44 protein-coding genes, 2 tRNA genes, 1 other RNA gene, 1 pseudogene and 1 CRISPR repeat array (1 of these 49 running past the window's edge) are annotated in these 57,671 nt (G+C 55.8%); of the genes and pseudogenes, 20 read left to right on the plus strand and 28 right to left on the minus strand.

From position 1 onward, the window contains the following. Positions 1-1,247: 3-hydroxyacyl-CoA dehydrogenase family protein (locus F5897_RS04025; protein WP_183304568.1), on the plus strand; the 1,247-nt coding region annotated here is incomplete at its 5' end. Positions 1,248-1,347: 100 nt separating this feature from the next. Then, a complete protein-coding gene (metK, locus tag F5897_RS04030; RefSeq protein ID WP_183304569.1) occupies positions 1,348-2,544 on the plus strand; it encodes a methionine adenosyltransferase in 1,197 nt (398 codons plus the stop codon). An 86-nt stretch (positions 2,545-2,630) separates the two neighbouring features. On the opposite strand, the gene acnA is transcribed toward metK, so the two are convergent. The 3 genes from acnA to dut all read right to left on the minus strand — a co-directional run bounded on the left by acnA (position 2,631) and on the right by dut (position 6,793). Further along, a complete protein-coding gene (gene acnA, locus F5897_RS04035; protein ID WP_183304570.1) occupies positions 2,631-5,318 on the minus strand; it encodes an aconitate hydratase AcnA in 2,688 nt (895 codons plus the stop codon). Between the two features lie 315 nt (positions 5,319-5,633). Beyond that, a complete protein-coding gene (locus F5897_RS04040; RefSeq protein ID WP_183304571.1) occupies positions 5,634-6,302 on the minus strand; it encodes a DUF3710 domain-containing protein in 669 nt (222 codons plus the stop codon). A 56-nt stretch (positions 6,303-6,358) separates the two neighbouring features. Next, positions 6,359-6,793: a dUTP diphosphatase gene (gene dut, locus F5897_RS04045; protein WP_183304572.1), complete on the minus strand. Its 435-nt coding sequence runs from the start codon at positions 6,791-6,793 to the stop codon at positions 6,359-6,361. A gap of 202 nt (positions 6,794-6,995) precedes the next feature. Between dut and F5897_RS04050 the strand changes: the two genes are divergently transcribed. Continuing rightward, complete coding sequence (locus F5897_RS04050; protein WP_124824109.1) at positions 6,996-7,451, plus strand: DUF3093 domain-containing protein; 456 nt, start codon at positions 6,996-6,998, stop codon at positions 7,449-7,451. A 67-nt stretch (positions 7,452-7,518) separates the two neighbouring features. Here the strand turns inward: F5897_RS04050 and F5897_RS04055 are convergent, their stop codons facing one another. Continuing rightward, the gene (locus F5897_RS04055; protein ID WP_124824110.1) at positions 7,519-7,812 is read right to left on the minus strand and encodes a DUF4193 domain-containing protein; all 294 of its coding nucleotides are present in this window, start codon (positions 7,810-7,812) and stop codon (positions 7,519-7,521) included. 184 nt (positions 7,813-7,996) lie between these two features. Here F5897_RS04055 and sepH point away from each other — a divergent pair, with 184 nt between their 5' ends. Beyond that, positions 7,997-9,079: a septation protein SepH gene (gene sepH / locus F5897_RS04060; protein ID WP_183304573.1), complete on the plus strand. Its 1,083-nt coding sequence runs from the start codon at positions 7,997-7,999 to the stop codon at positions 9,077-9,079. Here the strand turns inward: sepH and F5897_RS04065 are convergent. Beyond that, on the minus strand, positions 9,076-10,128 hold the full coding sequence (locus F5897_RS04065) for an alkaline phosphatase family protein (RefSeq protein WP_183304574.1): 1,053 nt from the start codon (positions 10,126-10,128) through the stop codon (positions 9,076-9,078). The genes sepH and F5897_RS04065 overlap by 4 nt on opposite strands. Before the next feature lie 147 nt (positions 10,129-10,275). On the opposite strand from F5897_RS04065, the gene F5897_RS04070 reads away from it, so the two are divergent. Further along, complete coding sequence (locus tag F5897_RS04070; protein ID WP_183304635.1) at positions 10,276-12,678, plus strand: DNA gyrase/topoisomerase IV subunit A; 2,403 nt, start codon at positions 10,276-10,278, stop codon at positions 12,676-12,678. Here the strand turns inward: F5897_RS04070 and F5897_RS04075 are convergent. The 3 genes from F5897_RS04075 to F5897_RS04085 all read right to left on the minus strand — a co-directional run bounded on the left by F5897_RS04075 (position 12,675) and on the right by F5897_RS04085 (position 17,791). Beyond that, on the minus strand, positions 12,675-14,753 hold the full coding sequence (locus F5897_RS04075; protein ID WP_183304575.1) for a DNA gyrase/topoisomerase IV subunit B: 2,079 nt from the start codon (positions 14,751-14,753) through the stop codon (positions 12,675-12,677). The genes F5897_RS04070 and F5897_RS04075 overlap by 4 nt on opposite strands. A gap of 58 nt (positions 14,754-14,811) precedes the next feature. After that, entirely contained in the window at positions 14,812-16,614 is a 1,803-nt protein-coding gene (locus F5897_RS04080) for an RNA polymerase sigma factor (RefSeq protein ID WP_183304576.1), read from the minus strand. A gap of 136 nt (positions 16,615-16,750) precedes the next feature. After that, positions 16,751-17,791, minus strand: coding sequence for a proteasome assembly chaperone family protein (locus F5897_RS04085; RefSeq protein ID WP_183304577.1), 1,041 nt, complete (start codon positions 17,789-17,791; stop codon positions 16,751-16,753). A gap of 243 nt (positions 17,792-18,034) precedes the next feature. Here F5897_RS04085 and lpdA point away from each other — a divergent pair, with 243 nt between their 5' ends. The 4 genes from lpdA (at position 18,035) to F5897_RS04105 (ending at position 22,210) form a co-directional block, all read left to right on the plus strand. After that, complete coding sequence (gene lpdA / locus F5897_RS04090) at positions 18,035-19,408, plus strand: dihydrolipoyl dehydrogenase (RefSeq protein WP_124824116.1); 1,374 nt, start codon at positions 18,035-18,037, stop codon at positions 19,406-19,408. 39 nt (positions 19,409-19,447) lie between these two features. Continuing rightward, on the plus strand, positions 19,448-20,830 hold the full coding sequence (gene sucB, locus F5897_RS04095; protein ID WP_183304578.1) for a 2-oxoglutarate dehydrogenase, E2 component, dihydrolipoamide succinyltransferase: 1,383 nt from the start codon (positions 19,448-19,450) through the stop codon (positions 20,828-20,830). A gap of 166 nt (positions 20,831-20,996) precedes the next feature. Next, complete coding sequence (locus tag F5897_RS04100; RefSeq protein WP_124824118.1) at positions 20,997-21,479, plus strand: hypothetical protein; 483 nt, start codon at positions 20,997-20,999, stop codon at positions 21,477-21,479. A 26-nt stretch (positions 21,480-21,505) separates the two neighbouring features. Then, positions 21,506-22,210: a DUF4191 domain-containing protein gene (locus F5897_RS04105; RefSeq protein WP_124824119.1), complete on the plus strand. Its 705-nt coding sequence runs from the start codon at positions 21,506-21,508 to the stop codon at positions 22,208-22,210. A 104-nt stretch (positions 22,211-22,314) separates the two neighbouring features. Here F5897_RS04105 and F5897_RS04110 read toward each other — a convergent pair whose 3' ends face one another. Then, positions 22,315-22,743: an RDD family protein gene (locus F5897_RS04110; protein ID WP_183304579.1), complete on the minus strand. Its 429-nt coding sequence runs from the start codon at positions 22,741-22,743 to the stop codon at positions 22,315-22,317. 172 nt (positions 22,744-22,915) lie between these two features. Between F5897_RS04110 and glnA the strand changes: the two genes are divergently transcribed. After that, positions 22,916-24,343, plus strand: coding sequence for a type I glutamate--ammonia ligase (glnA, locus tag F5897_RS04115; protein WP_124824121.1), 1,428 nt, complete (start codon positions 22,916-22,918; stop codon positions 24,341-24,343). A gap of 121 nt (positions 24,344-24,464) precedes the next feature. Here the strand turns inward: glnA and F5897_RS04120 are convergent, their stop codons facing one another. From F5897_RS04120 to F5897_RS04145, 6 genes are all read right to left on the minus strand, one after another. Continuing rightward, positions 24,465-27,479: a bifunctional [glutamine synthetase] adenylyltransferase/[glutamine synthetase]-adenylyl-L-tyrosine phosphorylase gene (locus tag F5897_RS04120; RefSeq protein ID WP_183304580.1), complete on the minus strand. Its 3,015-nt coding sequence runs from the start codon at positions 27,477-27,479 to the stop codon at positions 24,465-24,467. Positions 27,480-27,485: 6 nt separating this feature from the next. After that, positions 27,486-28,817 (minus strand): glutamine synthetase family protein, encoded by a 1,332-nt coding sequence (locus tag F5897_RS04125; protein ID WP_124824123.1) that lies wholly within the window; start codon positions 28,815-28,817, stop codon positions 27,486-27,488. Further along, complete coding sequence (locus tag F5897_RS04130; RefSeq protein WP_183304581.1) at positions 28,818-29,027, minus strand: SPOR domain-containing protein; 210 nt, start codon at positions 29,025-29,027, stop codon at positions 28,818-28,820. It lies immediately after the preceding gene. 64 nt (positions 29,028-29,091) lie between these two features. Continuing rightward, positions 29,092-29,441: RNase P RNA component class A (rnpB, locus tag F5897_RS04135), an RNA gene on the minus strand. Between the two features lie 115 nt (positions 29,442-29,556). Then, complete coding sequence (locus F5897_RS04140; RefSeq protein ID WP_124824124.1) at positions 29,557-30,288, minus strand: zinc ribbon domain-containing protein; 732 nt, start codon at positions 30,286-30,288, stop codon at positions 29,557-29,559. After that, a complete protein-coding gene (locus F5897_RS04145) occupies positions 30,285-31,109 on the minus strand; it encodes a Nif3-like dinuclear metal center hexameric protein (RefSeq protein WP_124824125.1) in 825 nt (274 codons plus the stop codon). Before F5897_RS04145 ends, F5897_RS04140 begins: the two co-directional genes overlap by 4 nt. 124 nt (positions 31,110-31,233) lie before the next feature. Between F5897_RS04145 and F5897_RS04150 the strand changes: the two genes are divergently transcribed. Together F5897_RS04150 and F5897_RS04155 are read left to right on the plus strand one after the other, a co-directional pair. After that, positions 31,234-32,658 (plus strand): glyceraldehyde-3-phosphate dehydrogenase, encoded by a 1,425-nt coding sequence (locus F5897_RS04150; RefSeq protein WP_183304582.1) that lies wholly within the window; start codon positions 31,234-31,236, stop codon positions 32,656-32,658. Positions 32,659-32,725: 67 nt separating this feature from the next. Next, positions 32,726-33,577: a universal stress protein gene (locus F5897_RS04155; RefSeq protein ID WP_183304583.1), complete on the plus strand. Its 852-nt coding sequence runs from the start codon at positions 32,726-32,728 to the stop codon at positions 33,575-33,577. A 121-nt stretch (positions 33,578-33,698) separates the two neighbouring features. Here the strand turns inward: F5897_RS04155 and F5897_RS04160 are convergent, their stop codons facing one another. Both F5897_RS04160 and F5897_RS04165 read right to left on the minus strand, forming a co-directional pair. After that, complete coding sequence (locus F5897_RS04160) at positions 33,699-34,103, minus strand: DUF3054 domain-containing protein (protein ID WP_124824128.1); 405 nt, start codon at positions 34,101-34,103, stop codon at positions 33,699-33,701. Between the two features lie 32 nt (positions 34,104-34,135). Then, positions 34,136-34,957: an inositol monophosphatase family protein gene (locus tag F5897_RS04165; protein ID WP_183304584.1), complete on the minus strand. Its 822-nt coding sequence runs from the start codon at positions 34,955-34,957 to the stop codon at positions 34,136-34,138. A gap of 161 nt (positions 34,958-35,118) precedes the next feature. Between F5897_RS04165 and F5897_RS04170 the strand changes: the two genes are divergently transcribed. After that, positions 35,119-35,191, plus strand: a tRNA-Lys gene (locus F5897_RS04170). A 308-nt stretch (positions 35,192-35,499) separates the two neighbouring features. Continuing rightward, a CRISPR array of direct repeats spans positions 35,500-37,199; the repeat unit is 36 nt; unit sequence GCTGAGATTGAGACTCAGAAACTTTAGATAAGCTTT. Between the two features lie 50 nt (positions 37,200-37,249). Here the strand turns inward: F5897_RS04170 and cas2 are convergent. The 5 genes and pseudogenes from cas2 to F5897_RS04195 form a co-directional block, all read right to left on the minus strand. Then, positions 37,250-37,570, minus strand: coding sequence for a CRISPR-associated endonuclease Cas2 (gene cas2 / locus F5897_RS04175; protein ID WP_124824130.1), 321 nt, complete (start codon positions 37,568-37,570; stop codon positions 37,250-37,252). After that, a complete protein-coding gene (gene cas1 / locus F5897_RS04180) occupies positions 37,560-38,462 on the minus strand; it encodes a type II CRISPR-associated endonuclease Cas1 (RefSeq protein ID WP_183304585.1) in 903 nt (300 codons plus the stop codon). Before cas1 ends, cas2 begins: the two co-directional genes overlap by 11 nt. A gap of 3 nt (positions 38,463-38,465) precedes the next feature. Then, a complete protein-coding gene (locus F5897_RS04185; protein ID WP_425485651.1) occupies positions 38,466-40,487 on the minus strand; it encodes an HNH endonuclease in 2,022 nt (673 codons plus the stop codon). After that, positions 40,470-41,854 (minus strand): annotated as a pseudogene (locus tag F5897_RS04190) (hypothetical protein); the annotation flags it as partial. The pseudogene F5897_RS04190 and the gene F5897_RS04185, both read right to left, overlap by 18 nt. 161 nt (positions 41,855-42,015) lie before the next feature. Then, positions 42,016-43,545 (minus strand): amino acid permease, encoded by a 1,530-nt coding sequence (locus F5897_RS04195; RefSeq protein WP_233574302.1) that lies wholly within the window; start codon positions 43,543-43,545, stop codon positions 42,016-42,018. 111 nt (positions 43,546-43,656) lie between these two features. Here F5897_RS04195 and F5897_RS04200 point away from each other — a divergent pair, with 111 nt between their 5' ends. Beyond that, positions 43,657-45,690 carry a M3 family metallopeptidase gene (locus tag F5897_RS04200; RefSeq protein WP_183304588.1) on the plus strand — a complete coding sequence of 678 codons (2,034 nt, stop codon included), beginning with the start codon at positions 43,657-43,659 and terminating at the stop codon, positions 45,688-45,690. A 264-nt stretch (positions 45,691-45,954) separates the two neighbouring features. Here the strand turns inward: F5897_RS04200 and F5897_RS04205 are convergent. Both F5897_RS04205 and F5897_RS04210 read right to left on the minus strand, forming a co-directional pair. Continuing rightward, positions 45,955-46,028: transfer RNA gene (locus F5897_RS04205), tRNA-Val, on the minus strand. Between the two features lie 58 nt (positions 46,029-46,086). Next, complete coding sequence (locus tag F5897_RS04210) at positions 46,087-46,632, minus strand: redoxin domain-containing protein (RefSeq protein ID WP_183304589.1); 546 nt, start codon at positions 46,630-46,632, stop codon at positions 46,087-46,089. A gap of 126 nt (positions 46,633-46,758) precedes the next feature. Between F5897_RS04210 and aceE the strand changes: the two genes are divergently transcribed. From aceE to F5897_RS04240, 6 genes are all read left to right on the plus strand, one after another. After that, complete coding sequence (gene aceE, locus F5897_RS04215) at positions 46,759-49,485, plus strand: pyruvate dehydrogenase (acetyl-transferring), homodimeric type (protein WP_183304590.1); 2,727 nt, start codon at positions 46,759-46,761, stop codon at positions 49,483-49,485. Between the two features lie 92 nt (positions 49,486-49,577). Beyond that, entirely contained in the window at positions 49,578-50,759 is a 1,182-nt protein-coding gene (locus F5897_RS04220) for a PucR family transcriptional regulator (RefSeq protein ID WP_343048795.1), read from the plus strand. 92 nt (positions 50,760-50,851) lie between these two features. Then, entirely contained in the window at positions 50,852-51,784 is a 933-nt protein-coding gene (locus F5897_RS04225) for an ACP S-malonyltransferase (protein ID WP_124824138.1), read from the plus strand. A 24-nt stretch (positions 51,785-51,808) separates the two neighbouring features. Beyond that, positions 51,809-52,816, plus strand: coding sequence for a beta-ketoacyl-ACP synthase III (locus F5897_RS04230; protein ID WP_183304592.1), 1,008 nt, complete (start codon positions 51,809-51,811; stop codon positions 52,814-52,816). A 77-nt stretch (positions 52,817-52,893) separates the two neighbouring features. Next, the gene (locus tag F5897_RS04235) at positions 52,894-53,136 is read left to right on the plus strand and encodes an acyl carrier protein (protein WP_124824140.1); all 243 of its coding nucleotides are present in this window, start codon (positions 52,894-52,896) and stop codon (positions 53,134-53,136) included. Between the two features lie 105 nt (positions 53,137-53,241). Further along, complete coding sequence (locus tag F5897_RS04240) at positions 53,242-54,474, plus strand: beta-ketoacyl-[acyl-carrier-protein] synthase family protein (RefSeq protein ID WP_221221289.1); 1,233 nt, start codon at positions 53,242-53,244, stop codon at positions 54,472-54,474. 137 nt (positions 54,475-54,611) lie between these two features. Here the strand turns inward: F5897_RS04240 and F5897_RS04245 are convergent, their stop codons facing one another. From F5897_RS04245 to F5897_RS04260, 4 genes are all read right to left on the minus strand, one after another. Then, on the minus strand, positions 54,612-55,313 hold the full coding sequence (locus F5897_RS04245) for a methionine ABC transporter permease (protein WP_183304593.1): 702 nt from the start codon (positions 55,311-55,313) through the stop codon (positions 54,612-54,614). Beyond that, positions 55,313-56,356 carry an ATP-binding cassette domain-containing protein gene (locus F5897_RS04250; RefSeq protein WP_183304594.1) on the minus strand — a complete coding sequence of 348 codons (1,044 nt, stop codon included), beginning with the start codon at positions 56,354-56,356 and terminating at the stop codon, positions 55,313-55,315. The genes F5897_RS04245 and F5897_RS04250 overlap by 1 nt, the downstream gene beginning before the upstream one ends. Positions 56,357-56,438: 82 nt before the next feature. Then, positions 56,439-57,353, minus strand: coding sequence for a MetQ/NlpA family ABC transporter substrate-binding protein (locus F5897_RS04255; protein ID WP_183304595.1), 915 nt, complete (start codon positions 57,351-57,353; stop codon positions 56,439-56,441). Between the two features lie 155 nt (positions 57,354-57,508). After that, positions 57,509-57,671, minus strand: partial view of a hypothetical protein gene (locus tag F5897_RS04260; RefSeq protein ID WP_124824144.1) — the 3' end only. It continues 239 nt past the right edge of the window; the window shows 163 of its 402 coding nt (coding positions 240-402); the start codon falls outside the window, past its right edge — the gene reads right to left on this strand; its stop codon occupies positions 57,509-57,511.

The following is a 57,671-nucleotide window of genomic DNA, read 5'->3' on the forward strand; positions in this document are numbered from 1 at the left end:
ATAACGACCTGGCTAAGGGCTTCGCGCGTGAAGATAAAGCGCTGCAGGAATTGATTTGTAGCGAGCAGTTTAGTGCATCAATCTATGCTTTTGACCTGGTGCAAAAGCGCGCTAAAAACCCTGCCGGCGCTCCCCCAGCGGAGCTGGCACTGCCGGTGCGCAAGGTTGGTGTTATTGGCGCCGGGCTAATGGCGAGCCAGTTTGCGCTGCTGTTTGCTCGCAAGTTGCGGGTGCCAGTGCTCATCACCGATCTCAGCCAGGAGCGGGTTGATAAAGGTATCGCATACATTCACGGCGAAATCGATAAACTGCAGGCGAAGGGTCGACTGGATGCCGATGCCGCGAACCAGATTAAAGCACTGGTGCAGGGCACAGTAGACAAACAAGATTACGCTGACTGCGACTGGGTTATCGAAGCGGTGTTTGAGTCTCTTGAGGTGAAACAGACCGTTTTCAAAGAGATTGAGCCGCTTATTTCGCCAGAGGCAATTATCGCCACCAACACCTCGTCACTGTCTGTTGCTGAGATTGGCAGCGTACTGGAGCGTCCGGAGCGTCTGATTGGTTTCCACTTCTTCAACCCGGTAGCGGTTATGCCGCTGATTGAGGTTGTGAAGGTAGAATCCACCAGCGAAGCAGCGCTGGCAACCGCAATGGTCATCGCCAAGAAGCTGGGCAAGAGCGCGGTAATCACCGCTGATCGTCCGGGCTTTGTGGTGAATCGCTTGCTTGCAAAGGTTATGGGTGAGCCAGCCCGGGCGCTTGACAGCGGCACAGATTTGGGTGTGATTGAGCGCGCGCTTGACCCGATTGGCTTGCCGATGGGGCCGTTTGAGCTGATTGACCTGGTTGGCTGGAAAGTCGCTGCCCATGTGCAAGACACCATGACCGGAGCTTTCCCGGAGCGGTTCTACGCCACCGAGAGCCTGCACAAGCTTGCCGAGGTCGAAGCTCCGCTGGAGAAGAACAAAGCTGGCAAGCCAACTGGTTTGAGCCGCGCCGGAGAAAAAGCAATCACTGTCGGTAAAGCTCCGGTTGCCGGGACCGAAATCCTGACTCGGGTTGAAGATGAGCTGGCTCGCGAAATCGATATCATGCTGCAGGAAAAAGTTGTTGCTGCGGCAGAAGACATCGATTTGTGCTTGATTCTCGGCGCCGGATTCCCTTTCCAGGCCGGCGGAATTACGAAATACCTCGACCGTGTCGGCGCGTCACAGCGTGCTAACGGTAAACTATTTCATGAGTAAATAAATATTACGCTTAGCGGCTGACCAGAACTGCCCGCTGCAGCTATCTAGCTGTATGCACTGTGTTCTGGTCAGCCGCTTTGTTATTTGAGGGGAAAAATTGAGCTATCTATTTACGTCGGAGTCAGTCGCTGCGGGTCATCCTGACAAAGTCTGTGACCAAATCAGCGACGCACTGCTTGATGAGCTGCTGCAGCACGACCCAGAGAGCCGGGTCGCTATTGAGACTGTTGCCAGCGGCTCTCAGATTCATGTGGTTGGTGAAATGCGCAGCACGCACGAGCTCTCCCCTGTCCGGGTGCAGGAGTTGGTGCGGCAAAAGCTCGCCGCAATTGGTTACACTCCGGCGAGCTACGGCCTAGATTTTAATGATGCAGCTAGCGTCAGCATTAACGTTGCGATTAGCCAGCAGTCCCCTGACATTGCCCAGGGTGTTGATAACTCGTTAGAGGTGCGCAGCGGCCAGGCAGCCGACGCTTATGATCGGCTGGGGGCTGGCGATCAGGGTATTATTTTCGGATACGCCAGCAATGAGCTTGCTGGGGCACCAGCACACCGGGATAGTTTTATGCCGGCGGCGATCCACCTCGCGCATCAGCTCTCCCGCGGTTACTCGGATTTGCAAAAGCAGCGGCAGCAAGACCTCGGTCCGGACGCGAAAACCCAGGTGACACTGCGCTACGCGAGGCCTGGCCAGCCCCTTGAAGTGGATACTGTGCTGATTTCGGCGCAGCACGCTGAACACCTGCACAGCGAGGAGCTTGCGGCGCTTCTGCACAGCGAGGTAATTAACCCGACGCTGGCGAGCTCCGGGCTTGATGCTTCGCAAACCCGGTTGATTATTAACCCGTCTGGTCGTTTTATCATCGGCGGCCCTGTCGGCGATGCGGGGCTCACCGGCCGCAAAATTGTGGTCGATACCTACGGCGGTTACGCGCCACACGGCGGCGGCGCTTTCAGCGGTAAAGATCCTTCTAAGGTGGATCGCTCCGCCGCATACGCTGCCCGCTGGGTTGCAAAAAACCTGGTGGCTAATGGCTTGGCGCAGCACGCAACTGTGCAAATTGCTTATGCGATTGGCGCAGCGCACCCGGTATCGGTGTGCGTGCTGAGCGATAATCCGCAGCAGGATGAGAAGCTGGAAAAGGTGGTGCGCGAGCGTTTCGATTTGCGTCCGGCGGCGATTATTGACCGGTTGCAGCTGCAGCGTTTTAACGCTTATCAGCAGACCGCTGCTTTTGGGCATTTTGGGCGTACTGATATTGCACTGCCGTGGGAGCAGGTTATTACTCTCTAGCTGCGGCGCGGACGTAAAAAGAGCGGCTGGCATTTCGCCAGCCGCTCTTTTAGTTAGCCGCTTGGGCTAGTTGGCGTGCAGTGTAGTTACACAAGTGACCGCAGCACGTACTGCAGAATACCGCCGTTGCGGTAGTAGTCTGCTTCGCCCGGGGTGTCGATACGCACTACTGCGTCAAACTCAGTAACCTTGCCTGACTCGTGCTGTGCGGTAACCTTCACGGTCTCCGGGGTGACGCCCTCGTTGAGCGCGGTCACACCGGTGATGCTGAAGGTTTCGGTGCCGTCAAGGCCGAGGCTATCAGCGTTTTCGCCCGCTGGGAATTGCAGCGGCAGCACACCCATACCGATGAGGTTAGAGCGGTGGATACGCTCATAAGACTCGGTGATTACAGCTTTTACGCCGAGCAGCGCGGTGCCTTTTGCAGCCCAGTCGCGGGATGAACCTGAGCCATACTCTTTGCCGCCGAGCACAACCAGCGGCACACCTGCTGCCTTGTAGTTCATTGCGGCATCGTAAACCGCAGCCTGCTCGCCACCGTTGGTAAAGTCACGGGTGAAGCCGCCCTCGACACCGTCAAGCAGCTGGTTCTTGATGCGGATGTTCGCGAAGGTGCCGCGGATCATCACCTCGTGGTTGCCGCGCCGTGAGCCATAGCTGTTGAAGTCCTTCGGAGCTACACCGTTTTCGGTGAGGTAACGCCCCGCAGGGGTGTCTGCGCGGAATGAGCCTGCTGGTGAAATGTGGTCGGTGGTGACAGAGTCACCAAGCTTCAGCAGCACCCGGGCCCCGGTGATGTCGGTTACTGGATCCGGGGTGAGCTTCATGCCCTCGAAGTAAGGTGGTTTGCGCACGTAGGTGGAATCTGCATCCCACGCAAAGGTGTCGCCCTGCGGGGTTTCCAGGTTCTGCCAGCGCTCGTCACCGTCAAAGATAGTGTCGTACTTAGAGCGGAACATCTCAGTGTCGATTGACTCGTCGATGATCTGCTGTACTTCCTGTGGGTCTGGCCAGATATCCTGCAGGAAGACGTCGTTGCCGTCTTGATCCTGGCCGAGCGGCTGGGTGGCGAAATCAAAGTCCATTGAGCCTGCTAGTGCGTAGGCAATAACCAGCGGCGGTGAAGCCAGGTAGTTCATCTTGACGTCAGGGTTAATGCGGCCCTCGAAGTTACGGTTGCCTGATAGCACCGCGGTCACAGCGAGGTCATTTTCCTGAATTGCCTCTGAAATTTTTGGATCAAGCGGGCCGGAGTTGCCGATGCAGGTGGCGCAGCCATAGCCGACAACATAGAAGTTAATAGCTTCCAAGTCTTGCAGCAGACCTGACTTCTCGTAGTAGTCAGTAACAACCTTTGAGCCCGGAGCCAGTGAGGTTTTCACCCATGGTTTACTGGTTAGGCCCTTGCGCACTGCATTGCGCGCCAGTACACCAGCGGCAACCATCACAGACGGGTTTGAGGTGTTGGTGCAGCTGGTGATAGAAGCGATTGAAACCGCGCCGTGATCAAGTTCAAAGGCACCACGGTCAGTGGTGACAGTCACCGGGTTAGTGGCGCGCTGTTCGCCCGCGGCTGGAGCGCCGGCGTAGTTTGGTAGATCCGCCGCAAACTGCTGCTGCGCCTTGCTCAGCTCAATGCGATCCTGTGGACGCTTCGGGCCTGCGATTGACGGCACAACGGTTGCGAGATCCAGCTCAAGGTACTCGCTAAACACTGGCTCGACCGCAGGATTGTGCCACAGTTGCTGCTGCTTTGAGTAGGCCTCAACCAGCGCGATCTGCTCCTCTGAGCGCCCGGTCAGGCGGAGGTAATCAAGGGTGACATCGTCGATTGGGAAGATTGCGGCGGTTGAGCCGAACTCAGGGCTCATGTTGCCGATGGTTGCACGGTTCGCCAGTGGCACCGCGGAAACGCCCTCACCGTAGAACTCCACGAACTTGCCAACTACGCCGTGCTGACGCAGCATCTCGGTGATTGTCAGCACCACGTCGGTTGCGGTGGCGCCTGCTGGGATTTTACCTGAGAGTTTGAAGCCAACAACGCGAGGAATCAGCATAGATACTGGCTGACCGAGCATCGCAGCCTCAGCCTCGATGCCGCCTACACCCCAGCCGAGCACGCCAAGGCCGTTAACCATGGTGGTGTGGCTGTCGGTGCCCACGCAAGTGTCTGGGTATGCGCGCAGCACGCCGTTAACCTCACGGGTCATGGTGATGCGTGCCAGGTTTTCGATGTTTACCTGGTGTACGATGCCCATGCCAGGTGGCACAACCTTGAAGTCGTCAAACGCGGTCTGACCCCAACGCAGGAACTGGTATCGCTCCCCGTTGCGCTGGTACTCGATGTCCATATTGCGTTCAATAGCGTTGGCGGTGCCGAAAACATCAATCTGTACGGAGTGGTCAATAACCATCTCAGCCGGAGCTAGCGGGTTGATTTTCTTAGGATCGCCGCCGAGCTCAGCAACAGCTTCACGCATGGTTGCAAGGTCTACCACGCAAGGCACGCCGGTGAAGTCCTGCATGATAACGCGAGCCGGGGTGAACTGTATCTCTACGTTTGGCTGCGCTGATGGATCCCAGTTGCCAAGAGCTTCGATGTGCGCTGCGGTGATATTTGCCCCGTCTTCGGTGCGTAGCAGGTTCTCAAGCAACACCTTCAGGCTGAATGGCAGTTTTTCTGCGCCTGGAACCTTGTCGATGCGGTAAATCTCGTATTCTGTGCCCGCAACCGCAAGGGTGTCTTTGGCATCGAAGCTATTGACTGTGCTCACAATGCTCTCCTTCTCCGGAAGTAGTGAAATGTTTTGATGTCAAGATAAATTTTACACCAGTTGGTGCGTCTTTTAAGTAGTCTACTCCCGCGTGTTTCCGCGGCAAAATCGTGTATTCATCAGATGAAAGAGAGGGTTGTCTGGCAAGTGGATTATTTGTTTTTGACAGTCAGTGCAGCCAAACTTCTGGGACCGGCAAGGTGATCTTAAGCGCACAAAAAGCACAAGCGTGCGCCCAGATAATCTGAGCACACGCTTGGAATAGAAAAACGGACTGCACCGTCGGAGCGGCAGCCTGCTGAGACGGTTTAAACCCTATGCGGTCGGGGCTTGCCCAACGTTTGCCGGCATCTGCAGTGGTAGCAACTCACTCGGCGGCAGCGGTGCATCGCCGCGCACCACGACTAGCTCGCGGAAAACAGATTCAATACCGCTGGCGCGAGCCGGATCCACCGCCCCAGCACCAACCAGCACCCCGCGCAGCATCCATCGCGGACCGTCGACGCCGAAGAACCGCACCGCCGCAACCTGCTCAGCGTTAGGTGGTGACTGCATCAAAACCTCGGTGCCGAAAACACTCTCCTGCTCTGTAACCTGTGCGCCCTGCTCCTTGAGCGAAGCCATAATCTGCTCTCGCGCCTCGTGCCACAGCCCGGTTGATTTCGGCGCTGAAAATGCCTGCACCTGCAGCGTAGAGCCTTCATAGTCAAGCGAAATTGCGATGATGCGCTTGCTTGCTTCATCAACATCAAGACGCACCTTCAAACCTTCGCGCGGCGCGACTTTGATGCTGCCCATGTCGATATACGGGCGAATTGCAGGCACCTCAGTGACATCAAACGGGCCCTTGGCGGCACGATCTTGCGGGGCAGCTTTAGCGTTTGGCGCGTCGCTGGCTGCGGTGGTTGCAGCTGGTGCGGTCTCTGCTGCTGTAGCGGTTTCGGCTGCTGCCTCCCCGGTTTCTTTTTTGCGCTTAAAAATCATGATTCTCCGATTTGCAATGGTTGTGAGCCGCGTGAGAGGCTCCTGAAGTGCTGCGGTTATGCGACTCCGGTGGATCCGAATCCGCCGGCGCCGCGGTCGCTGTCGTCTAGCGATGCAACCTGTTTAAAGCTCACCGCCGGCACTCGCATAATCACGAGCTGGGCGATGCGGTCGCCGGGTTCGATGGTGAACGCGGTTTCCGGGTCGTGGTTAATTAGCGGCACAAAAATTTCGCCGCGGTAGCCCGAATCAACAACGCCGGGAGCGTTTAGCACTGTGACTCCGTGCTTTGCGGCGAGCCCGCTGCGCGGCATCACAAACAGTGCGGTGTGCGGCGGCAGCTGCACCCTGACGCCGGTTGGTACCAGTGCCCGCTGCCCCGGCTCCAGCACAATGTGTGCGGTTGAGCGCAGGTCGGCTCCGGCGTCCCCCGGCATCGCGTACTCAGGCAACTGCTCAGCCTGAATTAAGACCTCAACTACATCAGTCATAGTCTTTAGTTTACGGAACTTTCCTGAGCGGCGCACTGGCAAGTAATAACAGTGTCGGAATCTCGACGGCCTGCGACCTATTAAAGTTTCATGGAGTGTGTTCACATCGGTAGCTGGTGGCTGCTTTACACTCACGATAAAACTCGCCAAATCCCTGTGTGGCGCTCAGCATATCTGCAGCCCAGAGCAAGATAATTAAGGGGTGAGTGTAGCTACCGAAAATGTAACCTATTCTGAACGTCTGTGGCCGAGCGGCTGGCTTTACATTATTTTGCTATTGCTTGTTCCCAGCACGATGCTGCTGTTTATGCCGCTTAACAGCACCCTCGGAGTGGTGCTCGCGCCGATTGTCTACGTCGTATTCGCGGCAATTTTTACTCTTGCCAGCCCCCGGGTTGCGGTTGCCGGCGGTGAATTTATTGCGGGTCACGCTAATATTCCGACTTCCTATATTGGCGATGTCGAGATTCTTGACAGTGATGAGCTGACCTTGGCAATAGGAATTCAAGCCGATGCACGTGCTTACCTGTTGGTGCGGGGGTGGATCCACCAGGCCGTAAAAGTCGCCAACACTGATCCGACCGATCCGGCACCTTTTTGGATTGTGACCACCCGCCACCCGGAAAAATTGCGTGCTGCGCTGCTGGCTGCACGCTAGGAAGCGCAACAGTAAAGCGGGGCTACCGTTCCGGTAACCCCGCTTTTTTGTAGCCTTATTGCTGCGCTTAGAGCGCACACTCCGCGCACACCGGCCCCAAATCACCTTCGTGATCATACTGCGAGTGGTGGCGCACCAGGAAGCAGTTGGTGCAGGTAAACTCATCTTCCTGCTGCGGCAGCACAACCACATCAAGCTCTACGTTTGAAAGATCCGCGCCAGCGAGCTCGAAGCCAGGGTTGTCAGCGTCTTCAGCATCCATCTGCGCCGCGCCAGACTCCGGACCGCGGTCTTTTAACGCTTCAATTGATTCTGCCTCGTCTTCAACGCTTTTTCGTGGGGCATCATAGTCAGTAGCCAAGTTACTCACCTTAGGGGTCAGATTAATCTATGTCTTTGCCGCAAATTATTACGCAAATAATTTATGATTGCAAATTGCAACACGCGGCGATACAAAATTCTAGAAAACTGCGCGCCGCTCATTATATGCGCAGAGATTCGTGCCAAGCTATAGAGAAATAGCGCTATTTATTTCAAGGATCGCCATGACCGAGTTAACCTTCGCAAGTCGCACCGCAACAGCATTGACGCTTCTGGATGATGACGGCAACGAGTACCTGCTGCCGGTCGATAATACCCTGCTGCACGAGGTGCGTGCTGCGCTGCAGCAACAGTCCGGCGCCTCACAGGTGCGGCCAGCTGAGATTCAGCGGCTGCTGCGGCGCGGGCTGTCAGTTCCTGAGGTTGCAGCCGAGACCGGATACCAGCAGGAGGATGTGGAGCGTTTCGCTCCCCCGGTTGAGCGCGAGCTGAGCTACATCCTCGACCGGGCGTTCGCGGTTCCGGTGCGGACCACCGGCGGGCAATTAGAAACCGGCGAGAAGTTCGGCGAAACCATCGCGGCGCGTCTGGTTTCATTGGGTGCCAATGAGGTTAAGTGGCGCGCCTGCCAGGACGCGAAGCGGCGCTGGCGGATTACGGTTGACTACAGTGTCTATGGTGAGCAGTTGACAGCTGTCTGGGGCTTTGACAGCGCTAAAAAACAGCTCACCGCAGCAAACGAGAGCGCAGCAGAGCTGTCAAAGCAGCAGGTCGCAGACCCACTGATCCCAAGTAAGCCGCGGGCGGTCAGTTCAACTGCTGCTGCGCCGGCGCAGCAGCAAGAGCCTGAAAAGGTCGCCACAGTGACTGAGTTCCCTGACTTTGGCGGCGCGGTAATCGCGCCCGAAGATGAATATGATTTTGAGTTTGGTGAGCCGTTGGAGACCTCCAACCTTGATGAAACCGCAAATCTGCTGGAGGCCTTGCGCCAGCGGCGCGGTGAACGCGAGCGTGAAATTTACACCGGGGCTGAGCAGGCGGCGGATCTCGCAGCCCCGCTGTGGCAGGAGGAGTCCGAATCTGTGGCGGCGGCGCAGCCAGACGTGGCCGAGTCTGCAGGCACCGCGGTTGATGCAGAACAACAGTACGACACCTCTGCGTATGAGCGCCTCAGCGACGGGGTTAACCTGAAAAAACCACATCCGGAACCCGCTGAAACAGTTGCGGAAAAGCCGAAGAAGCGTGGCCGTACCGCGATTCCAAGCTGGGATGAAATTCTGTTTGGCACGCGCCCAGACGACAACTAATAAAGGTGCTCGCCCGCAAACAGCAGCGGGATGCCCAGTTCGTCATCATCGAGACCGCCGTGAAAGCCCTGCAGCTGTGCCTCACCAGGATTGCTGTGACTGAGGTATGCCAAGCGCTTGCGCGGCACTAAAACCACATCGCCGACACGGTTAGCGTTTTGAGGATAGGCAGTACAGTCACCATATACTCCGGTGGCAAGCCACTGCTTGCGGGTGCCAACCCAACAATTGCCTCCCTCCAAGCGCTGCAGTTCGGCTGCCACCGCAGTGGCAGCCTCGGGGTCTGGTAAATAAAGGTGGCGGTGTCGTGCTTCGCCGGCGATACGGGTGTTTTCCGGCAAAACCCGGAGGTCTTCCAGATAACGGTGCTGGTGCTGCCCAAGATTAATCATGCCGTGGTCGGCGGTGAGCACTAGCGCGCAGTCGCTTGGCAGCGCGGGCAGCAAATCTGCGACGGCCTGATCCACCTGTCGCAAACGCTTCAGCCACAGCGGACTGCCGACTCCTTCACTGTGACCAGCCTTATCAAGCTCATCGACGTAAAGATAATAGATGCCCGGGTGACGCTGCCGCAATGCGGTTGTAAGCTGCGCGAAGCGTTCGTTGATGGTTTGGGCCCCGTGATAGTTGGCGCCGCTCAAAACTGCCCGGGTGAAGCCCGAGCTGCGGTGTGCGGGGCGCGCGAAAACCGTGCAGCTGATGCCCCGCTGCTTGGCCATCTCAAAAACTGTGTGGCAACGTTGCCAGGCACGAAGATCTGTGATTTCGTCCCATTCTTTCAGGGTTTGGGTGATGCGGTCGGTTGCGGGATTCAGAATTTGATAGCCCAGCAAGCCATGCTCAGCAGGTAGCTTGCCGGTGGTGATTGTGGTGATGGCGGCCGCAGTTGTAGACGGGGCGACAGTTGTGATGCGTTTCCCTCGCAGGGTACACAGCTGCGGTGCCGCGGCAGCGTACTCTTTTAAATTAACCCAGCCGAGCCCGTCGATAACCAGCACCACCGCCTGCAACACCCTGCCCTGTGCCACAGTTGTATAAACAGTTGGCATAACTGCGGCTAGTCTCCGCCCATATTCGGTGTTGCTCGGTAGCATAACTAACATCATAACTTTTCCGACTGGAAGGGCGCTTACCCCGTGCAAACCGCTGCGAACACCACACCCGAACGGATTGAAGACATCGATATCACCGCGGAGATGTCGGAATCCTTTCTGGAGTATGCCTACTCGGTAATTTATTCGCGCGCACTGCCGGATGCTCGTGACGGCTTGAAGCCGGTGCAACGCCGCATCCTCTATATGATGGGTGAAATGGGGTTGCGACCAGACAAAGGGCACGTTAAGAGTGCCCGCGTCGTGGGTGAGGTTATGGGTAAGTTGCACCCCCACGGCGATGGTGCAATTTACGACACCCTGGTGCGGCAGGCGCAGCCGTTTAGCATGCGGCAAACTCTGGTTGACGGGCACGGTAACTTCGGGTCGCTTGATGACGGCCCGGCCGCTTCGCGCTACACCGAGGCGCGGCTGACTGCGGCGGCAATGGCGATGCTCAGTAACATTGAAGAAGACGTTGTTGATTTCGGCCCAAACTACGATAATTCACAGCAGCAGCCGCTGGTGCTGCCGAGCGCTTTCCCGAACCTCTTGGTTAATGGTGCCAGCGGTATTGCCGTGGGCATGGCAACTAATATGGCGCCACACAATCTGGCGGAGGTGATTGCCGGGGTGCGGCACCTGATGCAGCACCCAAATGCCTCGCTGGAAGAAATTATGGGCTTTATTCCGGGCCCAGATTTTCCGTCGGGCGGTATTCTGGTGGGCCTCGACGGTATTAAGGAAGCCTATGAGACAGGCCGCGGCTCAGTTCGAGTGCGGGCGAAGGCGACAGTGGAAAACGTTACTGCGCGCCGCAAAGCGCTGGTGATTACGGAACTGCCATATCAGGTTGGCCCGGAAAAAATTATTGAGGCTGTTAAAGCCGGGGTGCAGTCTAAGAAGATTCAAGGCATTAGCGAACTGAATGATTTCACCGACCGCAAAAACGGGCTGAAGCTGGTGATTACGATTAAGACCGGATTTTCGCCGGAGGCGGTGCTGGAGCAGCTTTATAAGCAGACACCGCTGGAAGACAGCTTCGCCTTTAATAACGTGTGTCTGGTGAACGGCCAGCCGCAAACTCTGGGGCTGCTCGATTTGTTGCGCGTGTACATTGATCACCGCATTAATGTGGTGCGCCGCCGTAGCCAGTTCCGCTTGCAGAAGCATCAGAGCCGGCTGCACCTGGTGGAGGGCCTGCTACTCGCGATAGCGGATATCGACGAGGTGATTCAGCTAATCCGCTCTAGCGAGAACGCTGAGACCGCGAAGCAGCGTTTGCAGCAGGTGTTCGATCTTTCCGAGGCACAGGCAGAATATATTCTGGAGCTGCGACTGCGACGGTTGACAAAATTTAGCCGTATCGAGTTGGAGACTGAGCGTGATGAGCTTAAAGCCGCGATTGCTGAGCTCACTGAGTTGCTGGCGGATCCTGCAAAACTGCAGCGCCAAGTTAGCGCAGAGCTGGGCGAAGTCGCTGCCGAGTTCGGCGATGATCGCCGCACTACCCTGCTCAACGCACAGGTGCAGCCAGTTAAATCTGGGAGGGCAACTGCTCCGCTGCAGATTGCTGACACCCCGTGTCAGGTGCTGCTTTCTGCGACCGGCAGGATGCTGCGAGTGGATTTGCCGGAGGGCGACACCGCAGTAGAGGCTGCAGCAACTTTCGCTCCTGCTCGTCGGACCAAGCATGACGCGGTGCTGAGTCGTATCACCACCAGTGTGCGCGCAGAGATTGCGGCGCTCACTAACCTGGGGCGGGTGCTGCGTTTTAGCCCCGTTGATTTGCCTAGCGCCGCGCCAAATTCGGTGCAGTTAGCTGCTGGTGCACGTGTGTCGCAGTATCTGGAAACGCTGCAGAAAAAAGAGCGGGTTGTTGCGCTGCTTACTGAACAAACTGCCACCCCGCTCGCGATGGGTACCAAACAGGGTGTGGTAAAGCGCTTGGCAAGTGGCGAGTGGCAAAAAGGTGACGGTTTTGAGGTGATTTCGCTGAAGCCGGGAGACGAGATTGTTGGTGCGGCGTACGCTGACGATAACGCGGAGCTGGTGTTTGTCACTGATGCTGCGCAGCTGTTGCGTTTTAACAGCACCGCGGTGCGGCCGCAAGGTCGTGCAGCTGCCGGAATGGCAGGTATCAAGCTCGGGTCCGGCCAGCAGGTTATTGCTTTTAATGTGGTGGATCCGGCCGCCGTAAACCTGGTTGCCACCTATGCCGCGGCTGACTTAGCTGAGGATGCCCTCTTTGCCGCCGAAACCGTGGGCAGCGTGAAGCTTTCAGACTTTGCTGAGTTCCCGGCGAAGGGTCGCGCTACCGGCGGGGTGCGGGCGCAGCGTTTCTTGCGCAACGAAACTGTGCTGCGCGCAGCGTGGGTCGGTGCGGCGCCGATTATGGCAAACGGTAAAGACGGTTCGCTGCGGCAGCTGCCGCAGGAAACCGCGAAACGCGATGCCTCTGGCACCGCGGTGGCGCAGCCTATCGACCTGTTTGGCGGGGGTATTTAGGCGTCGATGCTGTCCTGCGACACAATCGCCGCGTTTTCCATGATGTATTCTTTGCGCGGTGCTGCCTCTTTGCCCATTAGCAGCTCAAACATTTTTTCTGCCGCCTGAGCATCAGCCGCGGTAACCCGTCGCAGCAGTCGCGCCGCGCGATCCATTGTGGTTTCTTCGAGCTGTTTAGCATCCATTTCGCCCAGACCTTTGTAACGCTGAATCGGTTCTTTGTAGCGTTTCTTCTGCCGTTTCAGTTTTTGCAGCAGCTGCTGTAGTTCGGTCTCCGAGTAGGTGTAGACAACTTCGTTGCGTTTCGCACCGTTATTAATGATTTCGACGCGGTGCAGCGGCGGCACAGCGGCGTAAACCCGGCCATCGTCAATCATCGGCCGCATAAAGCGGAAGAACAGAGTCAGCAACAGGGTGCGAATGTGAGCACCGTCAACGTCAGCGTCGCTCATCAGAATCACTTTGCCGTAGCGCACTGATTCCAGGTCAAAGTCGCGGCCTGATCCGCCCCCCACAACCTGAATAATATTGGCGCACTCGGAGTTGCCGAGCATCGCCGCGAGGGTCGCTTTCTGGACGTTCAAAATTTTGCCACGAATCGGCAGCAGCGCCTGATATTCGGAGTCGCGCGCGAGTTTCGCAGTGCCGAGCGCACTGTCGCCCTCGACGATAAACAGTTCGCTGCTGGCAACGTCTTTGGAGCGGCAATCAACCAGTTTTGCTGGGAGCGATGAATTTTCTAGCGCGTTTTTGCGGCGCTGTGTGTCTCGCTGGGCGCGAGCCGCGATGCGCGACTTCATCTCCCCCACGATTTTTTCTAGCAGCAGTCGTGCCTGTGCTTTTTCAGCGCGACCCGTGCTTTCCAGCATCTCCGTGAGCTGCGAAGTTACCACCCGGCTCACGATTTGCCGCACTGCCGGGGTGCCCAGCACCTCTTTGGTTTGCCCCTCAAACTGTGGCTCCGGCAGTTTTACGGTCACCACTGCGGTCAGCCCGGTGAGCACGTCTTCTTTTTCTGGGCGGTCACTGCCAGCTTTCAGGGCACGCGAGTTTGCCTCAATCTGTTTCCGCAGCACTTTTAGCAGCGCGCTCTCGAACCCTGCGAGGTGAGTGCCGCCCTTGGGAGTTGCGATGATGTTCACGAAGCTCTGCACCCGAGTGTCATACCCGGTGCCCCATCTGAGCGCGACATCAACCTGGCAGGTGCGGTTAACCTCTTGTTGCGTCAGCTGCCCGGTGGTCTCGTCGAGCACCGGAATCACTTCGTGGTAGTTGCCCTCCCCTGTGATCCGTAAAATCTCGGTGACTGGGCTGTCGGTGGCGCTAAACTCCACAAACTCTGCAATGCCTCCCGCGAAACGGAACTCCTCAACCGTTGTGGTGGCTTCGCGCTGATCGGTGATTTTCAGCCCCAACCCCGGCACCAGGAAGGCTGTTTGCCGGGCACGCTGCGCTAGCGGCTCGTACTCGAATTTTGCGTCTGCATCAAATGCTTGTGGATCAGCCCAGTATTTGACGCGGGTGCCGGTTTTTGCCTTCGCAACTTTTTTGAGCCGCCGTAAACTGGCGCCTGGTTCCGCCGGGGTGAAATCGGCATCGGGTCCTGGCCCAGCAAAGGTGCCGGCTACACCGCGCTTGAATGAGATCCCCCAGGTGGCACCGTCGCGATCCACCTCCACATCAAGTCGTACCGAGAGCGCGTTTACAACTGATGCGCCAACGCCGTGCAGCCCGCCACTGTTGCCGTAGGCGCCGCCGCCGAATTTGCCTCCGGCGTGCAGATTCGTGAACACCAGCTCGACACCGCTGAGCCCGGTTTTAGGGTTAATATCTACCGGCACGCCGCGCCCGTGGTCGGCAACCAGCACGCTGCCGTCTGCGTCAAGCGTTATTTCGATGGTGTCACCGAAGCCGCCGAGTGCTTCATCGACAGAGTTGTCGATGATCTCCCAGAGACAGTGCATCAAACCCTTCGACCCGGTGGAGCCGATGTACATGCCGGGGCGTTTGCGAACTGCCTCTAGCCCCTCCAGAACCGTCAGGTTTTTTGCCGAATATTCAGCGTGCTGCGCCATAACAGTGCCTCTTAATCTACAATCTCGGTGCCGGTTTTAGTGCCCGGCGAAGGAAACATTAGTCGAGGTAGTCACGCAGCTGTTGTGATCGTGACGGGTGGCGCAGTTTCGCCATAGTCTTAGATTCGATCTGCCGGATGCGCTCTCGGGTGACACCAAAGGTTTCGCCAATCTGGTCAAGGGTTTTGGTGATGCCGTCGCCGAGACCGTAACGCATTTTAATCACGCCAGCCTCCCGCTCTGAGAGCGACTCCAGCAGCTGTTCCAGCTGTTGCTGCAGCATAGTGAAGCCGACCGCGTCTGCTGGCACAATTGCCTCGGTGTCTTCAATAAGATCACCAAACTCACTGTCTCCATCTTCGCCGAGCGGAGTGTGCAACGAGATTGGCTCGCGACCATACTTCTGCACCTCGATAACCTTTTCCGGGGTCATATCAAGTTCGAGTGCAAGCTCTTCCGGGGTCGGTTCGCGGCCCAGGTCCTGCAGCATCTGTCGCTGCACGCGCGCCAGTTTATTAATAACCTCAACCATGTGCACCGGAATGCGAATGGTGCGCGCCTGGTCTGCCATGGCGCGAGTAATTGCCTGGCGAATCCACCATGTGGCGTAGGTTGAGAACTTAAAGCCCTTGGTGTAGTCAAACTTTTCAACGGCGCGGATCAGGCCGAGGTTGCCCTCCTGAATCAGGTCGAGGAATTGCATACCGCGCCCGGTGTAGCGTTTCGCTAGTGATACCACAAGACGTAGGTTTGCGTGCAGCAGATGCTCTTTCGCGCGCTGGCCGTCGCGTGCCACCCATTTCAGCTCGCGCACGAGTTTCTTCGGCAGCTTGTCAGCCTCAAGCTCTAGTTTCTCTTCAGCAAACAGCCCGGCTTCGATGCGTTCCGCGAGCTGCACCTCTTCGGCTGCGCTCAGCAGCGAAACTTTACCAATCTGCTTCAGATAGTCTTTCACTGGGTCAGCGGTGGCGCCGACGATGGTGGTTGTGCGGGTTGGCACATCGTCATCGTCTTTGCCGCTCAAAACCAGGGCACCGATTGGCAGGTCTTCGGTTGCGGCCGGCGCTGCAGGGGTTTCAGTCTCAGCTTCGGTTTCTGTGGAATCGCCGAAGTCACCGATCTCCAAATCGGTTTCTGCGCCGAAATCTTCTGCTTCCTGCAGTTCTTCGTTGAGCTCCGGTTCGACCTCAGCAGTTTTACGAGTGCGTTTTGGTGCTGTTTTTTTAGCGGTGGTGGATCCTGCCGCCGCCGTCTTTGCCGTAGCTGGCTTTTTGGCGGTGGTGGCCGTCTTGGTGGTGGTGGTCGCTTTAGTCTTAGCCGCGGTTGTCTTTGCGGCACCCTTTGCTGCGGTTTTGGCTGCGGCGGTCTTGTTCGTGGTTTTCGCCGTCACCTGCTCGGCAGCTGCTTTTGTGCCAGTGGTTTTTGTACCAGCGGTTTTAGTCGCGGTGCGCTTAGTGGTTTTGGTTGCGGTTGTATTTGTTGCTTTTGCAGCGGTTTTAGCTGCAGTTGTTTTAACCGCGCCAGCACTCTTCTCCTTCGCCGCAGTTTTAGTGGTTTTAGTCGCGGTTTTAGAGGCAGTAGCCTTTGTGCTGGTGTTCTTTGCAGCAGTTACCTTAGCGGCGCTGCTCTTAGCAGCCGCCTTGGTCGTGCTTGTACGAGCTTTCGTGGCGGTCTTCGCCGGGGCTTTCGTCTGAGCTTTTGTTGCAGTCTTTGCGCTGCTTGCTTTCGTGGCAGCTGCAGATTTTTTAGCTGCGGTTGATGCGGCTGCTTTCGTGCTTTTCGCGCTTCCCTTGGAGCTTGCCGGAGCTGCTTCAGACTTTACTTCTGCCGCAGCGTTAGTGCTTGCTTTGCTAGTTGCCACTTAGGCAGCCTTTCTAATAAAAGTGATTAACGGGATAAAGCCCGTGTCAAGTTCACAGGAAATTGCACGGGATACCGTTAGTAATTATAATTCACATTCGATGATAATTTGGTAAAAGGCTGTGAGTTTCTAGATTTTAGCTTTCGGAGTTATTAGGGTTTGGGGTATCATCTCGCTTTGCTTGCTCCCCCGCCGACTTGTCTGCCTGCTGCGATTGATCCGCCTCGCCCAGATTAGCTGCGTTGAATTTCGGATCATTGCCACTGCTTTCTAAAAATTGCGTAAACTCCGCTGCGAGCTGTTCTGCTGATGGAATGGTTTGCTCGTCGGTCTCACTTGGCTCAGGCTGCAGTGTAGTTTCATCACGATTTGCGCTGTGCTGCTGCATGAATGCGTCATAGCGGGCTTCGAGGCGGGCAATCATCTCTTGATGATCTGTGGCACCTGCGACCTGCTCTGCAATCTCCTCATTAAAGGCTTGATCACTGGCGAGCAAGTCTTCGGTGCTGATAATCAAATCTGTGATGCGGGAAACCAGGGAGATTGCAGCTAGTGCAGCACCTGGATAGGTGCTACTGGTGAGATACTGTGGCAGCAGAAGGGTGCAGCCAATCACGTCAGCCTCTGCCTGTGACAGGCGATACTCCAGCACATGGCCGAGATTTGCAGCAATTGGGGTCACTGGTTGCCAATCGGAGTTTGCAGTGATGAATTCTTGTAGCGTGCCGCTTAAGGTTTTGGTGATTGGTCTGGTGTGAGGCACCGGCATTGGCAGCGAATGCATGCAGACAGTCAGCCGCACGCGCAGCGTCTCAATCAGCAGCAGCAGTGCGGTTATGAAGCTATCCCACTTGTAATCAGGCTCAAAACCGCTGAGCAGCAAAAAATTATTGCCGATAGAGTCGGTGCACAGATGCAGTGCTAGCTCGGGTGGCTCGTAGCTGACAATGCGATCCACCTTGAACAGCATTTCTGGGCGGCGGGCGCGATAGTCAAGCAGCAAATCTGGCTCAAAGTGCAGCAGTCGTCGCGGCTCGGTGTGCACAAGGAGATGGTGCTCGACCATTTCAAACATGTCGCAGACGTCTGTCGTTGGGCGCAGCAGCACGATCAGCGGTAGTCCCTTCGGGACCGCAGTCAAATCTGTTATATCTAGCCGGAAGAGGGCTTCACTCATGCTTCAATTTTACGGTGTTGGTGGCCATGAAGCGTTAATTTAGCTGAGAGCTTAGTGAGGTGGATCGACCCAGCAAAAGTTATCCACAGGTCTTAAATATTTTTGCACCGCAGGTAAATAATTCGGTATACAAGATATAGTTCTAAAATCCAAGTTTTCATATGTTAAAGGGTGTATTATTTTTTGTTAACGGCCGCGCACAATGCGGCTGCGCAAAATCACTCGCACACGAGGGAGAATCTGTTGGCAGATCAGCAGTTTGATGTAGTAGTTCTAGGCGGCGGCAGCGCCGGCTATGCAACCGCAATTCGTGCAACACAACTGGGCATGAAAGCGGCTGTGATTGAAAAAGATAAGCTCGGTGGTACTTGCTTGCACCGCGGCTGTGTCCCGACTAAAGCGCTTCTGCACGCTGCAGAAGTTGCGGATACAGTGCGGGAAGCAAATAGCATCGGTATTGAGGCTTTGCTTACCGGGCTTAATATTGAGGCGGTATCAAAGTATCGCAAAGACATTGTGAGCTCTAAACACAAGGGTTTGCAGGGCCTGCTGAAGGCGGTCGGTGTCACCGTCATCGAGGGCGAAGGTAAGCTGATTGCGCCAAACCAGGTTGCTGTGGGTGGCGATACTGTTACCGGCAAGCATGTGGTGCTTGCAACCGGTTCTTACTCCCGCACTCTGCCGGGGTTGGAAATCACCGGTCGTGTGATTACCAGTGAGCAAGCTCTTGAACTTGATGATGTGCCTGAGGAGGTAATCATCCTTGGTGGCGGCGTAATCGGCGTGGAGTTTGCCAGCGTGTGGCGCTCATTCGGTGCCGAGGTCACCATCATTGAAGGCCTCCCACACCTGGTTCCAAACGAAGAAGAATCAATTTCAAAGCAGCTTGAGCGTGCGTTCAAGAAACGCGGCATCGGCTACAAGCTGGGTGTGCGTTTCCAGAGCGTGACGCAAGATGCTGACAGCGTCACTGTGACTCTAGAAGACGGCACCAGCCTCAGCGCCGATTACCTCCTGGTGGCAGTTGGTCGTGGCCCAGCAACTGACGGTATTGGGCTCGATGAAGTTGGTGTTGCCCGTGATCGTGGCTTCGTGACGACCAACGAGCGCCTGCAGACAAACGTGCCCGGCGTGTGGGCGGTTGGTGATATCGTGCCCGGTTTGCAGCTGGCGCACCGCGGTTACCAGCAGGGCATTTTTGTTGCGGAAGAGATTGCTGGCCTACAGCCGCAGCTGGTTGCGGACGTTAATATTCCAAAGGTGACGTACTGCGACCCTGAGATTGCTTCAGTTGGTTTGACAGAGGCAAAGGCAAAAGAGCAGCTGGGTGCAGACAAGGTAACCAGCTACGAGTACAACCTGGCCGGCAACGCGAAGAGCTCAATTCTGGGCACTGCTGGATCTGTGAAGGTTGTGCGCGAGGTAGATGGCCCTGTGTTGGGCGTGCATATGATTGGCGCGCGAGTTGGGGAGCTTGTGGGCGAAGCGCAGCTTATTGTGAACTGGGATGCATACCCAGAAGATGTAGCGCCGTTTATTCACGGTCACCCTACTCAGAACGAAACAATTGGCGAGGCGATGCTGAAGCTTGCCGGAAAGCCTCTGCACGGTATTTAAGCCTGCAGTAACAATTCACACGAACGGAGAAATATAGAAATGAGTCAGGAAGTAGTTCTTCCGGCCCTTGGTGAAAGCGTTACTGAGGGCACAGTCACGCAGTGGCTGAAAAAGGTTGGTGACACCGTTGCTATTGATGAGCCATTACTGGAGGTTTCAACCGACAAGGTCGACACTGAGGTGCCATCACCGGTAGCTGGTGTGCTGCTGGAGATTTTGGTTGCAGAAGACGAAACCGTTGAGGTTGGTGCAGTTTTGGCGCGGGTTGGTGACGCTGCGGCAGCTGATGCTGCTCCTGCCGCTGCTAGCGAAGAGCCTGCTGCTGAAACAGTTGCACAACCTGTTGCTGAGCCGGAGCCGCAACCTGCTGCCGAAGAAGAAAAAATTATTCGCCCGAGTCTGAAACCAGCTGCACCAGCTGGACCAGCCGCACCATCTGCGCAGCCTAGTGCTGCGCCGGCTGCTGTGGTTAGCTCCGCAGCTGCTCCTGCACAGAGCTTTGCAGCGGTTCCTGCGTCGCAGCCTGGTGGGTATGTAACCCCAATCGTGCGTAAGCTTGCGCAAGTGCTGAACGTTGATTTGAGCACTGTTGTGGGCACCGGTATCGGCGGTCGCATCCGTAAAGAAGACGTGCGTGCCGCAGCGGTTAGTGCTCCTGCTCCTGCAGCAGCTGCAGCACCAAGTGCAAGTGTTTACACTGTTTCTGAGTTGCGCGGCACCACCCAACCAATGAGTCGGCTGCGTAAGGTTGTGGCGGAACGCGCTGTTGCTTCAATGCAGCAGACAGCACAGCTGACAACCGTGGTGAAGGTTGACGTTACAAAGATTGCACAGCTGCGTGCCGCTAAGAAAGATGAGTTCTTGGCTAAAACTGGCAATAAGCTGTCATTCATGCCGTTCTTTGCGGTGACAGCTGTTGAAGCGCTGCAGACCTACCCAATTATCAACGCAACCGTTGACGGTGAGAATATCGTCTACCCAGCAACTGAGAATATCAGCATCGCAGTTGACACTGAACGCGGTCTGTTGACCCCGGTTGTGCGTGACGCGGCAGGTAAGAACATTGCCAAATTTGCGGCCGAAATTGCTGATTTGGCGGCCCGTACTCGCAACAATCAGCTGAAGCCAGACGAGCTCGCCGGCGGAACTTTCACCCTTACCAATACCGGCTCACGCGGTGCTCTTTTCGACACCCCGCTGGTATTCTTGCCACAGTCTGCAATCTTAGGCACTGGCGCTGTTGTGAAAGAGCCAGGTGTGGTTAGCACTCCGGAAGGTGATGTAATCGGCGTGCGTTCATATGTTTATCTCGCCCTGTCATATGATCACCGCATTATTGATGGCGCAGACGCAGCCCGGTTCCTCACCCAGGTTAAGAACCGTCTCGAAGAGGGTAACTTCCTGCCTGACCTCGGTATTTAAAATCTGCACAAATACTAAAAGCGGAGAGCGTTACGCTCTCCGCTTTTAGTATTTGTGAACATTACTGCGTTTAATTATTGGCAAACGGCGCACTGTGGAAAGCAGCTTTTCAACATAATCTTGGCGATTGTGATTGTTACGTCCGAGACTGCTCCAGAATTACAGTATGCTCAGTAAGAAATATCACTGTACAACGGCAGAATTGGCCTGGCTTTGCGTTGCGCTGATCACCCACCTAGCGGAGACTGTGACGCCGGGTGCACAGCAGGAAAAAGTACCAGGCGTGGCCTGTTTGGGCGCTCGGCAGCTTCGCCGATTACCGCAGTTATTTGTCGAACCTGCCACGGCGCAACACGGCAGTGAGGTACTATCGCGAATGCTGCAATCGCAGCAGACAGGCAGGCTGTTTCGTCACAAACATGACAAATTGTGTGAGCTTTACGGCATCAGCGAAAAAAATTTGTTAACTTTTTTTAAGCGTAGCGGTTGTAGGCAATTTATGCTTTTGGGAGACGCGTTTGTGGCGGCTGTTTCCTGTGTCATGCAGCAGCAGTATGGGCTTAATTTCACTCCGCAGCAAATTTTGATTTCGGAGATCAAGAGCAGAGTGACACCGCGGCAGCCAAAACACTTGCAGCACAAAAAATAAGCTCAAAACCCGCTATTCTTATATGTATGGCTAAAGAGAAGGTACAACGCGAACCGGGTCGTATCAAGCAGATGATCCAGGTTTATAAAACAACCAAGATGCACGATAAGTCGCTGCCTTGGGTGATGCTGCTTGGCTTCATCGCACCTATTGTGGTGGCGGTTTTGCTTGCTGCGCTGTTGCCGGGTGGTAGTGTCGCCGCTTGGATTCTCTGGTCAGTCACAGGTGTGCTTGTCGGTATTTTGATTGCTGTTATCCTGTTGGGTCGTCGCGCCGAGCGGATGGCCTACGCGCAGATCGAGGGGCGGCAGGGAGCGGTCGGCGCGGTGTTGGCCAGCGGTCTACGGCGCAGCTGGCGCGGATCAGAAACTCCGATTGCTATCAACGCCCGTGGTAAAGACGCAATCTATCGTGCAGTTGGACGCGGGGGCATTGCCCTTGTCGGGGAGGGTAACTATGAGCGTCTGCAGCGTCTGATGACACAGGAGGAAGCAAAAGTCAAGCGAATCCTGCCAAACGTGCAGGTTACCCAAGTGTATGTTGGGCAGGAGCATCCAGAGCAGATTTCGCTCGCAGCGGTGCCTAAAACTCTCTATAAAATTAAAGGCAATCTCAACCGCAATGAGGTGCAGGTTGTGCACCAGCGGCTAGCCTCCTTGCAGGCGCAGCCACTCGGCATCCCGAAGGGTATTGATCCGATGCGAATTCGCCGTCAGGGACGTCCACGCTAAGCGTAACCTCGCGGTACAAAACCTCTATTGGTGTAGTGCGTAGAGTGTGAAAAAGACAGGCGGCATGCCTGTCTTTTTCACACTTATACATCTAGGGAAATGAGCTAGATCTTGATTAGTACACTTCCCGGAATTTTATCGTGGAAAGCGCGCTGATCGGAATCCCACACCAGCGCTGGAACCACTAAGCACAGCAGTGCCGTGCGCACTAGCGGACGCCAGATGCCGATCCACCCCCCTGTCAATGATGCAACACGCATTCTAAACAGCAAATGCCCTACTGAGCCGCCCATGGTTGCGATAAACGCCACTTGCATCACCGCGAAAACCGCAAGATTGACAAGGGCGACAAACTGCGGTTCCACCGGGAATAGCCTTGCAATTAGCAGCGCCAGCGCCCAGTCAACCGCGAGGGCGGCGAGACGGCGACCGATGCGCGCGACGGAGTATGGTCCGGACTCTGCTAAACCGAGCCGCTCCCCGGGATATGCGCTGGGAGCTAGCTCGCCAAACTTCTGTGGGTTATTAGACATATCTCTATTTTAAGCGCGCTGTAGGCAGAGCCTTCAGGGCACGCCTGCCAGTTACAGCGTGGGTAACAAATTTTATAAAATAAGACACGCTTACTGAGATAGCGCCGTCAGAGTACTAAAATGTGATTAGAGCTGCGTTTGGCAGCCGCCGCACATAACTCTAAGGAGCAAAATGTTTAAGACCCCGGCAGAAATGCAGGAGTACATCAAAGCAAACGATGTGAAGTTTATTGATATCCGTTTTGTGGATCTCCCGGGCGTTCAACAGCACTTTAACCTCCCAGCGGCTGCGATTGACGATGATTTCTTCGTCAACGGGCAAATGTTTGATGGGTCTTCTATTCGCGGTTTCGTGGGTATCGCTGACTCAGATATGCAGCTGATTCCTGACGTCACAACCTGCTATATCGACCAGTTCCGCACCGAAAAAACTCTGATCATTCTCTGCGATATTTACAATCCTCGCACGGGTGAAATTTTTCATAAGGATCCACGGCAAGTCGCAAAAAAAGCAGAGCAGTACCTGGTCAGCACCGGCATCGCAGACACCGCTTTCTTTGCTCCGGAGGCTGAGTTTTACATTTTTGACTCGGTTAAAGTGCGCAACACCCCGCATGCTGTTGGTTACGAAATTGATGGCGAAGAAGCTGCCTGGAATGGTTATGCTGATGAGCTAGACGGCCGTAACTTGGGTCACAAAACCCCTGTTAAAGGCGGCTATTTCCCGGTTTCTCCTGTTGATAAGCAGGCGGATCTGCGGGACGAGATTTCCCTGCGCCTGATGGACGCTGGGCTGCAGGTGGAACGCTCACACCACGAGGTTGGAGCTCCCGGGCAGGCAGAAATTAACTACCGCTTCGACACCATGGTTACCGCGGCAGACGACGTGCTGAAGTTTAAGTACATTGTCAAAAACACCTGCGAGCTATGGGGCAAAACCGCGACTTTCATGCCAAAACCGCTCGCCGGTGATAACGGCTCTGGGATGCACACCCACATGTCGCTGTGGAAGAACGGCGAGCCACTGTTCTACGACGAGAACGGTTATGCTGGGCTGAGCGACACCGCCCGCTGGTTTATCGGCGGTATTTTGCATCACGCCCCCGCTGTTTTGGCTTTCACCAACCCAACTATTAATAGCTACCGTCGCCTGGTTAAGGGTTACGAAGCTCCTGTGAACCTTGCCTACTCCGCAGGCAACCGCTCTGCTGCGGTGCGGATCCCGCTGACCGGCTCCAACCCGAAAGCCAAGCGTATTGAGTTCCGCGCTCCTGATGCTTCAGGCAACCCTTACCTTGGTTTCGCGGCACAGCTCATGGCTGGCCTTGACGGTATCCGTAATCGGATTGAACCGCTTGCTCCAATCGATAAAGACCTGTACGAGCTGCCACCAGAGGAAGCAAAAAACATTCCGCAGGTGCCAGGATCGCTGGAGGAAGCTCTGGTTGCGCTGGAAAACGACAAAGACTTCTTGCTCGCCGGTGGGGTTTTCACCGAGGAGCTGATTGAGTCTTGGATTACACTGAAGCGGGAGACTGAGATTGCTCCGTTTGCGCTGCTTCCGCACCCGCTAGAGTTCGAACTGTACTACTCAGTTTAATCTGGTCTACTTGGTTTAACCACGCTGCGCAGTGTCGAAATGGCACTGCGAAGCTGCTATATCCGGCCCTGCGCGACGGCAAAACCGCGGGGTGTGGCAGCTTAGAACCGTGCCGCGCGGCTTAGAAAGCGGTTGTTTCGTCGTAGAACAGCTCTTCGAAGATGCGCCGGGATTTGCGGGCAGCCGCAAACCACTCGGCCTCGAGCTCGGTGGTCGTATCAGCTTTACGTCCGAGGATCCGCCCAATGCCATCAAGGTCATCGCGATCAGCGGGTAACACGTCACTGTTGCGGCCAGACCACAGTTTTTGGGCCGATCTCAGTTGGCTCGCGAGGATCCATGAGTGCGCCAGGGTTGCTTCTGCGAGGGCAGAAATTATTTGCCGCTGACGCAGCTTTGCCAAGGCGGTTAGAGTTTGCTGGGTTTTTAGCTCGGGAACACTGTGAGCGTGCTGCAACTGTAGCAGTTGCACCAGCCACTCGGTGTCGCTAACGCCGCCGGGGCCCAGCTTCAGGTGGCGCTGGGGCTGCACTCCCTGCGGTAGCCGTTCAGATTCCATGCGCGCCTTTAACAGCCGCACCTCGCGCTGCTGCTGCGCGGTGAAACTTGACGGGTAACGCACCGCGTCTGCCAGCTGCATAAACTCGGCTCCTAAAACAGTATCACCCGCGATAAATCGCGCCCGTAGGAGTGCTTGTGCCTCCCAGGTGAGCGACCATTTTTCATAGTAAGCACGATACCCCTCAAGCGTGCGCACAAGCGCCCCATTTTTTCCTTCGGGGCGCAGATCGAAATCAAGTTCGACACCAGAAAATGGGTCAACGGCCAGTTGCCGCAGCTGGGTTATAGTGTGGATCGCGATGCGACTAGCGTCTGTAATATCTGCTGGCGCACGATAGACAGCAAGCAAATCGAGATCTGAGGCGAAACCGAGTTCCCCACCCCCAAAGCGCCCCATCGCGATGAGCGCAAAATCAAGCTGCGCTGTCCTCTCATCACGCTTTTGGATTTCTTGCAGCAGCACTTCCAGCAGCGCGGTGTGCGCCGCATCTAGCCCGCGGGCAACCGCCGCGGCATCATTAACGCCGCTGAGTTGTCCCAGCGCCAGCCGTAGTACCTCACGTTTGTGAATCTGCCGGAGTGCGGTGGCGGCTGCGGCGAGAGTGTCGCGACGCGACGCAACCGCGGCCATCTCCCCCTGCAGATGGGTGTACTCAGCCGGTTGCAGCTTATGATTCTCTTCTAACCAGGCCACGGCTTCTGGCAGCTGCTCCAGCAGTTCGGCGGCGTAACGAGAGCCGCTGAGCACCCGCATTAGGCGCTCGGCGGCCTCTGCTCCGTCGCGTAGCAACCGCAAATACCATGGGTTTGCGCCGTTAGCCTCACTAATACGTCGGAAAGCTAATAGCCCGCCGTCAGGATCCGCCCCATCTGCTAGCCACTGAATGAAAACCGGCAGCAGTGTGCGCTGAATCTGGGCGCTGCGCCGGGAGCCGGCTGTTAGTGCCTTTAGATGCCGTAGCGCACCCGCAGGGTCTTTGAAGCCGATACTGCGCAGCCGATCAGCAGCAGCGTCATTAGTGAGAGTCAGCTCGTTTAGCGGCAGTGCAGCCACCGCGCTGAGTAGCGGCGCGTAAAAAATTTTCAGGTGGAGACTACGCACGCGGCGTTTAATGTGTTCCCACGCGCCGGTGAGATCTTGCGCGCTGCGGTAGCCAGTACTGCGAGCCAACACCCGCAGGTCTTCTTCATCGCGCGGCATTAGTGCGGTGCGTCGCAAATCGCGTAGCTGTAGCCGATGTTCAAAAAGTCGCAGTGTGACGTATGCCTCGGCGAGTTCTTCCGCGTCGGTGCGCGCGATATAGCCGTGGTCACTGAGTGCCTGTAATGCGGGCAAGGTCGCTGCAGTGCGCAGCGAGAGATCGTGAGCACCGTGCACAAGTTGTAAGAGTTGCACGCTGAACTCGATGTCACGCAGCCCGCCGGGGCCCAGCTTAATCTGATGCTCCACGTCAGCCGGATCCAGGTGTTCGGTGACTCGCTCCCGCATGCGCTGCACGTTACCGACAAAATCCGGACGGTTGCGGCTGTCCCAAACTGCCGGGGTAATAGCCGCAATAAACTCCGCCCCGAGCGCCAAATCACCGGCCGCTGCCCGGGCCTTGAGCAGCGCTTGAAACTCCCAGGTTTCTGCCCACCGCTGATAGTAGCTGAGATACGACTGCAGGGTGCGCACCAGCGGCCCGTTCTTGCCTTCGGGTCGGAGGTTCGGGTCAATCTCCCACAGCGGCGGCTCCGCGGCAGGATCGTGGATCGCGCGCATAGTTTCGCTAGCGAGCCGGGTTGCTGCGCGCAGCAGGCGGTCACCGTCAAGCCCGGGGTCGCGGTGTGATTCGTCGGCTGCTGCTGTGACCGGCCTGGTGATGAAAAGCACATCAACATCTGACACCACATTCAATTCCTGTGCGCCGCATTTACCCATCGCGATAATTGCCAGCGGCACCTGTGCGGCATCCGCTGCTGGCACCGGCAATCCCGGGCTGAGCCCGGCCACCAGCGTGGTGCGCGCCACCGCCAGGGCCGCTTCGAGCGCGGCATCGGCGAGTGCTGCGAGAGCTGCAGCAACCTGCTCTAGGTGCTTAGGGGTGCGTTGCTGTGACACAGCGGTGGCTAAATCCCACAGCATCAGTGCGGCCAGCTGCTCGCGGTAAGCAACTCGTAACTGCACCCATCCGGGCTGCGCTACGGTGTATTTGCCGTCAGTAGCGCGAACCGCGTCAAGCAGTGCCTCACGATATTGTGCAGGGGTGTGGATCGCGCCACCCGCTTGCAGCAGTGGCCCGAGTTTTGCGGGGTGACGCTGATAAAATTCCGTGAGCGCAGCGCTGGCGCCGCTCAGCAGCGCGAAGTTGCGCCACTGCTCCGCAGTCAACGCTGTGGCGATTTCGGGATGCTGCTGTGCGAGAAGCAGCGAAGCGTCCAGCGCGCTATCCGGGTCGGCTGCGACAGCTAATATCTCGAGTAATGCGGGGGCGTCTCCCCCGGTAGCAGCGGCGAGCTTAAGCAGGTTGGCTTTGGCTGCGCTGAGGTCGGTGAAACCAGCGCGTGCCAGGGTGCCAAGTTTAAGCTCCGTCATGCAGGGTCACAGTCGATCGAGATTTTGCTCAAGCTCCCACGGGGTAATCTGACGGCGATACTCCGCAGTTTCCCGTTGCTTGTCACGGATGAAATTAGAAAACGCCTGCTCCCCTAGGGTTTCCGCCACCAGGTCAGATTTTTGCATCACGTGCAGTGCCTCATCAAGGCTCCCAGGCAGTGGATCAAACCCCATCGCGCGGCGCTCATTGTGGCTCATAGCCCACACGTTTTCTTCCGCTTCAGGTGGGAGTTCATACTCATCTTCGATGCCTCGCAGCCCCGCGGCTAACAGCACAGCGTAAGCGAGATACGGGTTGGCAGCCGCGTCAAGGCCGCGGTACTCGATGCGGGCTGATCCTCCCTTACCCGGTTTGTACATCGGCACACGCACAAGCGCGGACTGATTTAGATGGCCCCATGACACGTACGACGGTGCTTCGTCGCCGCCCCACAGCCGTTTATAGCTGTTTACATACTGGTTGGTAACGGCAGCGATTTCGCGGGCGTGATGCAAGATGCCGGCGGTGAAGCGCCGCGCAGTAACTGAGAGCTGGTATTTCGCAGCGGGATCGAAGAAAGCGTTTTCGTCGCCCTCGAACAGTGAAAAATGGGTGTGCATGCCGCTGCCGGGTGCTGCGCTGAACGGTTTCGGCATGAAGGTTGCGCGGATGCCCTGTGCGATAGCAACCTCTTTAACCACGGTGCGCAGCGTCATGACGCTGTCTGCCATGGTCAGTGCGTCGGCGTAGCGCAAATCGATTTCGTTTTGGCCTGGGCCGCCCTCGTGGTGGCTGAACTCCACCGCGATACCGAGGTCTTCGAGCATGCTGACGCTGGCGCGGCGAAAATCGTGTGACACGCCACCGGGAACATTGTCAAAATAGCCGGCCTTGTCAACAGGCACAGGTGTGCCGTCGGCGGTGTGCTGCAACAGATAAAACTCGATTTCAGGGTGGGCGTAGAAGGTGAAACCTTTTTGTGCGGCTTTGTCGAGCTGGCGCTTCAGCACTTGGCGAGGATCAGACACCGCGGGTTCCCCGTTCGGGGTGAATAGGTTACAGAACATTCGAGCGGTGGGTTCCATATCGCCCCGCCATGGCAGCATCTGGAACGTTGAAGCGTCAGGAATCGCAATGATGTCTGACTCATAGGCGCGGGTTGCGCCCTCGATTGCGCTGCCGTCAAAGCCGATACCTTCGCTGAAGGCACTTTCCACTTCGGTTGGTGAAAGTGCCACCGACTTCAGGTTGCCTGCGATGTCAGTGAACCACAGACGCACAAACTTAACGCCACGCTCCTCAATGGTGCGCAGCACATAGTCACGCTGTTTAGACAATTAATCTTCCCACTCGTCTGCGGCTTTGTCTTCTGCTTCCCATGCTGCGGCGCGCGCGGCAAGTGTCTGCGGTGCGGCTGCTGCTTCAGCTGCGGTCGCAAACGGCCCAACACGATCTACTGCAGGCGAGAGCCGCCCATGCTCGACTTTACGAGTTTTGGTGTTGTACCAGTATTGTTCTGCATCTTCGATGATGTTTTCAGTGCTCATTATTGAACCTTTCCGCAGAGTTTGCTTTATCTAATTCTAGCAATCTGCGCGTCGCACTGATAGTGGAATGGGCCGACTGATACGCCGGGTTCTGTGCGATTTGCATCGTGACGGCCATCTATCTCGGCGCGCAGTTACCTGCGTGCTCTAGCAACCTACCCGCAGACTCAGCGGGGCGCGTCGTTGTCTGCTGCATGGTCTTGCTCCGAACGAGGTTTACCTAGCCGCTTATGTCACCATAAACGCTGGTGGTCTCTTACACCACCCTTTCACCCTTACCAGTTGCCTGGCGGTTTACTTTCTGTTGCACTTGCTCGCGGGTTACCCCGGGTGGGCGTTACCCACCGTTCTCCCCTGTGGAGCCCGGACGTTCCTCGGCGCGGTTTTCCGCGACGCGACCGTCTTGTCGACCCATTCCAAATCAAGTCTAGCTAAAAACTGCTGCGTTGCGCTGCGGCACGCTCGCTGGGCTACTTACGGGACGCTATGCTGCCGCGCTGCGGGTGCACGCATGGAGCTGTGATAGAGGCTAGCTTGCCTCGGCACGCACCAGAATCGCGCCGGTCAGCGAGCAGTAATACAGCTCATCGCTGTCGAGCGACTTCACAACCGCAATCTCCCCCGGTGTCAGGTGCATGCCGCTGGCCCCAGACACGTTATTGGTGAGCTCCGCTGCCCCGATACCACCGCGGCTGCGCACCGCGTCATACTCCGCGAGTAGCTCACCAATGATTGGTGCCGCCAGGAGCTTGCGTTCTTTAGTTAGCTGTGCCAAGTCCTGCTCGGTCTGCTGCAGACGGGCAGCGATTTCGGCCAGCAGCTCCTGCTCTTTCGCAGTAATTTCTTGCAGCTCTGCCGCCGCTGCCTGCAGTTTTTTCTCCGCTTCCTCAATAGTTTCCATTACTACAAGCTGTTGGGTTTCTAGCTTGTCGCGGCGCATGGCCAGCTGTTGCAGCTCGCTGGTTACCTGTTGGGCCAGTTTCGAGTCGGTTGCCTGCGCTAGCAGATTTTCATCGTGCTTAGTGCGCTTGGCAACGGTGTCTAAATCATCGGTCAGACGCGACATTTCGCGCTGCTGTGCTTCAAGCTCACGCTGCGCCAGCAGCTGTGCTTGGCGCAGTGGTTGGGCGGTGCGCCTGAGGGCCGCGACCTCGGGTTGCGGTTGTTGCAGCTCGTGCGCGACCCGCTGCAGGTGGGCGATGCGGTGATCCACCGCCGCCAACGGCAGAAGTAACTGTTGCTGTGCTGCGCTTGCCCTCATTTTGACGCTCCTTGTTTGTGCGCGGAAAAAATCCACGGATCACTTTTAATATCGCAGACTACAAATTCTACCCCCGGCAGCGCCGCACTGAGTTGTTGCGCCGCAACTTCCAGCCACAGTGACTCTGCGGCCCAGTGTGCGACATCCACGAGGGCGATGTCCGGATTGTTTTCACGAAACTCCTGCGCTGGATGGTGCCGCAAATCGCTCGTTAAATACACATCAGACTGCAGCACCAGCTCGTTCGAGAGCAGACTGTCACCAGCTCCCCCGCACAGCGCGATGTGCTCTACTTTTTGCTGTGGATCACCCGCTACCCGCAACCCGCTCACCGTGTCTGGAAAAATTGCGGCGGCGCGATCCACAAATTCTTGTAATGATAGTGGATCAGCCAGTCTGCCCCGCCGTCCGATGCCGTGGCTGCTGTCATGCTCCGCTGGAACGAGCGGCTGCAGCTCCTGCAAGCCGAGTCTAGTAGCGATGATGTCACTGACCCCGTCAGGCACAATATCGGCGTTGGTGTGGGCGCTGTAAAGGGCCATCCCAGAGCGAATCAGTTCGGTGATTACGCGACCTTTGTAATCGGTTGCGGCAACACTGTGCACAGCCTGCAACAGCAGCGGATGGTGTGTCAACAACATTTGTGCGCCGAGTTGTTGCGCTGCGGCGCAGTTTGCCAGGCTGGCATCGAGTGCGAGGGCGACTTTACGCACCGGGGCGTGTGGCTCGCCGACGCTGAGCCCGACCCGATCCCACTGCTCGGCAGTGTGCTCCGGCCACAGGCTGCGGCAGCTGTTAATTACGTCTTGCACCGTGGTCATGTTTATGAGCCTAGCCTATTATCGGCTTTTCTCAGTGGAAATTTCGGTAATCCGTGGAATACTTATAAGTGACATCTCGGCGGGCAGGCCGTCTCCACTCACTGAAGCGAGGAAAACTCACAAAATGAGCAATACACAAGACCACCTGACAACCTGGAATCAGAAAGTAGCGCTGGCTGAAGAGCTGGTGCCGGTGATTGGCCGGCTGCACCGCGACAACGACGTAGTGTTGTCAGTACACGGTCGCACCCTGGTTGGTAAGAGCCCGATCGATATCATCCGCGCACACAAGCACTCTCGGCACATTGACGAGCAGGAGCTGTCACTCGCGGCAACCAGCGAAATTATCAACACCCTCGCCAAGCTACAGCCTGCTGCAGCAGCTATTGACGTGGCCCAGCTGCAAAACAAGTTTGCCGCTGCCGGCGGCGAGCTGGAGGCGTTCCTGCAGGGCGAGCTGGCGGGGCTGTCAGCTGCCGCGCCTGCCGGCACCGATGTGGTGCTGTACGGCTTCGGCCGTATCGGCCGGCTGTTGGCCCGTATTCTGATTGACCACACCGGCAGCGGTAACGGTCTGAACCTGCGCGCTATTGTGGTGCGTCAGGGTGCCGCAAACGATCTTGAGAAGCGCGCAAATCTGCTGCGTCGTGACTCTGTGCACGGTCCGTTCAACGGCAGCATCGAGCTTGACCGCGACAATAACGTAATTATCGCAAACGGCGTGCGAATTCAGGTTATCTACTCTAATGATCCTGCGACTGTCGATTACACCGCTTACGGCATTGACAACGCGATTGTGGTTGACAATACCGGTCGCTGGCGCGACGAGGCAGGGCTGTCACAGCACCTGCAGTCAAAGGGTGTAGCGCGTGTGCTACTGACCGCTCCGGGTAAGGGCGCGCTGAAGAATGTGGTTTACGGCATCAACCACGCCACCATCACCGCTGACGACAAGATTGTGTCTGCTGCTTCTTGCACAACCAATGCGATTACTCCGGTGCTGAAGGTGCTGAATGACGAATTTGGGGTTGCTCACGGCCACGTTGAAACCGTGCACAGTTACACCAATGACCAGAACCTCATCGACAACTTCCACAAGGGCGATCGTCGCGGCCGCGGCGCAGCGCTGAACATGGTTATCACCGAGACCGGCGCAGCTAGCGCGGTTGCGAAGGCGCTGCCAGAGTTCGCCGGGAAGCTCACCGGCAACGCGATTCGCGTTCCGACCCCGAATGTTTCGCTCGCGATTCTTAACCTGCAACTGGAGAAAGAAACCACTGTCGAGGAGCTCAACGACTTGCTGCGCAACGTCTCACTGACCGGTGAGCTGCAGGCGCAGATTGACTACGTAGAGTCTCCGGAGATTGTATCTAGTGACTTCGTGGGTGCCAGCCGTGCGGGCGTGGTTGACGGTCTTGCGACTAAGGCAACTGGCAAAACCGCAGTGGTTTACGTTTGGTACGACAACGAGTACGGCTACAGCCGCCAGGTTGTGCGCGTCATCGCCGAGATGGCGGGCATTAAGCCTGAGCGTTTGCCAGCTAAATAATTGATGCTAATGGGCGGCTGAGATGTGGAGCTTCCATGTCTCAGCCGTCTGCTTATAGGAGGATAAAATGTCTCAAAAGATTGTAGTTGGTGTTGACGGCACCGCTGAGGGTCGTGCCGCGCTGCGCTGGGCTTTGGCTTGGGCGCAGAATAACAAGGCTGAGGTGCAGCTGGTTAATGTGACGGACGACAGCATGCTGGTTGTGACACCAGATTTTAAGGCTGCCGCGCTGGAAGCTTCTGAGGCACTTTTGCGTGAAGAACTTGCTTACGCGAAAGAGCAGGACGCTGCCGCAACCATCACTGCGCTGGCGATTGTCGGACATCCGATCGATGAGCTAGAGAAGGTGTCACACACCGCTGCGCTGCTGGTGCTTGGTGGGCATCACGGGCACCGTTTCGCGGGGGCTGTTTTCGGTACCCGCGGTGTGAAAATTGCCGCGGTTTCGCAGTGCCCAGTGGTGATTGTGCCGCCAGAGTTTACGGTGGCGGATCCTGCTCGCGTGGTTGTTGGTGTTGACGGTTCGAAGGCTGCCCGTAACGCGGTTGCGACCGCAGCGCGGGTTGCTGCCGGCAGTGGTGCTATTTTGCACACGGTTTACGCGTGGATGCCACCTACCGCCCCGGGGTTGCAGCATCTGTGGAGCTCTGAGTTTGTGCAGCAGCAGGAGGACGAGGCAAAAGAGGCTCTGGCGGTTGGCACCGCAGGGCTGGCGGCCGACTACCCAGATTTGCAGATCACGCAAGAGATTGTGCAGCAGCCGCCGGTGCAGGCGCTGATCGAGAGCGCTAAAGATGCCCAGCTGTTGGTTGTAGGTAACCGCGGGCGTGGCAATATTGCGCGACTGCTGCTGGGTTCTGTTAGCCACGGGGTGCTGCAGGCTCTGCCGTGCCCGGTGATGGTGGTCCACCAAAAGTAGTCGCTTGAGCTTGTTACTTTGTGAGCTTTGCGGCTCGTGCGTCTTGGCTCGTTAGTATGGCGATAGCGCAGCAGTCGGTCAGTGTTTGCTGGCCGGCTGCTTGCTTTTGCTGGTGCTGCTGTTATGCGCTGCGCGGTGCTTTATTGAGAGTGCGGATGGCCGCAGCAATTGCCCGCCACCCCACTAAAAAGATGCCGACAACACCCAGTGAGACGAGGAAGAAGGGCAGTGAAAATTCGGTGCCTTGCAGCAGCATACGCAGCAGCTGTCCGCCGCCAACAGTGATGAGCCACAGCAGTAGCCCTTTCACTAGGCTCTGCGGGGCGCGCCACATGGCTGTGATGATCCACCCCACGGCAGCCGCTAGTAGAAACGGTAGTGCGGTTTCAAAAACGCCTGTGATGCTGAGGGGCAGCCCGTGGCTGTTGCGGCCGGTGAACGCGAAAATAATTAGCAGTGCGAAATCGATTACGGCGGCAACCGCGACGGTTGAGGTTGCGGTTTTAGCGGTGTGTGGTTGCGGCATGTCTTGCTCCTTTAAGATCTGCTGTTTCACGGTTAGGCTACTCCCCTCACCGCTGCTAAGAATTGCTCGTGCAGTAGCCCGTTGCTCGCCATGCTGCTGCCAGACCAAGCGCTTGGGTTACCGTCTAGGTCACTGAACTTGCCGCCAGCTTCGTTAACGATTGGGATAATTGCAGCAACATCGTATGACTTGATGTCAAACTCCCCCACCAGATCAAGCAAACCTTCTGCCAGTGCCATATATGACCACGCGTCGCCGTACGCGCGGTCACGCCACACCTGCCGCCGCAGGCTTAGCAGGCTGTCAAGTTTGCCGGCCTCTTCCCACTGCTGGATGCTTTGGAAGCTGAGCGACGCGTCGGCAAGCTCGCTGACGGCGGAGACGTGGATCCGCTGTGGTTGAGTGATGCCGACCTGTTTGTAAGCGCCGTGCCCCGCTAATGCCCACCAGGTGGTGTCAAGCGCAGGCATTGCACACACCCCAAGCTGTGCTTCCCCGTCGATTTCAAGCGCGATAAGGGTAGCCCAGTTCGGCACACCACGCAAGAAGTTGGCGGTGCCGTCGATTGGATCGAGGATCCACCGCCGCACCCCGGCTGTCGTGGCTGCGGCATCTCCCCCTGTTTCTTCGCCGAAGAAGACATCTGCGGGGCGATGCTTTTCGATGTGTGCGCGGATCGCCGCCTCAACGGCTTTGTCAGCATCGGTGACGTAGGTGCGGTCAGGTTTGGTTGTGACCTTGAGGTCTGCTGCTTTAAAGCGCGGCAGTGAAATCTTATTGGCGATGGTTGCAAGTTCGAGCGCGAAGTCGAGATCTGCGGGGGTCGCGGAGAGGGTTTTTGCGGTGGAAGACATATTTTAAGTATATGCTTGTCGCGAAGGTGTGGTGTGGATGTTTAGCAGCCTGCGGAAAGTTCGATTTGGTGACTCAAAAGGCGTGACACACAGTGTTTTTCGCGGAATTTGACATTGCAGCAAAACTTCTTTAGTATTTAATCTGTTGTTAAAAACAACATGCGCCTCTAGCTCAATTGGCAGAGCAACAGACTCTTAATCTGTGGGTTCGGGGTTCGATCCCCCGGGGGCGTACAAATTGAATAGCTAAAACCCTTGAATTTCTGCGGAAGTTCAAGGGTTTTGTGTTGATTGCTTGGTGCTGTGCCGAGCCCTGCTTGCTACCTGTCTCCGCACGCTGAGTTTTGTAGCGGAGGTTTTACGTTTGTACCATGCCGATTTGAGCGCGCGGTAGTGCTGGTGATGCTGTCAAGTTGTATCCACTCGGCTAAATTGCCGTGTATTAGAGCTCTAAACCCGCGACCTTCTCTTTACGAGGTCGCGGTATGGAAGAGCAGAAACTGCGAACATGCTTGAACTCCGAACCTACAGATTAAGAGTCTATCGGGATAGAGACTCAGGAACTTTAGATAAGCTTTAACCAGCCTTCCAGCCCGTCACGCAGCAGCTGAGATTGAGACTCAGAAACTTTAGATAAGCTTTAATCCTTTGATTATGCGCCTTCTCTAACGCTGAGATTGAGACTCAGAAACTTTAGATAAGCTTTTAGAACGCACCAATCGCAAACTCTGGCGGCTGAGATTGAGACTCAGAAACTTTAGATAAGCTTTAAAGCATTAACGGCAGCGGTTTTCAGCGGCTGAGATTGAGACTCAGAAACTTTAGATAAGCTTTCTGGTCATTGCTTTACCCCCGGCACAATGCTGAGATTGAGACTCAGAAACTTTAGATAAGCTTTAGGCTTCTCCGACTGCAAAGACCGCAACGCTGAGATTGAGACTCAGAAACTTTAGATAAGCTTTAAAAAACAAGCGAAAAAGCAACAACAGAGCTGAGATTGAGACTCAGAAACTTTAGATAAGCTTTGCCTTTAGTAGGTTCACCCACGCACTGTGCTGAGATTGAGACTCAGAAACTTTAGATAAGCTTTACCAGCGGCAGCTTCGCAGCTGCCTCCTGCTGAGATTGAGACTCAGAAACTTTAGATAAGCTTTTGGAATACCCCGGCACCGTTTACATGTAGCTGAGATTGAGACTCAGAAACTTTAGATAAGCTTTCTAGTGCTGTTGCTCCAGTCTTGTGAGCGCTGAGATTGAGACTCAGAAACTTTAGATAAGCTTTACCGGTCTGCGCGGTGAAGTAGGCGATAGCTGAGATTGAGACTCAGAAACTTTAGATAAGCTTTAGCTTGCTTTAAACACGGCGATGCGGGCGCTGAGATTGAGACTCAGAAACTTTAGATAAGCTTTGCAGCCCTGGGACACACAGACTCATGTCGCTGAGATTGAGACTCAGAAACTTTAGATAAGCTTTCAGTCAATGACTGCTTGTACCGCTACCGGCTGAGATTGAGACTCAGAAACTTTAGATAAGCTTTGCGCCGGCTATGCAACCGCAATTCGTGCGCTGAGATTGAGACTCAGAAACTTTAGATAAGCTTTTACCGGCGCTCAGGTCCAGGAGTGGTTGGCTGAGATTGAGACTCAGAAACTTTAGATAAGCTTTACGGTCTTCTGTACCCCGGTCCAGGCGGGCTGAGATTGAGACTCAGAAACTTTAGATAAGCTTTGCGCATTAATCGTTAACTGATCAATCGCGCTGAGATTGAGACTCAGAAACTTTAGATAAGCTTTGGCACAAGAGTAGACAAACTACTGATCCGCTGAGATTGAGACTCAGAAACTTTAGATAAGCTTTTGCATCGCCATCTCGTTAATCTGCCACTGCTGAGATTGAGACTCAGAAACTTTAGATAAGCTTTATCTACGGTCAGATATTTGCCTTGACGAGCTGAGATTGAGACTCAGAAACTTTAGATAAGCTTTTGTACTGTAACGGGGTTGCGAGCGTGTGGCTGAGATTGAGACTCAGAAACTTTAGATAAGCTTTACTGTTTGTCGCAAACCATTACGATGTAGCTGAGATTGAGACTCAGAAACTTTAGATAAGCTTTGTTCAGAATCGGAATAGTTGGCGGACCCGCTGAGATTGAGACTCAGAAACTTTAGATAAGCTTTAATCGGCACCTAGCTTCTCACGGCGCTCGCTGAGATTGAGACTCAGAAACTTTAGATAAGCTTTTGTTTCTGAGAAAAATGCCCGATTAGGGTCATTTTTTGCACCCAAATACGTTAGAAAAAAGCTAGCTGAGTGGGTGTTTCTTCGGGAGTTTCCTCTGTTGCGTTGGAAAAACAGATGGTTGCTGCCCATTGCCTATCAGTGACATGCATGATTCTGACATGTCCCTGCGGTGGCACCCCTGCCTTAATTTCTTTCACCGTGCTATCTGGCAAAGGCCCGGAGATGCAGTACTTCTGGTAAACCGAATACTGCATCTGGCAGAACCCCAAATCGAGAATCAGGTTTCTGAACTTAGTATAGTTCCGACGCTGAGTTTTGGTTTGCGTCGGTAAATCAAACATCACAACTGCCCACATCGGATCACTCGGCATATTCTCTTCTCCAAACCGGAGGGTTAATAAAATCAATCTGCTTCTCGACATACAGTGCATAATGCTGTGCAAAATCACGAAAAACAGATGGGACGGTTAAACCATCAGCAGCAAATTTTCGCTGCGCGATGGCAACCAATTCTGCACGTACCTTAGGTTTAGCGATGTCTTTATCGGATAACGCAAAAACACCAGCGTCGACAGCGGGACGAAACGGTTCAATGAGATCGTCAACCAGTGCAAAATTGTTCGCTCGGTTGCGGTGGAAAACCCCAAGTGCCGGAGTTAAACCCGCGGCTAATACCGCCTGGATTCCAAAACCACGCAGCACCGTGTAAGCATAGTTTAAGCAAGCATTAGTGTCATCAAGATTCAACCTAGGAGTGCGCTTAAAATACCCGGGACCGGAAATCGCATCCCAGTAAATACGTGCAGCCTGCGCTTCTAAATTCGCTGGGTCGCCTGACCTCACAGCACCAGCAAGCTCTGTGAGCAGTTTATGCTCACGACTACCATTTACCTGCAACACAGCAGCCTGACCCAAAATTTTAGCCTTAACGATTCTCCCCCAGGCGTTCTTAGCCCGGGGCACTGTTAAAGTCGCTTGTGCGCGAGCCCTTGCACCTACTCGACCGTGTTCACTCCACGAATAAATGCCTCCTTCAGGCACTCCTTTCCAATCACAGATTAAAACCGAGATGTCCTGTTGCATTAAGCGATGCAAAGCCGCTGCAGAAACAGTCACCTGCATCCCAAGCAAAAGCACCGCAACATCAGCCAGTGGCAAATTAGTGACGCTGCCGTCAGCTTTGCAGATATTCACCGAACCGCGGGCAGTGCGAATACTGCCATTCAGGGTGGAACAATCAACAACCCGCCACTTCAGAGACATAACTCATGCTTTCAATTGCACCGTTGTTGGCAGCGAATTTGAGGCAGCATCACCGTAGCGTTTTTCACCGAGAGCATTGCGGTGTATAACCTCCACGGTTTGCTGCAGCAATACATTCAATGATATTTGCAGTCCCTTCACTCCTAGAATGCGGCACACTGCTTGATTATTTGCGAGTAAAGCGTTGTTTTGATTCTCGAGTCCTTCCGCTGACAATTGTCGAGGTTTGATTGTGATGCGGGCGGTATCGTAAAAGCCAGTAATTGTCCAAGTATTCGTCTCGGGCAAAATGGTTAAGAAGTCTTTTAAGGCACCACTACCCGACTCAAAAGCGCTGCTGTCGAAAGCCAGCTCGGTGCCCGATACAATCCAGGTGAGATACTCTGCTGTGCCAGCCAAAACCTGCTCACGCACCTTCGCCTGGGCTGTCCGCAAACTGATTGATTCCGGCGGCAGCGGCACTGTAAACAGGTCTTCGCTGCTGTGACGCAGCAGGTCCTGCATAAACACCCGCACCATACCATACTCGGGTTTACCGCCTGGCTTTTTTGGTGCCAGTCGATACAGCCGTGCGTGGTGGATTGTGCTGCCAATCTCAGCCCACCCCTCACGTACCGCAATCGCGGCAATCGACTTAGGGAAAATGTTAATCACATCTGGTGCGCTAAACCACCGATTTTTGACGCGAATCTCACGCTGCAGATTTTCCGGCAAACCGGTTTTAGCATCAAAATCGGGCAGTCGGGTCAGCGCCAACCACAGTTGCGGAGTGCTCGCGCGATCAATCTCCTCAACGCTCCAAGCATCCCCTAAACGTTTCGGCGTGCTGCCTTTCGGGCAGAACGGGCGCACCGTGTCATCGTGTGCTTTGCTGTTGCCCAGCCCCAAGCGCAAATTCTGGGTTACCGGAACATTATCTGCTTGCAGTGCTTCGTTGAAAAGGCCTAGCAAGACTTCCATGTGCTGCCGCCACACGGCATAAATTTTTTGGGCGGCGTGATCCGCACCATCAAATTGTTTCCAATTGCCAGTGTGACGCTGACTGAGATTCTCTGCCTGCCGCATATTAGAGCGGATCGCCAGTGTTTGTGCGACACTCGGGCGTAGCAGTGCCACAATTGCGGCATCCATCGCGTGATGGCGGCGATCAAGCCGGGTTTTTGCTTTGCCGCCGATTAGCTCCACCTTGCCCTCAAAGCCTGTCGCGCGGCGGGCATCTGCAGTTATCGACCCTGCGTATGTGCCGACGGTAATCTCTTGCTTAGAGCGGAAATGATATTTAATACGTGCAGCCAGCTCGCGTGCCATCCATGCGACAGAGGCTATAGAGCGAGAATCAATGGCCTCGTCTGGAGTGCGTTTTTTGAGCCGCAACAACACTTCCTGTTTGAAACGTTTAAGCTCACGACCGTCAAAGTTGTCGTAAGGTGTGAGGTTCCGGACCCGTTCAGCTACAGCAGCGTAGCTGACATTGGGGCGGCCAGTATCTTCTGCCCAGACCGCAAAAGGTCGGTTAGATTTATCTTTGTTGCACTCTTTACAAGCGGCAGCAAGATTAACGCGGGTGTTTGTTGATTCCGGCCCCTTGCGCGGCACTATGTGATCCATTTCTGCCGTGAAGAAATCAATAAACGTGCCACAGTAAAGGCAGCAATTGCGTTGCCGCGCGAGAGCCAGCCAGCGCGTGACAGAGCTGCTTGAGCCGCCCGGCTGCACACCAATCCGCGCCTCCATCTCGGCAACAATCTTTTCGTTGAGCTCTGCCCGCTGCTTTAACTCCTTCAGGTACTCCCGGGTTTTCGCCTCTGACGCGAACGCGGTGCGCACGTGCTCAATATTAATGGTTGCCGGGGTGCCCCAGCGGCGCTCCGCAGCAAGCAGCCAGCGGTTTACTATTTTCAAAACCCGATCTACCGCGGGGTTGCCAACCGGCTCACCAATCGGATCAGCTGGCGGCCGCCAATCGCGCTCAACATTAAAAAGTGTCTGCCGCGCGGTGAACAGATCGCAGCCTGTTGCAAGCATTTGCGCGGTTAGTTTTTCTAGTGAATCTACAGAGTAAGCGGCGCGACCAGCCGGGAGACTAATCGACTCCAGTTTTTGCAGCTCGTCATCATCACATGCCTCCAAAAACTCAGTCACCGCTTCAGCACCGATAGCTTCCTGCGGCAGCTGTTCTGAGTTAGCAAGCTGGCTCACCATCGCGGCACGTTGTAGCTCATCTGCGTTCGCCCACCAGGTTTTAACGCCTTGTGGTTGGAATTCAAAATGCGCACGCTAGTGATATCGCGCGGCGGTGTTTTGCCGGTGTGTTCCACGTCTGCACCAGCGGATGCCAGACCACCAAGGCTCGCGACGCTGACACCGAGGTGATCGGCAAGTAACTCCCAAGTTGTACCATCTTTCCCGGTTTGCGCCAGCAGAAAATCCGTGGCTTTTTGCAACTCAGCGGCTGACAGCGGCTGCTCGGCGACCCGCAGATTAGCTAAGGTGCTGACAATCTTAAATTTCTGAAAAGCAGGATGCGCTTTCGGTGCCCTGGTGAGTTTTTCTTGCCCCGGCAAGTGATCTTTCCCAGCCCGCTCGGCCGCTTTGCCTTTCGGGCTCTCAGACGCAAAGACACAGGAGATAAGCTCGAACACAAAAGCAGCTGGCAACTGCTGCATGGTAGCAATCTGATGAATCTCGTTAGCGAGATCCTGCTGATGCAGCTTACCGTGTAGGTCACCACCGCGCACGCGATACTGGTTGATAAAAGCTTTTTGTTTTGCAGCCGTTTTATCAGGGTTAGGAATCACCCCGATGGTGTGTGCCAGCTTCGGTACTAGAGCTTCACACACAATCTGTGCTGGAGTTGCACTGTCATCAAACTCATGAAAAGTTACCTTGCTTACCCGCTCCCGCATCGCTTCATAAAATTGGCTGTAGGGCGCCGGCTGCTGCAGCGTTTTAGTGGAGGAATAAGGGTTACGCCAACCGCGATGCCGCGCAATGTGCCGCAGCGCAACGGGTAACAGTAGCAGCAGCTCGGCTTTATCAACCTGCTCGGTTGCCAGGCGTTGGCGCACCTTCCACGGCCAGTACGGGTCGTTATTGCTGTGGTTATCCACCAGCATATAGCCTGCTGACTCTAGCAAAGCATCAAGCTGCGCTAACCGCTTCTTACGGCGCCGCACCCGGTGCCGAGCGCGTCGCGCCACTCCAGCAACAGCAAGCCTGCTGGTGGCACTTTTAGCCTGCTCAGGGTCAACGCCAGAATCGTGAGTGTACACAACCGCGTTAAGAAGTTTTAACGGTGTGCCATCGTCGGCAACCTCAATCGCCGCAAGACCCACAGAATTCAAGCCAACATCAATACCAACTTTGTACTGCAACTGCGCTGCTTTGCTCATAGCAGAATTATAAGGAAACAAAACCGCCACCTGCAATAGCAAGTGGCGGTTAAATTATCTCCGATTGGAGGGACCATTCGACGCCTCTAACACGGAGACGTTTACTGAGATTGAGGATTTAATTATATCCTGTTGTCAGCATCGAATGCAACAGCAGAGTGCTATCCCTCGTCAGGCACCAGCACCGGGGTGTCGCGGTTCAGGCTTTCACCGCGGAAGTACGGTTTAGCGTCTTTGTTAAGAGCCCACAGCCCCATCACTACCAGCCCCAGCGCCAGCGCGCCGATACCGATCACAAAAACACCTCCAATGCCGAAGAACACGGTGTAGCCGTACTCCGGATCAATCATGTCGATTGCGCTCTGCACGAAAGCGTAACCAAGCATCAGGCCACCCAGCGTCGGGAAGATGCCGCGCATCCATAGGTTGCGGGCGCTGTCACGCAGGGTGTCACGGTAGTACCAGACGCAAGCGAAGCACACGATGGTGTAGTACAGGGCAATCGCCAAGCCCATCGAGAGCAGCGAATCGGCAAGAATATCCTGCGACACAATCGACATCACCACATAGTATGCAATCGCCGCGATGCCCATCACCGTGGTCGAGAACCACGGCGTCTTAAACTTCGGGTGCAGGAGCGCAAACTTTGCCGGCAATGCCCGATACACCGCCATTGACAGGGTGCCGCGAGCAGTTGGCAGAATCGTGGTCTGTGTGGAAGAAGCAGCAGACACCATCACCGCCAGAATCAAGAACCAGCCCCATGGGCCGAACAACGCCCCAGAGAGCACACTGAAAACATCGTCGAGGTTTTCTTCTACCGTTAACCCGGTGCCGCTGTCACCCATGCCAGCAAACATCATTGCCGCCACAGTCACCCCCACGTATAGCACGATCAGCACCGCAATGCTCAAAAGTGCGGCGCGGCCCGGCACGGTGCGCGGATTCTTCGTTTCTTCGTTCAGTGCCAGACAGGTGTCCCAACCCCAGTAAATGAACAGGGCCAGCAGCACCGCCTCAATAAAACCGCCATACTCAGTGATCTGGGTGATATCAAACCAAGCCCAGTCAAAAGCGACAGAATCAGGGTTGGATCCGCTCACCGCGTGCACCACAGCCGCAATCGCAAAAGCCACCATGGCGCCAATCTGCACAACCATCAGAATCATCTGCATTTTTTCGCCGATTTGCACCCCGACGGTGGAGATAAACGTCATCAACGCAATAAACACCACCGCGGTTGTGACCACGATTGTGCGGTTGCTGGCAAACTCTTCATTACCAAGTAGCAGCCAGAAGTACTGTCCGGAAATTTCTCCCACGTTCGCCAGCACCATTACGGCAGACACCGCCACGGCCCAGCCGCCGATCCACCCAATAATTGGCCCAAAAGCTTTCGCGCCCCACACGAAAGCGGTGCCGCAGTCGGGCATTTCCCGGTTGAGCTCTTGATACGCGAGAGCCGCAAAAACCATGGGGATGCAAGCCACAATAAACACCACCGGAGCCTGCGCGCCAACCGCCAGAATCACGTAGCCGAGCGTTGCAGCCAGAGAGTACAACGGTGCGGTTGATGCCAGACCGATGACTGTAGAGCCGACAACGCCGAGCGCAGCGCTGTTAAGGCCTTTGCCGACGTGAATATGGCCGGTGTCAGTAGCGTTACTGAGGGTTAGTTTTTGTTTCGCCACTTTACGCTCCTTATGAAACGGATCATCTTTGAACACCATCAGTCTATAACCAAAAACCACCGGATACAATGGTGAAAATTTGCGGTTGCGCAAAAGAGTAAAATTGTGCGCATGACTGAAAACGTAAATAATCCACTGCTGACGCGATCCACCCTCCCCTATCAACTGCCTGTGTGGGAGCAGATTAAACCGGAGCACATCGTTCCGGCTGTTAAAACTGCGATTGCCGCAACCGAAGCCGCTTGGGAGCGCATCGCCACCCAGGAGGCAGCGCCAACCGTCGCCAACACAGTGTACGAGTTGCACGATGCTGGCCGCCAGCTGAGCGAGATTCTGAACATCGCTTTCACCCTGTTTTCTTCCATCGGCGGCCCCGAGCTGGAGGCTGCAGAGGCTGAAATCGGCCCGCTGCTGAGCGCCCACGACAACACTTACCGGCTCGACGAGCGGCTCTACAATCGACTTGCTGCGATTGATTTAAGCGACGCAGACGCTGAAACCGCACACTATATTAAAACAGAGCTGCTGAAATTTGAGCAGGGCGGCATCAAGCTTGATGCCGCTGATAAGGCTAAACTGCGGGAGCTCGACGCGGCTATCAGCGAGGCAGAAATTGCCTTCTCGCAGCGCGCAACTCTGGCGATGAGCGACAACGAGGTGGTTTTCACCGACGCTGCTGAGCTTGAGGGATTGAGTGCTGAGCAACTTGCGGCTTACGAACAGGCTGACGGCACCTGGAAGCTGCCGCTTGATAACTACACCAATCAACCGGTGCAAGCGGAGCTCAAGCTGCAGGCGTCTCGCGAAAAGGTTTTGGCGGCATCACTGTCGCGCGGTCTTGGTGAGCACGAGAGCAGCGACACCAGGGAGCTGATTTTGCGGATCGCGAAGCTGCGTGCTGAGCGGGCTGCTCTGCTGGGCTACCCATATCACGCCCAGGCGGTTGCTGCCGCCGGGATGGCGCAGGATTCTGACGCCATTATGGAGCTACTGCGCAGCGTCAGCAGCTCGGCTTTAGCAGCCGCGAAACAGGAGGCGGAGCGCTTTAAGCAGCTGGCTGCGGCTGACGGTTTGCGTGAGTTGCGAGCCGCTGACTGGCTGTTTTACGAGGCTAAGCTCCGCGCCGAGCTGGGTATTGATGAGAGTGAATTAGCGCCTTACTTTGAGTTGAACAGCGTGGTTGAGCGCGGCTTGTTCTTTGCTGCTGAAAAACTGTACGGGATTCGTTTCGTGCCGCTCCCGGAGCTGAAGGGATATCTGCCGAGCGTCAAAACCTGGGAGGTTCAGGAAGCTGACGGCACCCCGATTGCGCTGTTCCAGGCTGACTTCTTCCGCCGCAAAGGAAAATCAGGCGGAGCCTGGATGCACGCGATTGTGGAGGGCGCCAAGCGCGACGGTAACCTGCCGGTGATCATGAACAACTGCAACTATCCAGAGCCGCAGTCGGGTGAGCCGTGCCTGCTGACCTGGGATCATGTCATCACCCTGTTCCATGAGTTCGGGCATGCGCTGCACGGGATGTTCGCGGACTCCCAGTACCGCTGGACCTGTGGCACTAACGTGGCGCGCGACTTTGTGGAGGCGCCGAGCCAGTTTAACGAGATGTGGGCGTATCATCCAGAAGTTGTTGCTAACTACGCAGTGCACTATGAGACCGGTGAAAAACTGCCTGCCGAGACCGTACAGCAGCTGGTTGATGCGGCAACCTTCGGGCAGGCTTTCGCTACCACTGAGCAGCTGTCAGCGGCTTTGGTGGATCAGCTGTGGCATCGACTAACTCCGACTGAGGTGCCAGACGACGTTGCCGAGTTTGAAGCGCATGCGCTGCGCCAGGTTGGGATGGATTACGACTTGATTCCTCCGCGGTATCGCTCTGCTTACTTCACCCACACTTTCGGCGGCGGCTACGACGCTGGCTACTACTCATACGTGTGGGCAGAGGTTGTGGCTGCAGAGATCGAACACTGGTTCCGCACTGTGGGCGCCGAGAACGGTGACGGTGGTCTGAACCGCGCCGCCGGTGAAAAGGTACGCCGTGAGTTGCTTGGGCGGGGTTCTTCTCGTCCAGAGATGGATTCTGTGCGGGCCGTGCTCGGACGTGATCCGGAGCCGGCAGCGGTGCTGCGCCGCCGTGGGCTGAACTAGACAGCAGCGACCAGCAGCGCTGACACCCATCAAGCGACCGAGTGCGGCGCGGCTATTTTGATAGTCGTGCCGCACTCGCGTTGTGTCACACACGGGGCCTTGCGCCGTGCATCGCATGCCGGCGTGCCCTGCCTGAAGCTATTTCGTGTCGGATGGATTAAGGCAGGCGGACAGCCTGGCGGCTGTCAGCGCAGCGGGCGGCACCGCTGCTAACGGCAGATGCCCGGGAATAGCAAAAAACCCGCTTGCGGCGGGTTTTATCTGTGCGCCCGGAGAGACTCGAACTCCCGACCCCCTGGGTGTAAACCAAGTGCTCTAACCAACTGAGCTACAGGCGCTTGTCTTGCGACTTTTCTGTTGTTGTCGGTGACAACTCAATAACTATAACAACATTTTTTAAGCCCTCGCAAATGGCTCCCCGGCCTCGGCGTGTCGCAAGGCTGCGAGGGTGTTTTCGTAGCTCGCGGTATCCCGTTGCTGCCCCGGGATGGCGCTAAAGACGGCGCTGATCCGCCCCCGCTGATCGACAAGCAAAGTTTTGCGCAGGCTGCTTCCGGTCTGCGCGTTAAATGCACCGTAGCGGCGCGAAATTTTACCGTGCGGCCAGAAGTCACTGACCACCACAACATTGGCGGGAATATCCTGCTGGGTTTGCAGCCATGATCGTAAAGTATGCTTACTGTCGCAGGTAATAATCACCAGCTGCGCCTCCAAGCTCGGTGCGAGTTGCAGCAGCTCTGTCACCTCCGCATCGCACACCGGAGTGAATGCGTTCGGGATGAAAACGAGAAACTGCGGCTGTTGCGCTGTAGCTGTCCGCAGGTGATAAAGCTCTCCTTTGATGTCCGGGAGTGAGAAATCTGGGGCGGTGGATCCAGCCGCCGAGCGTGCCGCTGTAACGCGCCCGCGGATTTTAACCATGGTCTTGTGTAAAAAATGCATGCTGAGGATATTTTAGAGGTATTGTGCAAAACTCGCACCCCCTCCGCCTGTCACCTAGTAGGATAGTAACGTGTCTGCAAAAGCAGAGTGTCCGTAGCGCATTGCGCGTATCAGCAGAGGATGAAGATGGCAGTTAACACTGAAGATCCATATGCACCTGACCGTCCCGACTCAGATCCGGAAGAAACCCAAGACTGGCGTGAATCGCTTGACGACCTGGTAGCGCAGCGCGGTCCTGGCCGTGCTCGGGAAGTTATGAGCAGTCTTTTGGCACGCTCTCGCGAGCTGCACCTGAACGTGCCACAGATCCCAACCACGGACTACGTGAACACTATCGCGTCACAGAATGAACCAGAGTTTCCAGGAGACGAAGCGCTAGAGCGCAAATACCGCAAATATATTCGCTGGAATGCGGCGATGCTGGTACATCGAGCGCAGCGTCCCGGTATTGAGGTCGGCGGCCATATCTCCACGTATGCTTCGGCTGCTGCGCTTTATGAAGTTGGGTTTAACCACTTCTTCCGCGGGCAAGAGCATCCCGGCGGCGGTGATCAGATTTTCGTGCAGGGCCACGCCTCCCCAGGTATCTACGCTCGCGCTTTCCTGGAGGGTCGTCTCAGCGCGGCTGATCTTGATGGTTTCCGGCAGGAGGTGTCACATCCGGGCGGCGGTTTGCCAAGCTACCCGCACCCGCGATTGATGCCAGACTTCTGGCAGTTCCCGACTGTATCGATGGGTCTCGGCCCAATCAACGCCATCTATCAGGCACAGTTCAACAAGTATCTAACCAACCGCGGCATTAAAGACTGCTCTGATCAGCACGTGTGGGCCTTCCTCGGCGACGGTGAGCTTGACGAGGTAGAGAGCCGCGGACAGTTGCAGGTTGCCGCAAACGAGGGGCTTGATAACCTCACCTTCGTAATCAACTGCAACCTGCAGCGGCTAGACGGTCCGGTGCGCGGTAACGGCAAAATCATCCAGGAGCTGGAGAGCTTCTTCCGCGGTGCCGGTTGGAACGTCATCAAAGTTATCTGGGGCCGGCAGTGGGATGACCTGCTGGCACGTGACAAAGACGGTGCTCTGCTGAAGCTGATGAACGTTACCCCAGACGGTGACTTCCAGACCTACAAGGCAGAAAACGGTGCATATGTGCGGCAGAACTTCTTCGGTCGCGATCCACGCGCTCTGCAACTCGTTGAAAATTACAGCGACGACCAGATTTGGGGGCTGCAGCGTGGCGGTCACGACTACCGCAAAGTTTACGCAGCGTTCAAGGCCGCAACCGAGCATAAAGGCCGCCCAACGGTTATCCTGGCGCACACCATTAAGGGTTACGGCCTGGGGCCGCACTTTGAGGCCCGTAACGCAACCCACCAGATGAAGAAAATGTCGCTTGAAGACCTCAAACTCTTCCGCGACACCATGGATATTCCGGTTTCTGACGCTGAGCTGGAGGCAAATCCATACGAGGCACCTTACTACCGCCCAGCAGAAGACAGCGATGTAATCCAGTACATCAAAGAGCGGCGTCGTGAACTCGGCGGCTACCTCCCGAGCCGCAGTGCAAAATATGTGGATCTCGCGCTGCCCGAGGCTAAACGCTACGACATCGCGAAGAAAGGCTCCGGTAACCAGCAGGCTGCAACCACTATGGTGTTTGTGCGACTGCTGAAAGACCTGATGCGCGATCCGAATTACGGTAAGCGGATCGTGCCGATTATTCCTGACGAGGCACGCACCTTCGGGATGGACAGCTACTTCCCTACATCCAAGATCTACAACCCAAACGGGCAAACCTACACCTCGGTTGACCGCAACCTATTGCTCGCCTACAAGGAGAGCTCAGAGGGCGCGATTTTGCACGTGGGTATTAACGAGGCGGGCGCTGCAGCGGCGTTCACCGCGGTTGGCACCTCATACTCAACTCACGGCGAGCCGATGATTCCGGTTTACATCTTCTACTCAATGTTCGGGTTCCAGCGTACGGGCGACGCTTTCTGGGCGGCGGGCGACCAAATGGTGCGTGGTTTCGTAATTGGCGCAACAGCTGGGCGTACCACGCTCACCGGTGAGGGGCTGCAGCACGCCGATGGCCACTCTCCGCTGCTGGCGTCAACCAACCCTGCAGCTATCAGCTATGACCCAGCATACGGGTACGAGATTGGACATATTATCCGCGCCGGTATGGAGCGGATGTACGGTGGCAAGCATCCCGACCCGAACGTGTTCTACTACCTCACTGTCTACAACGAACCGATTGTGCATCCAGCAGAGCCGGCCGATGTTGATGTTGAAGGCATTGTGAAGGGTATTCACCGTGTTGAGGTTGGCCCAGATGCGGAGCTAAAAGCACAGATTCTAGCTTCCGGTGTTGCCGTGCCATGGGCACGAGAGGCCGCCCAGCTGTTGCACGAAGACTGGGGTGTGAGCGCCGATGTGTGGAGTGTTACCAGCTGGTCAGAGCTGTACCGTGATGGCCTCGCTGCAGATGCCGCTGCCTTTAAGAATATCGGTGAGCAAAACCGCCAGGCATACGTCACTGAAAAGCTGGCGGATGCCACGGGGCCATTCGTTGCGGTTAGCGATTTCGAGACCGGTGTGCCGGAGCAAATTCGGAAGTACGTTCCGGGCGACTACTCGGTGCTTGGTGCTGACGGTTTCGGCTTCAGTGATACCCGGGCAGCGGCCCGGCGCTACTTCGGTATTGACCGCGAGTATGTGGTTGTGAAGGTGCTGGAGCGGCTGGCAGCCGCGGGGCAAATTAGCTACGATATTCCTCGCACTGCCTATCAGAAGTACCGCCTCGACGATATTGCTGCCGGTTCAACTGGCGGCGCTGGCGGTGATTCCTAGTAAAATACAGGTTACAGGGCGGGCTGAGTCCGCCCTGTAACCATATCCCCCTAAATAATCCCCCTCAAAGAAAAATGAACACAGGAAAAACTGTGACAACTAATCAAATAAATGAAACAGTTGCGGCAGATCTGAAATGGCTTAAAACCGTCATGCATGAGGTCACCGCACTGTCACTACAGCGTTGTGACGCGGAGTTTCCGTGGCTGGCGAATATGCCGGAAAAACGCCACCAAATCATTGGTGATGTGGTGCGCCGAGGCCTGCAGGCCTACGTTAATTGGTGTGAGGACCCGGCTGGCCGGCAATCGCTAATCGCTGAAATTTTTGCCTCCGCACCACGCGAACTGTCACAGGCGCTGAGCTTGTTTCAAACCCTACAGCTCACTCAGGTGGTGGTGGCAACCGTAGAGGAAGCTGTTGCGGAGCGTAGCCCCGAACTCAAAGAAGCTACACTGCAGTTCTCTCGCGAACTGGCTTTCGCAGCTGCCAAGGTTTACGCTAAGGTGGCGGAGATTCGCGGCCTGTGGGATACCCGCCTGGAAGCGCTAATCGTAGATTCAATCATCACCGGCACCGCAGTTGGAGATGTGCGTAGTCGTAGCGCTGCGCTGGGCTGGAAAGGAAACGGTGCGGTGGCAGTGCTAGCGGGCACCATTGCACCACAAGCAAATCTGGAGCAGCTGCGCCGAGCCACTCGTAAATACGGTTGTGATGTGCTGGTTGGGGTGCAGGGCAACAGATTGCTTTTGGTTTTCGGGCAGCTGCAGCAACAGAGCCTTGCTGCAGCTAGCGAGGTTTTTAATGCGCTCACGCAGCGGGTTAAACACCACTTTACCGCTGATCCATTGATTCTTGGCCCAACTGTTTCTTCGATTGTGCACGCACAGTACTCCGCAAAAGCAGCACTTGCGGCACTGGCAGTAGCTGCTGCGGTGCGCGATGTGAGCTACCCTGCAGCTGCTGACGCGCTGCTGCCGGAGCGAGCAATCTCTGGCGATGAGCTGGCGCGTGAAACCCTGTTGGAAACGATCTACCTGCCACTGCACCGAGCGAATGGTGAACTGCTGGCGACTCTGCGCAGCTATTTGTTGAACGGCAGCTCATTGGAACAAACCTCGCGTGATTTATATGTGCACACTAACACCGTGCGCTACCGGTTAAAGCGTATCAGCGAGCTTATCGAATGCAACCCCGCAAAGCCTCGCGATGCTTTCATGCTGCGCACTGCTTTGGTGCTTGGAGACCTTTATAGTGCCAAGGAAAATGACTAATCACTGCCGCTTGTATGAAATGTACAAAAAACTCTGCAAAATATAGCCGTTAAATTCCGAAGTTAGTATGATACATCTGGCAAACTAGTGTTGTGATTGTTATTACCTGCCCCGGTCAGGGGTCTCAGAAACCAGGATTTCTTAGCCCATGGGCTGAGGTTCCTGAGTATCGCGCGCGGCTGGCGGAGATGTCTGCGGCAATCGGTGTCGATTTGCTGCGCCATGGCACCGAGAGCGATGCCGAAACCATTAAAGACACTGCAGTCGCGCAGCCTTTAATTGTTGCCTCTGGAATTCTCGCGATTGATGCCTTGCGCTCAAACTTGACTGCTGCAGGCGCTGCAGAAATGGTTGCAGACTTGCAATTCGCTGGTCACTCCGTTGGTGAAATCACTGCTGCCTACGGTGCAGGCATTTTCGATGCGGCAACTGCGATGCGTTTTGTAGCTGCACGCTCCCGCGCAATGCAGGAGTGCGCACAGACGCATGACACTTCAATGGCGGCGGTGCTCGGCGGTGAGCTAGCGGAGATTGAGCCGCAATTATCGGACCTCGGCTTAACCCCGGCAAACTACAACGGTGGCGGCCAGATTGTGGTCGGTGGATCCAGCGCTGCCGTTGCTGAACTGGTCGCTAACCCGCCAGCGAGAACCCGCGTGATTCAGCTACAGGTTGCAGGCGCTTTCCACACTGCAGCAATGGCTGCTGCTCAGCAGCAGCTGCAGGCTATACACAGTGAGTTTACGGTCAAAGATCCGGCCCACAAAATTTACACCAACGCTGATGGCAGCACAGTGAGCAGCGGGGCCGAGTACCTTGACCTTTTGGTGCGCCAGGTTGCAAGCCCGGTACGCTGGGATTTGTGCATGGAAGCATTTGCTGCCGGCCATGTCACTGCTCTGGTTGAGGTTACTCCGAGTGGCGCTCTCGCTGGCCTGGCACGCCGCGGTTTGAAGGGCGTGCCGTGCCACAAGATTGACACCCCAGCTGATGCGGCAGCTGCGGCAGCCGCATTAATCGCTTAAGCAACCTGAGACGGTGAGGTAAAAATGACAGTGAAACTTGTGCAGCAAGCTGGTGTACCCGGCAGTGAGATTCTCGCGCTGGGCGCAGCGCGCGGAGAAAATGCGGTGCCAAACTCTGCGTTGATTGAGCCCATTAACTCTTCTGATGAGTGGATACGCCAGCGCACCGGAATTATCACTCGTATGCGCGCCAACGCTGACACACTGGCTGTAGACCTCGCAACCACTGCCGCTGCGGAAGCAATCGAAAAGGCCGGGATTGATCCACAACTGATTGATTTGGTCATTGTGGCAACCATTAGCAATGTGCGCCAGACCCCGTCAATCGCTGCGATTGTGGCGGATCGGGTCGGCGCAAACCCTGCAGCGGCGTTTGACTCAAACGCTGCCTGTGCGGGCTATTGCTATGCAATTGCACAGGCTGATGCTTTGATCCGAGCGGGGCAAGCACACTACGCACTGGTAGTTGGGGCTGAGAAACTCTCTGACATTGTGCACCCGGAAGATCGCAGCATCTCTTTCCTACTTGGGGACGGTGCTGGCGCAGCTGTGCTTGGCCCGACAACTGAACCTGGAGTTGCAGCAACCGTTTGGGGTTCGGACGGCAGCCGCGGTGATGCAGTGAGCATGAATCACACCCTGCTAGAATTCCGTGATGGTGCTGCCGAGTGGCCGACTCTTCGGCAGGACGGTCCGAGCGTGTTCCGCTGGGCGGTGTGGGAAATGGCGAAAGTGGCACGCCAGGCTTTGGATGCTGCCGGGATTCTGCCTGAGGACCTCACCGCATTTGTGCCGCACCAGGCAAATATGCGCATTATTGACGAGTTTGCGAAACAGCTCGGGTTGCCAGAAAGTGTTTTGGTGGCACGGGATATCGCTGAAACCGGGAACACCTCTGCTGCCTCGGTGCCGCTAGCAATGCACCGCTTGTTGCGTGAGCATCCGGAGGCTGGCGGCGGCTTAGCCCTGCAAATTGGTTTCGGAGCAGGACTAGTGTTTGCGGCACAGGTTGTGCGGATGCCACGCGTTTAATATGTAAAGCGCTCCACATCGGTAATTAACTACTAAACTTTTAACTGAGACAACCGTTTCAAACTAAGGAGAAAACAATGGCACTGACCACTGAAGAGGTACTGAGCGGCCTGGCTGAGCTCATCAACGACGAAACCGGTATTGCACCTGAGGTTGTAAGCCTGGAGAAGTCATTTACCGATGATCTCGATATCGACTCAATTTCAATGATGACCATCGTGGTTAACGCTGAAGAAAAGTTCGACGTAAAGATTCCAGACGATGAAGTAAAGAACCTTAAGACCGTAGGTGACGCAGTTAACTTCATCGTTAACGCGTAAGCTACGCAAATCTTGTGGGGATCAGCGTTGTTTCGCTGATCCCCACATTTAAACCTGATTTTAGACTTTTTCCTTACATTGCGTTCAAAGAACCAGGAGATAGTAATGACCAAGATTGTAGTTACCGGTATCGGTGCGTCTACCCCGCTAGGCGGCAACGTAGCTGACACTTGGGAGGCGCTGCTTGCCGGTAAATCCGGTGTGCGCACACTGCCGCATGACTGGGTTGTGCAGTACGACCTGCCGGTCACTTTTGCGGCCGAAGCCCTGGTTCCTGCGAGCGAGGTTTTACCGCGACCACAGGCGAAGCGACTGGATCCTGCCAGCCAGTTCGCGGTTGTAGCGGCGATGGAAGCATTCGCAGACGCCGGCAGCCCAGAGGTGGTGCCGGAACGCCTCGGTGTAGATTTTGCGACCGGTATCGGCGGCGTGTGGAGTCTGCTGAACGCCTGGGACGATCTGCGTGAAAAAGGCCCACGTCGCGTGATGCCGATGACCGTGCCGATGCTGATGCCAAACGCTGCAGCAGCCGCGGTTTCAATGCACTTTGAGGCACGTGCCTACGCTCATACGGTGGCATCCGCGTGTGCTTCGAGCACAGAGTCGCTGGTTAATGCTATCGCGAACCTCAAGGCCGGACTTGCGGACGTGGTTATCACCGGTGGTACGGAGAGCGCGATCCACCCAATTACCGTTGCAGCTTTTGCCTCGATGAAGGCGCTGTCAAGTCGCAACGATGATCCGAGCACCGCTTCACGCCCCTATAGCGCTGACCGTGATGGTTTCGTGATGGGTGAGGGAGCTGCAGCGCTGGTATTAGAAACTGAAGAGCATGCTAAAGCCCGTGGTGCGCGAATTTACGCGGAGCTCGCAGGTGGCGGGATAACTGCGGATTCTTATCACATCACCGCTAACGACCCTGAGGGTCGTGGTGCAGCACGCGCGGTCGAGCTAGCGCTTGCGGAAGCAGGAGCAACCGCCGCCGAGGTGACTCACATTAATGCGCACGCCACCAGCACCCCGGTGGGCGACATCGCAGAGTATGCGGCGCTGCAGAAAGTTTTTGGTGACCGCATCAACGAAATTCCGGTGTCTGCAACCAAGGGTGCAACCGGCCATCTACTGGGCGGCACCGGTGCGCTAGAAGCAGTATTCACGGTGCTCGCGGTGCATAACCGTGTAGCACCGCCAACGATTAACACCGGCCAGCAGGATCCTGAAATTCCGGTGCGCATCAGCGCTGAACCGCAGCCACTCGGCGACGGCCCGCAGTTGGCAATCAGCAATAGCTTCGGGTTTGGTGGGCACAACGCTGTGGTTGCGGTACGCAGCGTCTAACCCCTTTACTACAGATCTTTATCAGCAAACCTAAAATCGCTAACCTCTCCCCTTGTCTGCGGGGTTTGAGGTTAGCGATTTTTAGTATTTTGAAAACCTGCCAGCATCGAAATAGCAGCACGTGAGTGTCTGCGCTTTTACCGGCGCAGCAGTTTGCGTGCGAGCAGGTTGCCTGCCAGCTGCACCAGTTGCACAATCGCTATCACGATAAGCACCGCTGCCCAGGTGACCCACGGGTTAAACTGGCGGTAACCGTACTGCAGCGCAAAGTTACCAAGACCGCCGCCACCAATTAGCCCCGCCATCGCAGTCATATCAACCACCGCGATAATCGCAAAGGTATAGCCGAGCACCAGCGGACCCAGAGCTTCCGGAATTAAAACCGTAAAAATGATGCGCAGTGGCCCTGCACCCATCGCTCGTGCGGCTTCAATCGTGCCCGGCGGCACTGTCAGTAGATTTTGCTCCACAAGCCGCGCAATCCCGAACGCGCACGCGAAAATCAGGGTAAAAATCAAAGCCGGAGCCCCGATGCCAGTGCCCACCACAACACGCGCCAAGGGCTGCAGCACCGCAATCAAAATGATAAATGGAATCGGGCGGAAAAAATTCACGATAAAGTTCAGCAGCGCATAAATTGGACGGTTTTGCAGCACTGCCCCGGCGCGTGTAACCGTCAACAGCACCCCGATAAACAACCCGAGGATACCGCCGCCGAGCATTGCCAAAGCAACATAGTGAAGCGTTTCCAGAGTGGCTGTTAAAAATTTCCCGTCGCTTAAAAATTGCAGCAGGTCATTCAACTCACCGTCAGTAAACAGCGGAGTCACCACAGTCATTATCCCAGCACCTCCAAATCGACATGCTGCCCCAATGCCGCTACCGCGTGCGTCACGCGCAGCTCCTCACCCAACAGCTGCAAAGTTAATTTTCCAAAGCTGCGCCCGCCAACGGTAGTAATACCGCCGTGCACAATATTAACGCCAACCCCGCGATCCGCTAGAGTCTGAAACACGAGCGGCTGATCCACATTCTGATCACTAAAGGTGAGGGTGACAAGTTTTCCGGTGCCCTCTGCCAGAAGGCGCTGAATCCGCGCAGCGTCTGGCTGCGTAGGGAGCGCTGTCGCGACGAACTTCGCGGTTACTGCCGCTTTGGGGGTGGCGAAAACCTCGAACACAGATCCCTGCTCTACCACTTTGCCGTTCTCCATCACGGTCACCGTGTCGGCGATTTCCCGTACCACATCCATTTCGTGCGTGATTAACACGATCGTAATGCCCAGTTCCCGATTAACACGCGACAGCAGTCGCAAAACCTCTGCGCTGGTGTCGGGGTCGAGTGCGCTCGTGGCCTCATCTGCGAGCAGCACCTGCGGGTTTGTGGCAAGCGCGCGTGCAATGCCAACACGCTGTTTTTGCCCGCCCGAAAGCTGCTCAGGATACGCGGCGGCGCGATCGGCCAACCCCACAAACTCTAGCAGCTGTGCAACTCTTTGCTTACGCTCAGCCGTAGACATTTGCAGCCCGTATTTAGCGGCAACCCGCAGCGGAAACTCGACATTTTGGGCCACGGTTTTGCTGTTAAACAGATTGAAATGCTGAAAAATCATGCCAATCTGCGAGCGAATTACACGGAGTTCGCGTTCGCTGAGGGTTACCAGATTAGCGCTGTCACCAATGCGGATCTCACCGCTCGTGGCATGCTCTAAGCCGTTGATAAGGCGTAGCAATGTTGATTTACCGGCGCCAGAATAGCCGATGATGGCGTGGATCGTGCCGCCCGGAATCTCGATGCTGACATCGTCTACGGCGGTTAGCGGTGTTGCGCCACGCCTTGCCGGGTAAGTTTTGGTGACGTGCGAAATGCTGATCGCGGCCACGATGCTCCTTTGTTAACTGCGAGAGGAAAATAATATTAAAGCAGTTGTGGGCAGAGCCCGAAGCCCTGCCCACACGATAGACCTAGTTATTTGCTTTGATGTCTGCCTGCACTTTTTCGAGTGACGCGGTGAGATCAGCTACCGGGGTCTGCAGCAGCACGGCGCTCCCACCAGAAACCTCTTGTAGACCATCCTGCACGGCCTTGGTGTTTTGGAAAATCTCTACCAGTTTCAGGTAGGTAGGGTTCGTGGCGTCTGCTTTTTTCGCGGCAAAGATGTTAACGTACGGTAAAGCGCTAGCGTCTTCTGGGTTGTCACTAAAGAGCGCGTCGCTAAACTCCAACCCGGCCTTGGTTACGAAGTCGTTGTTAACAATGGCGCCATCAACGTCTTTGATGGATGCCGCGGTGAATGAGGCATCAACCTCGGTGACTTTCACCTTTGACTCGGCGGTTATGATGTCATCCGGGGTTGAGAAAATGGTTCCGCCGTTTTCCAGCTTCAACAGGCCTGCCTGCTGCAGTACGAGCAGTGCCCGCGCCCTGTTAGACTCATCAGCAGGGATAGCGATGGTTGCACCCTGCGGAATATCTGTTACTGCTTTGTGCTTCTCAGAGAACAGCGCCAGTGGGTAGATTGCGGTGGAGCCGATGGGCACGAGGTCATCACCGCTAGCTACGTTGTGCTGAGCAAGATAAACAATGTGCTGGAACTGATTAAGGTGCAGCTCCCCCGCGCTTAGAGCCGGATTTGGCTGGTTGTAGTCCGAAAAATCTACGATTTCAACAGTGATGCCTTCAGCTTTTGCGGCAGCTGTGTAAGTATCCCAGTAAGGGTCGCTTGCTCCCACAACACCAATCTTTACGGTTTCATTGGTAGCAGTGGCTTCTGTCTTGATGTCTGCCGGAGCTGCGTTGTTATCACTTGTGCAGCCGGTGAGCAGCAGTGCAGCCGCAGCCGCACCCGCAGCCCAAGATGCGATTTTTTTAATAGCCATGATGTTCATATCCTTTCAGAACTAGAAGTTACTTCTAGTGTGCAGAATTTTTAGGCACGGTGCACCTTGAGCTGTAACAAAGTGCAACATAGGCTGGGCAAAAATAATGAACCCCGCACCTGTAAAGGTGCGGGGTCACAATGGGATATATTAACTTATGCCTGCTGCTTCAGCTTGTTTGAACCAACAACGAAGAAAACACCGATTAGAGTCAGCAGCACGAAGCTACCAAACATTGCTGGAGCCAGAGTGCTGAAGTCTACACCCAGCGGCATGAGAGCCTGGTAACCGACCACACTGTTGATGATAGCCCAAGCA

Source organism: Canibacter oris (genome assembly GCF_014197205.1).
Lineage (GTDB): Bacteria > Actinomycetota > Actinomycetes > Actinomycetales > Microbacteriaceae > Canibacter > Canibacter oris.

Coding starts and splice junctions, on each gene's coding strand:
- aceE (WP_183304590.1), top strand. CDS start 46,759: ATGGCAGTTAACACTGAAGATCCATATGCACCTGACCGTCCCGACTCA.
- F5897_RS04255 (WP_183304595.1), bottom strand. CDS start 57,353: ATGGCTATTAAAAAAATCGCATCTTGGGCTGCGGGTGCGGCTGCGGCT.
- F5897_RS04065 (WP_183304574.1), bottom strand. CDS start 10,128: ATGCCAACTGTTTATACAACTGTGGCACAGGGCAGGGTGTTGCAGGCG.
- cas1 (WP_183304585.1), bottom strand. CDS start 38,462: ATGTCTCTGAAGTGGCGGGTTGTTGATTGTTCCACCCTGAATGGCAGT.
- F5897_RS04105 (WP_124824119.1), top strand. CDS start 21,506: ATGGCTAAAGAGAAGGTACAACGCGAACCGGGTCGTATCAAGCAGATG.
- F5897_RS04085 (WP_183304577.1), bottom strand. CDS start 17,791: ATGAGTGAAGCCCTCTTCCGGCTAGATATAACAGATTTGACTGCGGTC.
- F5897_RS04140 (WP_124824124.1), bottom strand. CDS start 30,288: ATGAGGGCAAGCGCAGCACAGCAACAGTTACTTCTGCCGTTGGCGGCG.
- F5897_RS04165 (WP_183304584.1), bottom strand. CDS start 34,957: ATGTCTTCCACCGCAAAAACCCTCTCCGCGACCCCCGCAGATCTCGAC.
- cas2 (WP_124824130.1), bottom strand. CDS start 37,570: ATGCCGAGTGATCCGATGTGGGCAGTTGTGATGTTTGATTTACCGACG.
- sucB (WP_183304578.1), top strand. CDS start 19,448: ATGAGTCAGGAAGTAGTTCTTCCGGCCCTTGGTGAAAGCGTTACTGAG.
- glnA (WP_124824121.1), top strand. CDS start 22,916: ATGTTTAAGACCCCGGCAGAAATGCAGGAGTACATCAAAGCAAACGAT.
- F5897_RS04075 (WP_183304575.1), bottom strand. CDS start 14,753: ATGGCGCAGCACGCTGAATATTCGGCAAAAAACCTGACGGTTCTGGAG.
- F5897_RS04200 (WP_183304588.1), top strand. CDS start 43,657: ATGACTGAAAACGTAAATAATCCACTGCTGACGCGATCCACCCTCCCC.
- sepH (WP_183304573.1), top strand. CDS start 7,997: ATGACCGAGTTAACCTTCGCAAGTCGCACCGCAACAGCATTGACGCTT.
- F5897_RS04185 (WP_425485651.1), bottom strand. CDS start 40,487: ATGCTTGCAACAGGCTGCGATCTGTTCACCGCGCGGCAGACACTTTTT.
- F5897_RS04210 (WP_183304589.1), bottom strand. CDS start 46,632: ATGCATTTTTTACACAAGACCATGGTTAAAATCCGCGGGCGCGTTACA.
- F5897_RS04230 (WP_183304592.1), top strand. CDS start 51,809: ATGACAGTGAAACTTGTGCAGCAAGCTGGTGTACCCGGCAGTGAGATT.
- F5897_RS04110 (WP_183304579.1), bottom strand. CDS start 22,743: ATGTCTAATAACCCACAGAAGTTTGGCGAGCTAGCTCCCAGCGCATAT.
- F5897_RS04155 (WP_183304583.1), top strand. CDS start 32,726: ATGTCTCAAAAGATTGTAGTTGGTGTTGACGGCACCGCTGAGGGTCGT.
- F5897_RS04145 (WP_124824125.1), bottom strand. CDS start 31,109: ATGACCACGGTGCAAGACGTAATTAACAGCTGCCGCAGCCTGTGGCCG.
- F5897_RS04150 (WP_183304582.1), top strand. CDS start 31,234: ATGAGCAATACACAAGACCACCTGACAACCTGGAATCAGAAAGTAGCG.
- F5897_RS04040 (WP_183304571.1), bottom strand. CDS start 6,302: ATGATTTTTAAGCGCAAAAAAGAAACCGGGGAGGCAGCAGCCGAAACC.
- dut (WP_183304572.1), bottom strand. CDS start 6,793: ATGACTGATGTAGTTGAGGTCTTAATTCAGGCTGAGCAGTTGCCTGAG.
- F5897_RS04160 (WP_124824128.1), bottom strand. CDS start 34,103: ATGCCGCAACCACACACCGCTAAAACCGCAACCTCAACCGTCGCGGTT.
- F5897_RS04235 (WP_124824140.1), top strand. CDS start 52,894: ATGGCACTGACCACTGAAGAGGTACTGAGCGGCCTGGCTGAGCTCATC.
- F5897_RS04245 (WP_183304593.1), bottom strand. CDS start 55,313: ATGACTGTGGTGACTCCGCTGTTTACTGACGGTGAGTTGAATGACCTG.
- F5897_RS04120 (WP_183304580.1), bottom strand. CDS start 27,479: ATGACGGAGCTTAAACTTGGCACCCTGGCACGCGCTGGTTTCACCGAC.
- F5897_RS04130 (WP_183304581.1), bottom strand. CDS start 29,027: ATGAGCACTGAAAACATCATCGAAGATGCAGAACAATACTGGTACAAC.
- F5897_RS04070 (WP_183304635.1), top strand. CDS start 10,276: ATGTCGGAATCCTTTCTGGAGTATGCCTACTCGGTAATTTATTCGCGC.
- F5897_RS04100 (WP_124824118.1), top strand. CDS start 20,997: ATGCTCAGTAAGAAATATCACTGTACAACGGCAGAATTGGCCTGGCTT.
- F5897_RS04240 (WP_221221289.1), top strand. CDS start 53,242: ATGACCAAGATTGTAGTTACCGGTATCGGTGCGTCTACCCCGCTAGGC.